A 53,348-nucleotide genomic window follows, 5' to 3' on the forward strand; every position below is an offset into this window, starting at 1 on the left:
TGAATTTCTGATGTGAGCTTCGTTCCTGCAGCGGCCGCGCAGTGATCTGATGGGTATTTGAAACAAACGAGGAAGGCCACATCCCGCAAGGGTTGCGGCCTTTTCAGCTTTTCGGAGTCTTTTGCGGAATCGCGTTGACCACCAGGTTGCCGTTGTCATTGCGTGTCAGGTACACCGGCAGCACGCGGGGCAGGGACTTCACCAGGCCGTTGATCTCTTTGATGTTGTAGATGCCGCCGATGTGGATCGAGCCAGTGCTGTTGTCAGCGATCATCAACGGTTTATCCAGGTAGCGGTTGATCAACGGCAATGCATCGGCCAGCGCCAGATCGTCGAGCACCAGTTTGCCCTGGCGCCAGGCCAGCGAACTGTCGTTGTCATAGGTATCGCTGATGCGCGGAGTGAAATCACCCTGGCGATAGCTCGCCTGCATCGCCGGACCCAGACGCAAACCGTCGCCGGGTAGCTCATCGTTGCTGCTGACCAGCACCGAGCCTTCGATCAGGTTCACCTTCACCTGGTCTTCATACATCCAGACGTTGAATTTCGTACCGGTCACGCGTATGCGGCCTTCGGCAGCCTTGACCACAAACGGGTGACGAGTGTCGTGGCTGACGCTGAAGAACGCCTCGCCTTTTTTCAGCGTGACCTGGCGTTGATCCTTGTAGTTGCTGTAGGTCAGTTCACTGCCGAGGTTCAGTTCGACCTGACTGCCATCGCTCAGGGTGACCGTGCGAACATTGTCGGTCGATTCGAAATGCTGGTACGCGTTGGGCAGCCAGCCCAGGTGCCAGCCGCTGAACGCCGCCAGCGGCAACGCCAGGGCACACACGGCGGCCGCGATGCCCAGGGTGCGCCATGGTGCCTGTGGTTTGGGCTGAGCCATTGGCAAGACGGAATCAGGGCGAGGCAGATCTGCGGCGACATCCCAGATTTCCAGCATCGCCTCATACTCCAGGGCATGAAACGGGTGGGTATCGCGCCATTGCGCGAACGCCTGGCGTTCCTGCTCGGTGCAATCATTGGCGTGCAGACGCATGCACCAATGCGCAGCGGCATCGGTGATGGCGTCGTATTCGGCTTGCGAGAGCGTGTGGTCGGTCATTGGCTCATCCTGATTTCGCGCATTCTAACCTTGGGTAGAAGTTTGCGAGAACATCAGTCATGGCAATTGCCCATCAACGTGCATTTATTTTTTGCCCGAGCGCTGCGCAGAACGGCGGTTCTGCGCATTTTTTTCCGGCAATCAGGGCGCCGGCAGAGGGACCGGGTCCAGTTGGCGACCCATCTGGCAGATCAGATGCGCGATCGAGTCGGCATTGCGCAGTATGGTGTTTATACGTACACCTGCATTGGTCCTGAAAGCATCTCGCGCTTGCTCCATGCTTTTGCAATTGGTTATTTTCAGGATTTCCCTTCCGATGTGTTCAGTATCCGGGATCGAATCAAGACTGATCCAGGATCTCAGCTTACTGTTCCATTGGGCGAACAATTCCTCTTGCGGAGTATCCAGGGACAGTGCCTCCCTCTGGAACGTCTCTTGGGAATACCGGGTAGCCGCGCCTAATCCGGTTATTGTGTTTATTAAATCTGAGAATGGGCGCCTTGCTTCTAAATAGGTAATATCGATCGCTTTTGAAAACAGATGGGCGAACTCGTGAATCAGGATGGCAGCGCGGGCATGACCTTCGATATCGAAAGGTTGAGTCAACATGTGCCTGTACGAATCGAGTTGTTGGTCAAAGAATTTTTCAGTGAAATGCACACGCCTGCGTGCATCCTTGCGCACCACGAACGCACTGGTGTCGTCTATTCCCTTGCGGATTGAGCCTACGATAAAGCGCTCCGAATCCAATAACTCTTCGTCGGGATCCACCAAGGCAATGCAGATGGGGACAATGGCCTGTCGGATTTTATCGAGCAGGTGGGCATCGACTTCGTCGACATCGAAGAAAACCTTGAGGAAGCCATCAAGGCGAGTGCCCTTTTCGAGGCGTCGGGCCTGTACCAGGTTATGCAGGCTGTTGAAGGCGTAGTAGCGCGCCATATCGATGGCTTCCACAATCTGGCGGGCCTTCTCCGGGTGATTGGCGCGAATGTTTGCCATGCCCTGAGCCTCGATGTTGAAAGCGTATCGAACCTCACGATCTGCCGCGTATTCATTAAGCATCTTCGACAGGTTCTTGCCGAAGTGAACGGTATGGCGATCCGGGGCGAGCACCATTTGCCCTGTCGGGGTTTTCAGAAGCGAGAGCCCGTTTTTCCCGTCCTTGCTGAGTTGCCATGCGACACCCGGTTTGGCCACGCCATAGACTTTCCCGGCAACGGCGGCATACCGAAGCTTGCTGATCGGGTCCTCGTAGGTGCCATCAGCCTGGTTTCTGGTCAAGTCTCTCAAGGCCACCGTTGAATCTTCATAGGGTTGCAACAAGGTACGCGTCGTTGCTGTCGGCTTGATCTGTGACCATTGCGGGTCTACCACCGGTGTCTTCACGGGGGCTGTTTCGACCGTTACCTGTCCGATCGACGATTCTAGCGACAACCGCCCCAGCGTGATCATTTGCGCAGCGCCGGCGATGAACTCCTCTAATGCGAGTTTCCAGTGATGGTCTTGCAGCCCCTGGGCTGAGGCCTCGAAATCCTTGAAGCTTTGCCACAGGAACAGCACATAGGCGAGCTTGCCCGGCAACAGTCCGGAAAACAGTCTGATGCCGGAGCTGAACAGGTTTTTCGCCGCCTCCCAGTCCGACTGGCCGGATGTTTTATCCCGGCTGGAAAGTATCTGCGCAAGCAGGTTGATGTTGTCGCTGTACAGGCGCTCAAGAAAGTTGCCGGCAACAGGTGAGGAGGCCAGCGTCATATCGCTGGATTGCCCGACGGTGTCCCTGAACAGATTGCTGAACACGGACTGCTGGTTTTCGGGCAAGCGGCGAATGACCAGGTCCTGCAGGAGCCCCGGAACATTGATTGCCGCGATAACGTCGGCCTCATTGCGGAACTCGCTGAAGACGGAGCCGGCATGGTAGGGCGCATACAGAACCTGTGGCCCGTCATGCCCGGCTCCGGGGCCAATCAGGTATAGCCCCAGCGTTTCAACCGCGACAGCGCCTGGCGTTTTGATCAGTTCCAACGGCCTGACGATGGCGTGGGCACCGATAACCGCAGCCCGGGCGATTGCATCGGGCATGTCCAGTACCTGGCTGATCAGATCGAATGCACCACCGGTAAGATGCTGCTGCAATTTGAGCGCGTGGGCATGTTGCAGGAGCTGCCACGGTAACTGCTGGACAAAACGCAACTTCCGGCTGGCGGCGTCGTTGCCTGTGCCGGTCAGTAGATCAGTCACCGTTTTGCTGTAGTCGTTCTGAATGTTCAGCGACTGTAAAAGCTGTTTCACCGCGTCTTGATCAAGCCGTTCGGGAATCGCACGCGTGGTGGTGGACGCCACCTTGAACCTGGTGCCTTGAGCAATATTGATGTGGTTCAGGGCGAACTCGGTCAGGGTTCGGGGCGGCCCGGCCAACGCCAGGTCAGGGGTGATCTCGATCTCGTTGGGGTCAAGCTCCAAACCGGGGAAACGGCTGGTGAGCAATGCTTTCAGGCAGTCATGGGCAAAGGACGAGAGTGTTTTGACTCCGTGCAAATAGTCTTTGTCTTCGGTGACGCTGTTGCGGTATTGCTCGAGCAATTCGATGTGCAATTGCTGTTCTTCGACCGGGGCCATGCCCAGCCAGGCCGGCAGGGACTGCTGTTGGTAAATCGCGCTGGCGATCCGCGCGGCCCTGCGCAAATTGGTATCGATAGGTGTCCTTGCCAAGTCTTCCAACCTTTTGACCTGTTTAGTGTTTGTGAGTCCGAATGAGCGCACGTGCCCACAAGTTCCCAGGAAATGCTCGATGGATGTCTGTGCGATGTAGTGCAGAACATTGCCTTCGATCAGGCGCAATGAGTCGAGCGAGTAGCGTTGGTGAAATTGGCGTTGCTCAGGGCGCAGGTTTTCCAGCAGTTCCAGGCGATGGTGAGGGTCGAGCAGTCGCTGGTTCAGTGCCAGCCGTGCACTGTCGACCGTGGCGAACACCTGCAGCCCCGTCGCAGGTGTCCACACAATGGCGCGTCCGGAATGCCGAGCGTCGAGTCCGCCACGCTCTGTCAGCAATACACAGTTGGCCAAGGGCAACACATTTTGCTGGCTGGAACATTTCAGGATCAACGCGTAGGCATCCGGTCGGAAACCATTGAGTGCGAGGCGGCTTTTACGGTCCGCCCGGTCCGGGTCGAACACCGTATCGACGATGGCCTGTGCGGCACCTGTCAGCGTTTCGTCAAGCACCCTCAGACTGGCCTCTCCCCGTACGCCTACGGAAAGTGAATGGCCAAGTTGCGGCTTCATTTTTTCCAGATAATCGCGTTGCAGCGCCAATGTGGCAACCGGCTGGGCGGCCAATTTCGTGCTGGTCTGCGCATCGATGTCATTGAACGTTTTCAGGCTGGCCGCTGCAGCGTCCGCTCGTACGATGGAGGGCTGCTGATTGCCGGCCAGTACCGGCCGAGTACTCCAGCGTCCTTTGGCGTTCAGTGTCAGCAAGCGCTCGCTGATCATTGCGCGTATATCCAGTGCCTTGTCGAACAAGGCGTGGATGTCCACGGTGCCGTCGCTGTGACGGAACACCTGCAGGGCGTATTCGATGTTCTGCCGTTGTTTGGTGATGATCGCCTCGAACAGGACGTTGAAAGTCTGTCCGTGAATCACCTCTCCCGAGACATTCGGTTGATCGAAACCGATGAAGCGGTTGCGCTCCTCCAGGCCAAGCAGGCCGTAGAGTTCATCCTCGTGGCCGGCGGCGCTGAACTTGCTGATCAGGGTGGCTTTGAGGTCCTGATAGTCCTGCAAAACCTGAAGCCCATGGGGGGGCGTGTACAGATAGGCGCTGGAATGACTGATCATCAGTGAACCCGCCAGTTCCACATAATTGGCCTCGTGTTCCCACAGGCGCACAGTTTCCAGGGTAGGTCTGCGGATTGCTTCGGTAACAGGCCGGATCATTGCGTGCAAGGCTTGCCACTGATCAGCGGTAATGATTCGGGTCTCACGCTTTTGCAGGATATCCGCTCGCGCCTGTTCGCCAATGGCCCGGCTGAAATACGCCCGGCGCGATGCCCCGTCATCGGTTGTCGATGCGTCCCAATACAACTCCAGTCGGCGAAAAAGCAGAGGGATCAATTGACCCGATGCAGCTGTTACCGCCGTTTCCCAATGTTGTTGATCAGCGCTGGCGGGCGTTCTGTGTGGATGGGAGAATTCGTGGACCTGCCCGGATGGCCATCGTTGGTGACGGTAGTACTGCAGTACCGCGTCATTCAGTGACAATGAGCTATGCCAGCGTCGTGCCGGGTCGTCGCCGGGCTCCACAGAGTAGAAATTGACCTGTGTCCTGCTTTGATCCAGGCCGGGAAACGACGATTGCAGCAACTCGGCCAGAATGCTGCCAAGCAGGGAGGCGAGGGACGGCAGTGCAATCAGCTCGCCGAGCATGGCCTGCTGGTTCACGCGCTGGTTTTGCGCGATGTCCTTGGACTGCTCCGCAAACACGTCGCCCTCGATAGCCTGATAGGACACATGGATACTGTCGCTGGCGGCCAGGGTTTTGCGCTCACCCAACGACATCTGCGCCAGCAGATCGTCGTCTTCGCCGGCATCGTTCAGACGCTGCCGAAGCTGTTCCGTCAGAGCCGTTCGGCTGTAGTACTTCTGTATGCCGCCGTAGGGGGTGTAGATAATGACCCCATTGGTTTCCGGGGTCGGGCTCAGCACGAAACTGCCGGCCAGGGTGACCGGTTCCTGATCGGCCATGCGCAGCAGAATTCTTTCGGCCAGCATTGGCGGATTCTGTTGGCTGCGCAACGTCTGGGTGGCCAATTCCAGGTTTGCGAACCATTCAAAATCCCTTCGTGTCAGGCCGTGCGTTTTGCCCAGCTCGGTCCAGAGGCTTGGGGACTGGAGGGCTTCGGGGAAAAACAGTGGGGCAGGGGGTGTAGGCATCTTCGAGTCTCGTGCAAGGCGCGGTGCAATACGCCAATGAAAGGAACGTCGAGACTAAAATCCGGCGCCGGGGTGCGGGTGGTAGATAGTTAAAGCACGGGCGGCAGGCGTTCGTGCCAGCCTGCGCAATCGAAGGGTTGACAGGTCGCTCCCGGCGCGTTGTTAATCGGCGGTCTACGTACGCTGTTGCCCCCTCCAATAATTAGTCTGGAGCTTCAGATGTCTGCGCCACACGATCACGCCTCCCCTGCGGTCTCGCAACACCTGTCCCTTGAAGCGTTGACCGCTTTGCTTGAGAAAATTTTCCAGCGTCATGGCACTTCGGCCGACGTCGCCAGGGTCCTGGCGCAAAACTGCGCCGGCGCCGAGCGCGACGGTGCGCACAGTCACGGCGTATTCCGGATTCCGGGTTATGTGTCCACGCTGCAAAGTGGTTGGGTCAACGGCCAGGCTGTTCCGATTGTCGAAGACGTGGCTTCGGGTTTTGTGCGGGTCGATGCCGCCAACGGCTTTGCGCAACCGGCCCTGGCGGCGGCACGCGAGCTGCTGGTGCAGAAGGCCCGAAGTGCCGGGATTGCGGTGCTGGCGATTCGTAACTCACACCATTTCGCTGCGCTGTGGCCGGATGTCGAGCCATTCGCCTACGAAGGGCTGGTGGCATTGAGCGTGGTCAACAGCATGACCTGTGTCGTGCCCCACGGTGCCGACCGGCCGCTGTTCGGCACCAACCCGATTGCCTTCGCCGCCCCGCGGGCCGACGGCGAACCGATCGTCTTTGACCTTGCCACCAGTGCCATTGCCCATGGCGATGTGCAGATTGCCGCACGTGAGGGTGAACGCTTGCCGGCGGGGATGGGGGTGGACAGCCTCGGCCAGCCGACCACAGACCCCAAAGCGATTCTCGAGGGCGGCGCGTTGCTGCCGTTCGGCGGGCACAAGGGCTCGGCGTTGTCGATGATGGTCGAGTTGCTCGCGGCGGCATTGACTGGCGGCAATTTTTCCTTTGAATTCGACTGGAAGAACCACCCCGGCGCCAAGACGCCCTGGACTGGCCAATTGCTGATCGTGATCGATCCGGGCAAAGCAGCAGGGCAAAGTTTCGCCGAACGCAGCCAGGAACTGGTGCGGCAAATGCACGGTGTCGGCTTGAAGCGCTTGCCGGGTGACCGGCGTCATCAACAGCGCGCCAGGTCGCAGGTCAACGGTATTGAGCTGGATGCCAGGACGCTGGCGAACCTGCGGGAGCTGGCAGGACTCTAGACGAAATTTTTTGCACAGCCCCTGTGGGAGCGAGCCTGCTCGCGAAAGCGGTGGATCAGTCAACATGAATCCAGACTGACACGACCTCTTCGCGAGCAGGCTCGCTCCCACAAGGTTTGCGGTGTTTGATCGGAATGCTTACCTACGTCCCAGCAACAACCCCACCACCAGCCCGAACCCGGCAGAAATCGCCACGGTTTGCCATGGATGCCCGCCGATATAGGTTTCAGTGGCCTCGACCGCAGGCAGCGTCCGGTCGCGTACGCTGGTCAGCGAATCCCGAGCTTGCCGCAGTTTCAGGGCGATCTGTCCGCGAAGGGTCTCCGCTTCTTCCCCGACCAGTGAGGCGCTGCTTTTCAGCAGTTTTTCCGACTCTTCGATCAGCCGTTGAAGTTCGCTGAACGCTAGGTCCTTGATTTGATCTTCGGCGGCTTGCGCGGCGGTTTTGCGGGCCATTGAAGTACTCCTTGCAGGTGAGTGGACAGTGAACAATGGAGTCTGCGGTTGTCGGAAAAGTTGCAGCCATTTTGCCTGTTGAGGCTATCTTGCTGAAAAACCGGCGCAGGACATTTCGTCCTACAGTGTAAGATGTCGCCTATTTTACGCAGCAGGATATTTCCATGAGCTTCAATCTGGCCGACAAACCCCTCGCCGAGCGCGCTGCGCTTGAAGACGAGAAATCCCGTCTGTTCGAACTCTGGCAAAACAACCTGGGCAAAGCCAAGGGTGAGGCTGCGCGGTTGTTCGGCGAACGGGCCAAGCGCAAGGGCAAGTGGGCCGAATGGGTGCGCGCCGAACTGGACGGCATGTCGCCCCCGGAATTCGCCAATATGGTGCGCAGTGAAGTCAACCGCCTGATGGCCGCCAACAAGTAACAGCGGCTTTCACGGGAAACTCGCGACAATCGCTTCACGCACTTTCAACACCACCGGATCGAGCTGGGTGCTGGTGCGCCAGCCCAGTTCGATCGGGTAGCGCGGCAACGCCAGGGGGCAGGGCAGCAACGCCAGTCCGCTGAGCGCTGCGATGCTTTGCGCCGCATGGGCCGGAATGGTCGCAACGGCCTGGCTGCCCTTGAGCAAATGTGGCAACGCGGCAAAGTGCGTGGTCGAGGCGCACACCCGCCGACTCAACCCCAGCGCAGCCAAGCCCTCGTCGGTAATCCCGATAAAACCGCTGGACGACACCAGAATGTGTTCGCGGGCGACAAACTCTTCAAGACTGATGCTCTGCTGGCCCGCGCCCAGGCTCGACGGGTCTGCCAGGCACAGGTATCCGCCTTCCCCCAGCACCTGCCGGCTGAGCAGCCGCTCGGCAAACCCGCCTGCTGTAATCGCCAGGTCGATGCTGCGCTCCATCAACGCCTGGGCGACGATCTGGCTGTGGGTCTGGCGGAAAATCAGCCGCAGTTTCGGCGCGCTACGGGCGATTTCTTCGATCAGTCGCCGGCCGTAGGCAATTTCGAAATCATCCGACATTCCCACAGTGACCGAGCGACCGTCGTACTGCTGCGCGGCCGGATCGACCATCGCCAGGCTCTGCCGGCATTTGTTCAGGGCATCGCTGACCACCGGTTTGAGCTGATTGGCCTTGAGCGAGGGGGCCAGGCCTCGTCCGGTGCGCACGAACAACTGATCGCCATACACCTCGCGCAACCGCCGCAAGGCTGCGCTGACCGCCGATTGCGTCACGCCCAGGCGCAGGGCGGCACGGCTGGCGCTGGACTCTTCGTGCAGTGCTTCGAAGACTTTGAGCAGGTTGAGGTCAATGTCGGTGATATTCATTTGGCTCATATCATTTTGCAGTGAATCGGTCTTTATTGATGATTGCGTGACGCCGGAGAATGAGCAACACCTGATGCGAATGGAGTGTGTGCGATGCCCAAATCAATTGTTGCTGCCCTGCAGATCGGCGCCTTGCCCGGTGGCAAGGCTGAAACCCTGGAACAGATCCTGTCCTATGAAAACGCGATCATCGAATCCGGTGCCGCATTGGTGGTGATGCCGGAAGCGCTGTTGGGCGGCTATCCCAAAGGCGAGGGCTTTGGTACGCAGCTTGGTTTTCGGCTGGCGGAAGGTCGCGAAGCCTTTGCCCGCTATTTTGCCAATGCCATCGACGTGCCCGGCGCGGAAACCGAGGCGCTGGCGGCCCTGTCCGCACGCACCGGGGCCAATCTGGTGATCGGCGTGATCGAGCGCGCGGGCAGCACGTTGTACTGCACTGCGCTGTACTTCGATCCGCAGGCCGGGCTGCTGGCCAAACACCGCAAGCTGATGCCCACCGGCACCGAACGGCTGATCTGGGGCAAGGGCGATGGTTCGACGCTGCCGGTGATCGACAGCCAGGTCGGGCGCATCGGTGCGGCAGTGTGCTGGGAAAACATGATGCCGCTGCTGCGCACGGCGATGTACGCCAAGGGCGTGCAGGTGTGGTGCGCGCCGACCGTGGACGAACGGGAGATGTGGCAGGTCAGCATGCGCCACATTGCCCATGAAGGGCGTTGTTTCGTGGTCAGTGCCTGCCAGGTCCAGGCTTCGCCCAGCGCCCTGGGCCTGGACATCGCCAACTGGCCGGCGGATCGGCCATTGATCGCCGGTGGCAGCGTGATCGTCGGTCCCATGGGCGACATCCTCGCCGGACCGTTGCGTGACAGCGCCGGTCTGCTCACCGCGCCAATCGACACTGACGACCTGGTACGCGCCCGCTATGACTACGACGTGGTCGGCCACTATGCGCGCCCGGATGTGTTCGAGCTGACGGTGGACGAGCGCGCCAGGCCCGGGGTGCGCTTCATCGACTGAAACCCTGCGGGCTTTGGCCAAAGCAGTCAGGCAACTTGATAACTTTGACCATTGCCCGACACCCCGCGCAGAGCGAGTATTTCCCTGTTGATTACGGTTCCCCCCAACCTAATAAAAACACAACGGGACTCTGGCAATGCGCGATTACCTGTCTGCTACTTCTCAGTTCAATTATCAGCACACCGTCGACGCTGCACTCGCAGGCAATCTGACCGCCCTCAACGCCTGTATCGAATGTTGTGACCGGCATGCCTTGCCGGGCCGCATCGCGCTGTTCTGGGAAGGCCGCGACGGCACCGGTGCTACCTATACCTTCACCGAATTGCAGGACAAGGCCGCGCGTTTCGCCAATTACCTGCAGGCCCAGGGCGTGCAGAAAGGCGACAAGGTGGCCGGCCTGTTGCCACGCAATATCGAACTGTTGATCACCGTGTTCGCCACCTGGCGCATCGGCGCGGTGTATCAACCGCTGTTTACCGCATTCGGGCCCAAAGCCATCGAGCACCGCTTGAGTTGCTCGGGCGCCAAAGTGGTGGTGACCGATGCGGTGAACCGGCCGAAACTGGCCGAAGTCGCCGATTGCCCGACCACGGTGACCGTCACCGGTCCCAAAGGGCAGGGCCTGGTGCGTGGCGATTGCAGTTTCTGGGCCGAACTGGCCAACTATTCCGCCGACTGTGAACCGGTGCTGCTGACCGGGGAAGATCCCTTCCTGCTGATGTTCACCTCGGGCACCACCGGCCCGTCGAAAGCGCTGTCGGTACCGCTCAAGGCCATCGTTGCGTTTCAGGGCTACACCCGCGATGCAGTGGATCTGCGCCCGGAAGATGCCTTCTGGAACCTCGCTGACCCGGGTTGGGCCTACGGCATCTATTTCGGTGTCACCGGGCCGATGGCCATGGGGCATCCGATCACCTTTTACGATGGCCCGTTCACCCTCGAAAGCACCTGCCGGGTGATCAACAAGTACGGGATTACCAACCTCACCGGTTCGCCGACGGCCTACCGTTTGCTGATTGCCGGCGGCGAAGAATTCGCCAGGTCGATCAAGGGCAAGCTACGTATCGTCAGCAGTGCCGGCGAGCCGCTGAACCCGGAAGTGATCCGCTGGTTCGCCGACAACCTTGACGTGGTGATCCACGACCATTACGGCCAGACCGAACTGGGCATGGTGTTGTGCAACCACCATGGCCTTGAGCATCCGATTCACATGGGCGCCGCCGGTTTTGCCTCGCCGGGCCACCGCATCGTGGTCCTCGATGACCAATACAAGGAACTGGGCGTTGGCCAGCCGGGCATCCTGGCGATCGACCGCAGCCAATCGCCGATGTGCTGGTTCGCCGGCTACGAAGGCGGGCCGACCAAGGCCTTTGTCGGCAACTATTACCTGAGCGGCGACACCGTCGAGTGGAACCCGGACGGCAGCATCAGCTTTGTCGGTCGCAGCGATGACGTGATCACCACCTCCGGTTACCGGGTCGGTCCGTTCGACGTGGAAAGCGCGCTGATCGAACACCCGGCCGTGGTCGAGGCCGCCGTGGTCGGCAAACCCGATCCGGAGCGCACCGAGCTGGTCAAGGCCTTCGTCGTGCTCAGCCCGCAATACCGCGCGGAACCTGCGTTGGCCGAAGCGTTGCGCCAGCACGTGCGCAAGCGTCTGGCGGCGCATTCCTACCCCCGCGAAATCGAATTTGTCAGCGAATTGCCGAAAACCCCAAGCGGCAAATTGCAGCGCTTTATCTTGCGCAACCAGGAAATCGCCAAGGCTCAAGAGGCCGCGGCGAAGAACGTTCCAGCTTGAATCCAGGGAAACAATGATGCAGATCGAGAACAAGATATTTATCGTCACCGGTGGCGCTTCCGGCCTTGGTGCAGCCACTGCCGAGGTGCTGGTTGCCGCCGGCGCGAAAGTGATGCTGGTGGACATGAACGCCGACGCCGTAGCAGCCCAGGCCCAGCGTCTTGGCGCGCACAGCGTGGTGGCGGACATCAGCGACGAAGCGGCGGCGCAAGCCGCGGTGCAGGCGACGGTCAAGGCCTTTGGCGGCCTCAATGGCCTGGTCAATTGCGCCGGCATCGTGCGTGGCGAGAAGATTCTCGGCAAGAACGGCCCACATGCGCTGGCCAGCTTCAGCCAGGTGATCAACGTCAACCTGATCGGCAGCTTCAATATGCTGCGCCTTGCGGCAGCGGCGATCGCGGAAACCGAAGCGGATGCCGATGGCGAGCGCGGCGTGATCATCAATACCGCGTCTGCCGCGGCTTACGACGGTCAGATCGGTCAGGCGGCCTACTCGGCATCCAAAGGTGCGATTGTCAGCCTGACCTTGCCCGCTGCCCGCGAACTGGCGCGCTTCGGCATTCGTGTCATGACGATCGCCCCCGGCATCTTCGAGACGCCGATGATGGCCGGCATGACCCAGGAAGTCCGCGACTCCCTGGCGGCAGGCGTGCCATTTCCGCCGCGCCTGGGCAAACCGGGCGAGTACGCGGCGCTGGTCAGGCATATCATTGAAAACAGCATGCTCAATGGCGAGGTGATCCGTCTCGACGGTGCCCTGCGCATGGCAGCCAAATAAGGAGGATTTGTCATGACAATGTCCAACGATCCGATTGTAATCGTCAGCGCCGTCCGCACCCCGATGGGCGGTTTCCAGGGCGAACTGAAAAGCCTGACCGCGCCGCAACTCGGCGCTGCCGCCATCAAGGCCGCCGTTGAACGTGCCGGCGTTGCCAGTGAAGGTGTCGACGAAGTGCTGTTCGGCTGTGTACTGCCGGCAGGCCTCGGCCAGGCCCCGGCGCGCCAGGCGGCGCTAGGCGCCGGGCTGGATAAATCGACCCGCTGCACCACCCTGAACAAGATGTGCGGTTCGGGCATGGAAGCGGCGATCCTGGCCCACGACATGCTGGTGGCCGGCAGTGCCGACGTGGTGGTCGCGGGCGGCATGGAAAGCATGTCCAACGCGCCTTACCTGCTGGACCGCGCCCGTGCCGGCTACCGCATGGGCCATGGCCGGGTGCAGGACTCGATGTTCCTCGACGGCCTCGAAGACGCCTACGACAAGGGCCGCCTGATGGGCACCTTCGCCGAAGACTGCGCCGAAACCAACAGCTTCAGCCGTGAAGCCCAGGACGCGTTCGCCATCGCCTCGACCACTCGCGCGCAACAGGCGATCAGGGACGGCAGCTTCAGGGACGAAATCGTGCCGCTCACCGTGACGGTCGGCAAAGAGCAGGTTGTGATCAGCAATGACGAGCAGCCGCCCAAAGCCAAACTGGACAAGATCGCCTCGTTGAAACCGGCGTTCCGCGAAGGCGGCACAGTGACGGCGGCCAACTCCAGTTCGATCTCCGACGGTGCCGCCGCGCTGGTGCTGATGCGCCAGTCGCAGGCACGGCAACAAGGCCTGAAACCCTTGGCGGTGATTCATGGTCACGCCGCGTTCGCCGACACCCCGGGCCTGTTCCCGGTGGCACCGATTGGCGCCATCAAGAAGTTGATGAAGAAAACCGGCTGGTCGCTCAACGACGTCGATCTGGTTGAAGTCAACGAAGCCTTCGCCGTGGTCGGCATGGCCGCGATGACTCATCTGGAAATTCCCCACGAGAAACTCAATGTGCACGGCGGTGCTTGCGCCCTCGGCCACCCGATCGGGGCGTCCGGTGCGCGGATTCTCGTGACCTTGCTTTCGGCCCTGCGCCAGAAAGGCCTGAAGCGTGGCGTTGCGGCGATTTGTATTGGCGGCGGTGAAGCGACGGCAATGGCCGTGGAATGCCTCTACTGAAATTGACGCTATCCCGTGTGGGAGCGGGCTTGCTCGCGAAAGCGGTGTGTCATCCGACGATGATGTCGACTGACACACCCTCTTCGCGAGCAAGCCCGCTCCCACAGGGTTCTGCGTCGTAACCGGATTCAAGGATTCACCATGATCCCCAATGACGACCAACAACAGATCCGCGACATGGCCCGGGACTTTGCCCAGGAACGGCTGAAGCCGTTTGCGGCCGAGTGGGACCGTGAGCACCGCTTTCCCAAGGAAGCCATCGGCGAGATGGCCGGGCTGGGCTTTTTCGGCATGCTGGTGCCGGAGCAATGGGGCGGATGCGACACCGGTTACCTGGCCTACGCCATGGCGCTGGAAGAGATTGCCGCCGGCGATGGCGCCTGTTCGACCATCATGAGCGTGCACAACTCCGTGGGTTGTGTGCCGATCCTCAACTACGGCACCGATGAGCAGAAAGAGCGCTTCCTCAAACCGCTGGCCAGCGGCGCGATGCTCGGCGCTTTCGCCCTGACTGAACCCCAGGCCGGTTCCGACGCCAGCGGCCTGAAAACCCGTGCGCAACTGCAGGGCGATCATTACGTGCTCAATGGCTGCAAGCAGTTCATCACCTCCGGGCGCAATGCCGGGGTGGTGATCGTGTTTGCAGTGACCGATCCGAGTGCCGGCAAACGCGGCATCAGCGCGTTTATCGTGCCGACCGATTCGCCGGGCTACAGCGTGGCTCGGGTCGAAGACAAACTCGGCCAGCATGCGTCCGACACCTGCCAGATCCTCTTCGAAGACGTGAAGGTGCCGGTGGCCAATCGTTTGGGCGAGGAGGGCGAAGGCTACAGGATTGCCCTGGCCAACCTTGAAGGCGGCCGCGTCGGGATCGCTTCGCAATCGGTGGGCATGGCCCGCGCCGCGTTCGAAGCGGCTCGCGACTACGCCCGTGAGCGCGAGAGTTTCGGCAAACCCATCATCGAACACCAGGCCGTGGCGTTCCGCCTGGCGGACATGGCGACCCAGATCGCCGTGGCGCGGCAAATGGTGCACTACGCCGCTGCCCTGCGTGATAGCGGCAAGCCGGCGCTGGTCGAAGCGTCGATGGCCAAGTTGTTCGCTTCGGAAATGGCCGAGAAGGTATGCTCCTCGGCGCTGCAAACCCTGGGCGGTTACGGTTACCTCAACGACTTCCCGGTGGAGCGGATCTACCGCGACGTGCGGGTCTGTCAGATCTACGAAGGCACCAGCGATATTCAACGCATGGTCATTTCGCGCAATCTATAAGAAGGAGTGTATTTGTGAGCTACGAAACGATTTTGCTGGAAACCCATGGCCGTGTTGGCCTGATCACCCTCAACCGCCCACAAGCGCTGAACGCGTTGAACGCGCAGATCGTCAGCGAATTGAACCAGGCTCTCGACGGCTTCGAGGCTGACTCGAACATCGGCTGCATCGTGCTGACCGGTTCGAAAAAAGCTTTTGCCGCTGGTGCCGACATCAAGGAAATGGCTGAGCTGACCTATCCGCAGATCTACATCGACGACCTGTTCAGCGACAGCGACCGCGTGGCCAACCGCCGCAAGCCGATCATCGCGGCGGTCAACGGTTTCGCCCTGGGCGGCGGCTGTGAGCTGGCGTTGATGTGCGACTTCATCCTGGCAGGCGACAACGCCAGATTCGGTCAGCCGGAAATCAACCTCGGCGTGTTGCCGGGCATGGGCGGCACCCAGCGCCTGACCCGCGCCGTGGGCAAGGCCAAGGCCATGGAAATGTGCCTGAGCGGGCGTTTGATCGATGCCGTGGAAGCCGAGCGTTGCGGCATCGTCGCGCGTATCGTGCCGAGCGACGAGTTGCTGGATGAAGCGCTGAAAGTTGCTGCGTTGATCGCCAAGAAGTCGCTGCCAATTGCGATGATGGTCAAGGAAAGCGTCAACCGCGCCTTTGAAGTGAGCCTGGCCGAAGGCGTGCGCTTCGAGCGCCGGGTGTTCCATGCGGCGTTTGCGACGCAGGATCAGAAGGAAGGAATGGCAGCGTTCATTGCCAAGCGTGAGGCGGAGTTCGTCGGGAAGTGATGCGGCGGTTTCACTGACGTCATCGCGGGCAAGCCCGCTCCCACAGTGTTCTCGGTCGTTCACACATGTTGTGTACACCTCCGAAACCTGTGGGAGCGGGCTTGCCCGCGATGCATTTAGGGCTTCACACCAGATAGTTTTTCAGCTCGCGGGCAATCACCATCCGCTGTATCTCGCTCGACCCTTCGTAGATCTGCGTGATCCGCGCATCCCGGTAGTATTTTTCCACCGGATAGTCTTCCAGGTAGCCATAGCCGCCATGAATCTGAATGGCCGACGAGCAGACCTTTTCCGCCATTTCCGACGCAAACAGCTTGGCTTGTGACGCTTCCGACAGGCAGGGTTTGCCGGCCGTGCGCAGGCGTGCGGCGTGCAGGATCATCAGTCGTGCGGCGTTCAGTTGCATGTGCATGTCGGCCAGCAGGTTGGCGATGCTCTGGTGTTCATTGATCGTCTTGCCAAACTGCACGCGGTCGCGAGAGTAGGCCAGCGCCGCTTCGAATGCCGCGCGGGCAATGCCCAGCGCTTGTGCGGCGATGCCGATGCGTCCGCCTTCGAGGTTGGACAGGGCGATGGCCAGGCCCTTGCCGCGTTCGCCCAGCAGATTGGCCTCCGGGATGGTGCAATTGTCGAGGGTCACGGCGCAGGTGTCGGAGGCGCGAATGCCCATCTTGTGTTCGCTGCGGTCGACTTTGAAGCCAGGGGTGCTGGTGGGTACCAGGAATGCCGAGATGCCACGTTTGCCCAGGTCTGGATCGGTCACGGCAAATACAATCGCGAGCTTGGCGCGCTTGCCGTTGCTGACGAATTGCTTGGCGCCGTTGATCACCCACTGGCCGTCACGCAGTTCGGCGCGGGTGCGCAGGTTGTGCGCCTCGGATCCGGCCTGGGGTTCGGTCAGGCAGAAGCAACCGATGGCCTTGCCACTGGCCAGGTCCGCCAGCCAGGTCTGTTTCTGTTCTTCGCTGCCGTAGTTGAGTACCGGCCCGCAGCCCACGGAGTTGTGGATGCTCATGAAGGCGCCGGTCGCACCGTCGCCGGCGGAAATCTCTTCGACCGCCAGCGCGTAGGCCACGTAGTCGACATAGGTGCCGCCCCACTCCTCGGGGACCACCATGCCCAGCAAGCCCAGCTCGCCCATCTTCGCCACCAGACCGTCATCGATCCAGCCGGCCTTTTCCCAGGCCTGGGCATGGGGCGCGATTTCGCCACGGGCAAAATCCCGGGCCATGTCGCGGATCATGACTTGCTCTTCGCTCAATTCGATATCGTGCATGGCTCAGCTCTCGCTTTGGTCAAACCCGCTGAAGAAGCTCGCCACGTGCTCGGCGTCCAGCGCCTGGAGGGTGGGCGGGTTCCAGCGTGGTGTCTTGTCTTTATCGATCAGCAAGGCGCGCACGCCTTCGATCAGGTCGCCGCGCTCGAACCACTGGCGGTCCAGATGCAGCTCAAGGGCGAAACATTGCTCAAGCGGCAGTTCGCGTCCGCGACGGAGCATTTCCAGGGTCACGGCCATCGCCAGCGGCGAGCGGGTTTCCAGCAGGTCGGCGGTGGTGACGGCCCACGCATGGCTGTCGGCGACCGTGACCTGACGCAGTTGTTCCACAATACTCGGCAGGTCGGGCTGGGCGAAGAAGTGGTCGATGGCCGGGCGCAAGGTTGCCAGTGGCGCATCAGGCAGTTGCTGCACGGCGAGCCCGGCCAGCAGGCCTTGCAGGTCCTTGAGCGGCGTGTCGTGCCATTCGAGCTGGTCGAGATGTTCGTCCAGCGTGCCCAACCTGGCGCTTTCGAGGTACCAGTCCGCCAACCCGCAATACAGCGCATCGGCTGCGCGGATCTGTACGCCACTGACGCCGAGGTAAATCCCCAGTTCACCGGGAATGCGCGGCAGGAAGTAACTGCCGCCGACGTCGGGGAAATAGCCGATGCCGACTTCCGGCATCGCCAGGCGGCTTTTTTCGGTGACCACGCGCAAGTCTGCGCCTTGCACCAGGCCCATGCCGCCGCCGAGGACAAAGCCGTCCATCAGGGCCAGCACCGGTTTGCGGTAGTGGTGGATCGCGAGGTCGAGGGCGTATTCCTCGACGAAGAAATCTTCGTGCAGGGTGTCGCCACTTTTGAAACTGTCGTGCAGCGAGCGTATGTCGCCGCCGGCGCAGAAGGCTTTTTCACCGGCGCCGCGCAAGACCACGGCATGGACTTGCGAATCCTGGGCCCAGGCGTCGAGCTGGCGGTGCAGGTTGCGCACCATGTCCAGGGTCAGGGCATTGAGGCCGGCGGGTCGGTTGAGGGTCAGATGGCCAATGTGGTTGCGAACCTCGGCCAGCACTTCGTTCTGCATGGCATCCATGGACTGCGCCCCCTTCGATGAAACCTGAGCAGTCATCACTAACTCCCTGCTTTTATTGTTCTTTATCGAGATGCTCGCGCGCGAGCGATGGCGGATCGTAGCAGTGCAAATTTGCCTTGTACAACCCGGATAAGTGCAGGTTATCTGTGCATTTTTGCATGGTGATGACCGGCACTGCTTCAGCGTAGACCACCGCGTATTCAGGCAAACGCCGCGAGCAGGTCCTCTTCGAATGCCTTCTGCGCATCGCCGGCCACCTGCGCTCGGTGCCGGGCCAGATGAAACGCGACATCGAAACTCAGGTCGTGGCGCCGCACAGCCCTGAGCAAACCCTTGTCTTCCCAGCTGCGGGCAAAGTGGCTGGGCAGGTAACCGACATGCTTGCCGGAAAGAATGAAGGCGAGGGTGCCTTCGACCTGTTCCGAGCGTGCCGAACAGCGCTTGCCCTGGAAGGGCTCGTCACTGCGCAGGAAACGGTAGGGGTGATCGACCCGGTCGCAGGCCTGCAGATCCTCATCGTCCGGGGACGCATTAGTGAACAGCGGATGACCGGGGGCGCAATACAGGTGCTGGGTTTCAATGAACAATTGGCGGTAGTCGAACGCGCTTTGCACTTGCGAGAAATAGCCGATGGCCAGGTCCAGCCGCTGTTGCAGCAGCAAGCGCTCCATTTCGCCGGGCATGGCGCTGATCAGTTCGATGCGCACGGACTCGTCCCGCTCGCGAAAGCGCCGGATCGCCTCGGCCACCCGTTGCAGCACCGATTGATCCAGGGCTTCGGACAGACCCAGGCGCACTTCGCCGATCAAGCGGCCGGCCACGCCGTTGGATTGATGACGGAAGGCTTCGATGGACTCGAACAATCCACGGGTGGCGCTGAGGAGCTGTTCGCCCTTGGGCGTGATCCTGAACCCGCCCTTGCCGCGACTGCATAGCCGGTAACCAAGGCGGGTTTCCAGTTTGGCCATTTGCTGGCTGATGCTCGACTGGCTCAACCCCAGCTCGCCCTGGGCTGCGCTGAAGCCGCCGCATTCCACCACGCTGACAAACAGACGCAGCAATTGCAGATCCAGATCGTGGAGTTGGCCGAGCATCAAACATTACTCCGTTATAAAGTCAGGATAATTAACTTGGTATTTTACCAATGTATCCGACGACGCATCCTGCAACCACTTCCTCTGGTCAGGTGTTCGTCATGGCTCCCATGTTCAAGCTGTGTTTACCCGCGCTGTTGCTCGCTGTTGCTGTGTCGGCCCAGGCCGAGGACAAGGAGGTCAATTTGTACAGTTGGGCCGATTATGTCGCCCCCGAAACCCTGCAACGGTTCGAGCAGGAAACCGGCATCCATGTCCGTTACGACACCTTTGATTCATCGGAGGTGCTGGAGACCAAGCTGCTCACGGGCGGCAGCGGTTATGACGTGGTGGTGCCATCCTCCAGCGTGCTGGCCCGGGGGCTTGCGGCCGGGGCGTTGAAACCGATCCCCCACGAGGGACTCAAGGGCTACGCCAACCTCGATGCGGATTTGCTGGAAAAGCTCGCCGCTGTCGATCCGGGCAATCGCTACGGCGTGCCCTACACCTGGGGCACCCTGGGTTTGGGCATGAACGTCGAAGCGGTCCAGCAACGCTTGCCGCAGGTGCCGCTCAACAGCCTGGACCTGCTGTTCAAGCCCGAGTACGCGAGCAAGTTGAAGGATTGCGGCATCGCCATTCTCGACTCGCCCCAGGAGGTCATCGGACTGGCGCTGCATTACCTGGGTAAAGATCCCTACAGCACCGACAAGAACGATCTGACAGCCGCCGAGGCGTTGCTGCATCAGCTACAGCCGAACGTGCTGTACGTCGCCACCGGACGGCAGATCAGCGATCTGGCCAATGGCAGCGTGTGCCTGGCGCTGACCTACAACGGCGACGCGAGCATGGCCGCCGACCAGGCACGCAAGGCCAGCAAACCCTATGAAATCGCCTACCGGATTCCCCGGGAAGGCACCCTCGTGTGGCAGGACAACCTGGCGATTCCCAAGGACGCGCCGCACCCCGAAGCCGCCCGTGCTTTTATCGAATTCATGTTGCGCCCCGAGTCCGTTGCGGCACTGACCAACACCTTGTTCTTCGCCACGGCGAACCAGGCTGCCACGCCGCTGGTGGATGAAGCGGTACGCACCGATCCGGACATCTACCCGCTGGCCGACGTGCGCGAACGGCTGTACGCCGACCGCAGCATGAGCCTCAAGGACATGCGCCAGCGCACCCGCCTGTGGACCACTTTCCGTAGCCGCCAATAAGAAAAACACAAGGAGCCTTCAATGGACGTCCCGATGCAGAACGATCAAGCCCTTACCCGCGACAGCCTTTACGGCACGGCCGCCGAAAGTACCTACGCCGGTATTACCAGTTTCATGCGTCGCCGCTACAGCCGCGACTTGCGTGGAGTGGACGTGGCCGTCAGCGGTGTGCCGTTCGACACCGCCACCAGCAATCGCCCCGGCGCACGCTTCGGGCCACGGGGCATTCGCGCCGCCTCTGCCGGGATCGCCTGGGAGCGGCACTGGCCATGGACGTTTGACCCGTTCGACCACCTGGCGGTGATCGACTACGGCGATTGCGATTTCGATTACGGCTCGCCGCAGTCGACGCCCGAAACGATTGAGGCCCACGCCGAGCACATCCTCAATGCCGGCACGGCGATGCTGACGTTTGGCGGCGACCATTTCATTACCTATCCACTGCTCAAGGCCCATGCGCGCAAGCACGGGGCGCTGTCGCTGATCCACTTCGACGCCCACAGCGACACCTGGCCGGACGAGGAGGGCAAACGCATCGACCACGGCACCATGTTCTGGCACGCGGCCAGGGAAGGGCTGGTTGACCCGTCGCGCTCGGTACAAATCGGCTTGCGCACCACCAACGATGATCATCAGGGCTTTCAAGTGCTCGACGCGCGGCAGGTGCATCGCCGTGGCTGCGAGGCGATCGTCGAGGCGATTCGCGCGCGGGTCGGCGACAACCCGGTGTACCTGACCTTCGACATCGACTGCCTCGATCCGGCATTCGCGCCTGGTACGGGAACGCCGGTATGCGGCGGCTTGAGCACGGTGCAGGCGCTGGAGATTCTCGGCGGTCTGCGCGGCATCAACCTGGTGGGCATGGACGTGGTGGAAGTGGCGCCGGCCTATGACAGCGCGGAGATCACCTCACTGGCGGCGGCAACGCTGGCGATGGAGATGCTGTGCCTGTATGCGGCAAGACACAAGGTCGATCGGTAAAACGCAATCCCCCTGTGGGAGCGGGCTTGCTCGCGAAGACGTCGTGTCAGTCGACATTGTTGTTGAATGACACACCGCTTTCGCGAGCAAGCCCGCTCCCACATTTAATTGGTGTCAGGCCACTGGAACGACCGGCAGGTCGAGGATCCGGCCACCACTGAAGCGTGCGAAAGACCCGCTAATGGATTCGTGCGGCACGCCTTTGGCCACGTCACTGACGCCATCCAGCCTTGCCACTTGCTCGGTGCTCAACTGCACATTCAGCGCGCCCAACGTGGCATCCAGTTGCTCACGCGTGCGCGAGCCAAGGATCGGAATCAGTGCCGTGCTCGAGCGCCGGGCCTTTTCCCGCAGCCAGGCGATGGCCACGTGGGTCGGGCTGGCATCGAGTGCGGCGGCGATGTCGATCAAGGTATCGAGCAGGGCGGTTTCGCGGGCGCTTTTTTCAGCATGAATCAGCACGCCGAGCTTGTTCGCGCGGTTGTCGCCTTCACTGTTGCGATACTTGCCGGTAAGGAAACCGCCACCCAGCGGCGACCACAAGGTCGCGGCCAGGCCCAGGGCTTCGGCCATCGGCAGTTGTTCACGCTCAGCCGTGCGTTCGGCCAGGCTGTACTCGACCTGGATCGCGGCAATCGGCGCAAAACCACGCACCTCGGCCAGCAGGTCGGCGCGGGCGATGCGCCACGCGGGAAAGTTCGACAGCCCTGCATAATGAATCTTGCCGGCACTGACCAGGTCGTCGAAGCCGCGCAGGATCTCTTCCATGGGTGTGACGCCGTCGCTCATGTGGGCCCAGAACAGGTCGATATGCTCGGTCTTCATCCGTTTAAGGCTTTCCTCGACGGCGCGCACCATGTTCTTGCGGCTGTTGCCCGTGTGGGAAATGCCGGCCGCCGGTGTAGTCCCGAGGGTGTATTTGGTGGCGATGACCAGGCTATCGCGTTCCGCGGCGATGAATTCGCTGAGCATGGCCTCGGATTGCCCGCCCTGATAGCCATTGGCGGTATCGATGAAGTTGCCACCGGCTTGCAGGTAGCCATCAAAAATGCGTTTGGCTTCGTCACGCTCGGCGCCATGGCCCCAACCGGTACCGAAATTGCCGGCGCCCAGCGCCAGTTCGGACACACGCAAGCCGGTTTTACGACCGAAAACTTTGTAATGCATGGGGTGACTCCAGAGGGATGACGTCAGGGTTTATATATGTTGTACGACATTTATAAATATGATGCCTGTAATTTCAACCGTCAAGGTGCTTTTCCCTTTCGCACAAAAGCGCCGATAACCGGTCGCGTTATCAATGCGCAATGGCATACTGCCGCCCATGACTATCGATTCCCCCTTGAGCGCCTGGCAGCACGCCATCGAACAAAAGGGCTTCGTCCAGGACGAGGCCCAGGAGCATGCCGTGTGGGCGCTGCAAAAATGCCACGAAGCGCTGCACGAAGGCCGCTCGGCCATTTCCGGGGTGTACCTGTGGGGGCCGGTGGGGCGGGGGAAAACCTGGTTGATGGACCAGTTCTACCAAAGCCTGCGGGTACCGGCGCGGCGCCAGCACTTTCACCACTTCATGGGCTGGGTGCATCAGCGCTCGTTTCAACTGACCGGCACTGCCGATCCGCTCAAGGCATTGGCCCGTGAATTGGCCGAAGAGGTTCGCGTGCTGTGTTTCGACGAACTGTTCGTCAATGACATCGGCGACGCGATCATTCTCGGGCGCCTGTTCCAGGTGATGTTCGAACAGGGCGTGGTGGTGGTCTGCACTTCCAATCTGCCGCCGGACCAACTGTACGCCGACGGGTTCAATCGCGACCGTTTCATGCCCGCCATCGCGGCGATCAAGCAACACATGCAGGTGATTGCGGTGGATGGCGGGGAAGACCATCGCCTGCATCCGGGCGCCGGTTCACAACGTTATTGGGTGGCCGAGCCCGGGCAGCCAGATGCGCTCACCGAGGTTTTCTCGGGGTTGGCCGTGAATCAGCCGATATCGAACGAACCGGTCAAGGTCGGCTACCGCTCCCTCGAGGTGGTCAAAGTCAGCCCGACTGTACTCTGGACCCGTTACGCCGCGCTGTGCGAGCAACCCTTCGCCGCCATGGATTTCATCGCCCTGTGCGATACCTACAGCGCTATTCTGTTGAGTGACGTGCCCAGCCTCAGCGCGCAAAAACGCGCCGGGCGCATTGCCCGCGGCACCGAGGACGGTGTCGAGCGAGTGGCGGCGGGGGACCGCGAGTTGCCGCAGTTGTCGGTGCATGACGATGGTGTGCGACGGTTCATTGCCCTGGTGGACGAATGCTACGACCGCAAGGTACCGCTGTACCTCGAAGCGCAAGTGCCAATGGCGTCGCTTTACACCGAGGGTTATCTGGAATTCCCGTTCCGCCGCACCCTCAGTCGATTGCAGGAAATGCAACTGCAGCGGTTTGCCGAAGTTTGATCGGGATTTGATCGGGAGCAGCGAACATGAATCAGCCCCTGTCGCACCATCTGCTGACCATGGCCTATCAGAACGCCTGGGCCAATCACCGACTGGCCAAGGCCTGGCGTCAGTTGAGCCCGCAGGAACTGACGGCACCGCGGGTCAGCTTTTTCCCGACGATCCGCGCCACCCTCAACCATATCCTTACCTGTGACTGGTTTTATGTGGACGCCCTGGAGCGCGAACTGCGCGGCGACGATCCGCATCCCGATTGCCGGGTGTTTTTCAAGGAAGACGAGCCCTGTCTCGTGGCGACGGACCTCATTGGCGAGCAGGCCCACGTCGACCGCCGGCTGATCGCCTACTGCGAGCAAATGCGCGACGCCGATCTTGGCAAGATCGTGACCATCGCCCGCGACACCCCGCAACACGACAGTCGTTTGCGCCTGCTGTCGCATTTGTTCGAGCACCAGATCCATCATCGCGGCCAGGTTCACGCCATGCTCAGTGGCACCCCGGTCGAGCCACCGCAACTCGACGAGTTTTTCTGTGCCGGTGAGTCGCACTTGCGGGCCGAGGATTTTGCCGAGCTGGGATGGACGGAAGCCTTGATCTGGGGCGCTTGAGCGCCAAAAGATTTCCTCGGTTGCGATTGTCGTTGGCACGGTGCTCGCGCTATGGTCAGCGGGCACTTCAGCGTGAAATACATGCTGGGGGCTACTTCATGTGTGATCGAGGATGGAAATGGACTCCGCAGAAATTCTTGTGCTTCAGGCCAGTTACACCAATCCGGTGCATGCCGAGGCTATTTGTCTGGTGTTGAACCACTACGCCGAGGACCCGATGGGGGGTGGCCAGTCGTTGCCACCCCATGTACTGGAGCAACTTCCGGCAGAGCTTGCCAGGCGTCCCCACGCTTTCAGTGTGCTGGCCTTTGTCGGCGGCGAACCAGCCGGGCTGGTCAATTGCTTCGAGGGGTTCTCGACCTTTGCCTGCCGGCCGTTGGTCAATGTGCACGATGTGGCGGTGGTGAAAAAATTTCGCGGGCTGGGCTTGAGCCAGAAGATGCTGCAAAAGGTCGAGGATATCGCCCGCCAGCGCGGTTGCTGCAAGCTCACCCTGGAGGTGCTGGAAGGCAATGCCGTGGCGCAGGGCGCTTATGAAAAAGCCGGCTTCGCCGCCGGCATGTTCGATCCGGCCCATGGGCGCATGTTGTTCTGGACCAAGAGCCTCTGATTCAACCGTCAGGAAAAGGGCGTCCATCAGGACGCCCGAACGCTTTTCTCCAACTGTAGGCAGTCAGAAGTCCATGGATCATTTCGGTCTGTAGGTTTCAGTCATTTGTGCGGTTTGATCGTCGGGCACCCGCAACTCAGTGCTTTGGATCGGATGGCCCAGGGCTTGTTGCTGGGCCAGTCGCAGGCTTTCGTAGTAATAGCGCATGCGTTCGGCTCCACCTTCGGCAAATGCGCTGGCCGAGCCCAGTGCCATCAGGCCGGCGAGGATCACGGCGGTGCGTTTCATGGTATGCCTCCCACTAAAGTTGTCGGATGCCTTTCGTCCATGAATCAATGAATCAGTGTCGAAATGGCATTATCCGCCGATTCGGTTAAATGGGAATTAACTTCATCAACGGCTTGCATTTCTGCAGTGCGAGCATGAAAAAGGGGCCGGAACCGGCCCCTGAAAGGATTACTGCTGAACGACCGCGGGGGGCGTTTTCGGCTTCATCAGGCTGAAGTCGATCAACGCGCGTTGTTCACGCTCATACGGGTTGCCGATCATCAACGGCCGGGCCTTGAAGTTGTCGCTGACCACGCTTTTGCTACGATCGAGTTCGTCGAAGCTCAAGCCTGCCAGATCCGCCCAGGTGTGAATCAGGTGCGAGCTGCTGTAAGGCCGCGAAAGATCACCGGCAAGGTTCCAGTCATGGGTTGCACGCCATTTCGGCGAAGCCCAGGCCATGAACGGAATGGTGTACATCGGTGCCGTCGGCTTGTTCTCGTTGCGCCCCAGGGTACTGTGACCCACGGAGTCGAACACGTCTTCGCCATGGTCGGACAGATACAGCAGGAAACCGTTCGGATCACTCTTGGCGTAGTCCTTGATCAGGCTCGACACCACGAAGTCGTTGTACAGCACGGCATTGTCGTAGCTGTTGTACGTCGGCAACTGGTCATCGCGAATGCCGGCCGGCACGCCAGTGCGGTCCTGGAACTTGTCGAAGGTCGACGGGTAACGGTACTGGTAGCTCATGTGCGTGCCGAGCAAATGCACGACGATGAGTTTGCGCGGTGCCGCATCGGCCAGGGCCTTGTTGAACGGCTCGATCACGTCGCCATCGTACTGGGCGGCGTTCTGGTTGCGGTTGTTGTTCAGGTACACCTGCTCGTCGGCCTGTTCGGAAAAGGTCGTGAGCATGGTGTTGCGCTTGGTCATGGTCTGCTGGTTGGTGATCCAGAAGGTCTTGTAACCGGCCTGTTTCATCATGCTGACCAGCGACGGCGTCGACAGGTACAGGTCCGGGTTTTCTTCGTCGGCGAAGGTCAGGACCTGCTGCAGCGCCTCGATGGTGTAGGGGCGCGGGGTAATGACGTTGTCGAAAACGTCCAGCTGACCCTTGAGCTTGTCCAGTTCCGGCGTGGTTGGCCGTGGGTAACCGTACAGGCTCATGCGCTGGCGGTTGGTGGACTCGCCGATCACCAGCACCAGGGTCGCAGGCGTATTGGCCATGGCGTCCTTGAGGTTGTGCAGCGGTGGAATCTTGCTGGCGCTTTCCAGCATGTCCTGCATGCCGGCCAGGGTGTCCAGATAGCGGTGGTAGGCCACGGCCATCTGCCATGGCACCGCAGGTTCGATGCGGGTTTCGAACTTCTCGAAGCCGGCGGCGAAGCTGCCGGTACGCTGGGTCTGCTTGATCAGCGGATAAGCGACCACCGCGACCAGGATCGCCGTTGCTGCCACGATTGCCTTGCCACGGGGCAGGTAGACCGGGCGCAGGCGTGTCCACAGGAACCAGGAAAACGCGGTGTGGGCCAGGAACGCCGGCACCATCCACCAGGCAAAGTACTGGGTCATGTACTCGCCGGCTTCAGCCACGTTCGACTCGAACATGATGAAGATGACGCTCTGGGAAAACTCCTGCTGATAAATGAAGAAGTAACCCAGGCTCGCCATCGAGCACGCCCACAACACCACGCCGATCACCGCCGCCATGACGCGGGTTTGCCTCGGGAACAGCAACATCGGCGCCAGCCAGACGGCGCTCATGACGAAGGCCTGGCGGAATCCGGTGAAGCCGGAGGTGCCAGTCAGCTGGATCAGCAGTTGGGTAATGCCGGAAAAGTACCAGAAGAATACAAACAGCCAGACGAATCCGGCCCAATCAAAACCTGCCGCAGTCGTTTTGCTGCGTTCGAACAAAGACATTCAGCGCTCCAGCCGAGAATTCACTACCACCGCCGGGACTTGAATATCGCGGACGACGAACGAAGGCCGCTCCGAATCGGACGACCTTAAACGATTAAGTATCGTGAACCAATTGTGAAAATTTCGTGAGTTGTCGGGAGTGGCAGGGCGCGGGGCGGTGCGGAAGCAGTGCAGGCTGCTCCCGCTTGAAGCGAGGGAATCAGGCGAGTGGGGCGCGTTGCGTCACAGCCAGGGGCTGCACCTGATTGGCTTGCAGCAGCAGTCGCAACTGCGCCAGCTCCTGTTTCAACTGATCGCGTTCGTCCTTCAACTGACGCAATTCATCGCGACGGATAGTGACGTATAGGGTTTGTGCTGGCAGTGCGGTGTGTACTGTGCCCATTGCTCACCTCGCAAATGGCGTGTCTCAACTGTAGATCCGCCTCGAAATCAGCGGCTGACCTACTATCGGCGCCAATTTTGATTTCTTTTGCTCCCGAAGGGAACTTTTTTATTTTTCATGGTCGTTGTGTCTTCGGCTTGATTCCCGACGTTATCCATCAGGATCGGGCACAATGCCCGGAAACTTCGTGCCAACGCTCTGGACTAACCTCATGAGTCGCGTTGGGCTATAACCTTTGACACACATTTTATTTGTAGTAGGGAGCATCAGCACATGCAACTCGGGATTATTGGACTGGGCCGCATGGGCGGCAATATTGCACGGCGCCTGATGCTCAACGGGCACACCACCGTTGTTTATGACCGCAATACCGCCTTTGTCGAAGCCCTGGCCGCAGAGGGTTCCACCGGCGTCGCCGATCTGCCAGCCCTGGTCGCTGGCCTGGACAAGCCGCGCGCGGTATGGGTCATGCTGCCGGCCGGCGCACCGACCGAAGAGACCATCGACACCCTGAGCACCTTGCTCGAAGCCGGCGACACCATCATCGACGGCGGCAACACCTTCTATAAGGACGATATCCGCCGGGCGAAAACCCTCTCGGAAAAAGGCCTGCACTACATCGATGTCGGTACGTCCGGCGGCGTCTGGGGCCTGGAGCGTGGTTACTGCATGATGATCGGTGGCGATGCCGGGACCGTCACGCGCCTGGACCCGCTGTTCGCAACACTGGCCCCGGGCATGGGTGATATCCCGCGTACCAAGGACCGCAAGTCCGACGACGATCGTGCCGAGCGCGGTTACATTCACGCCGGTCCCGCCGGTGCCGGGCATTTCGTGAAGATGATCCACAACGGCATCGAATACGGAATGATGCAGGCCTTCGCCGAGGGCTTCGACATCCTCAAGACCAAAAACAGCGAGAGCCTGCCGGCGGACCAGCGCTTCGACCTGAACGTCGCCGACATCGCCGAAGTCTGGCGCCGTGGCAGCGTGGTGTCCTCGTGGTTGCTCGACCTGACCGCCGACGCCCTGGCCAGCGATCCGAAGCTCGACGGCTTTTCCGGGTCCGTGGCCGACAGCGGCGAAGGTCAATGGACCATCGAAGCGGCCATGGAGCAAGCGGTGCCGGTGCCGGTGCTGTCGAACTCGCTATTCTCCCGCTACCGTTCCCGTGGGCAAGGCACCTTTGGCGACAAGATTCTCTCGGCCCAGCGCTTCGGCTTCGGCGGCCATGTGGAGACCTCGAAAAAATGACCCATGCGATCCGCAGGAAATCCAAGGCCGAGCCCGCACCACCGACGACGCTGTTCCTGTTTGGCGCCCACGGTGACCTGGTCAAGCGTCTGTTGGTACCGGCGCTGTATAACCTCAAGCGCAACGGCTTGCTCGGGGATGGACTGCGGATCATCGGCGTTGACCACAACGCCATCAGCGATGAGGGCTTTGCGCAAAAGCTCGAAGACTTCATTCGCAACGAGATGGCTGGCAAGGGTGACCACACCCTTGATCCAGCGGTCTGGTCCAGACTCGCCAAAGGCATCAGCTACGTCCAGGGCGACTTCCTGGACGACAGCACTTATCAAGCGCTGGCGGCGAAAATCGCCGACAGCGGAACCGGCAATGCGGTGTTCTACCTGGCTACCGCGCCACGTTTCTTCAGTGAAGTGGCACGCCGTCTCGGTGCCGCCGGCTTGCTGGAGGAAACCCCCGAGGCTTTCAGAAGGGTGGTGATCGAAAAGCCCTTCGGCTCCGACCTGCAAACGGCCGAGGCCTTGAACGCCTGCCTGCTCAAGGTGATGTCCGAAAAGCAGATCTACAGGATTGACCATTACCTGGGCAAGGAGACCGTACAGAACATTCTGGTCAGCCGGTTCTCCAACAGCCTGTTCGAAGCGTTCTGGAACAATCACTACATCGATCACGTGCAGATTACCGCCGCCGAAACCGTCGGCGTGGAAACCCGTGGCAGTTTTTACGAGCACACCGGCGCGCTACGGGACATGGTGCCCAATCACCTGTTCCAGTTGCTCGCGATGGTGGCGATGGAACCTCCCGCCGCGTTTGGCGCCGATGCGGTCCGTGGCGAGAAAGCCAAGGTCGTTGGCGCGATCAGGCCATGGACGGTCGAGGAGGCTCGCGCCAACTCGGTGCGTGGCCAATACGCTGCCGGTGAGATCGGCGGCAAGGCACTGCCGGGCTATCGCCAGGAAGACAAGGTCGCGCCCGACAGCAACACCGAAACCTATGTCGCGCTCAAGGTCATGATCGACAACTGGCGTTGGGTCGGAGTGCCGTTCTACCTGCGAACCGGCAAGCGCATGAGCGTGCGCGACACCGAGATCGTGATCTGTTTCAAGCCGGCGCCCTATGCGCAGTTTCGCGATACCGAGGTCGATGAGCTGCAGCCGACCTATTTGCGCATTCAGATCCAGCCCAACGAAGGCATGTGGTTCGACCTGTTGGCCAAGCGGCCCGGTCAGGCCCTGAAGATGGACAACATCGAGCTGGGGTTTGCCTACAAGGACTTCTTCGAAATGCAGCCGTCCACTGGCTACGAAACCCTGATCTACGATTGCCTGACAGGCGATCAGACCTTGTTCCAGCGCGCCGACAACATCGAAAACGGCTGGCGCGCTGTGCAGCCGTTCCTCGATGCCTGGCAGCAGGATGCCAGCGTGCAGAGCTATGCCGCCGGGGAAAACGGTCCCAAGGCCGGCGAAGAATTGCTCACCCGTGACGGTCGCGTCTGGCACCGTCTCGGATAACACGTAACGCCTGCGGGAGCGAGCAGGCTCGCTCCCGCATGTTCTCCCGGCGTCAGAGCCAGTAACTCACCGCATACCACCCGAGCAAGCCCATCACCACGGTGTATGGCAGCGCCATCCAGACCATTCGCCCATAGGACAGGCGCACCAGCGGTGCGATCGCCGAGGTCAGCAAGAACAGAAACGCCGCCTGACCGTTGGGCGTCGCCACGCTCGGCAGGTTGGTGCCGGTATTGATCGCAATGGCCAGTGTCTCGAAATGCTCACGGGTCATTTCACCCGCCATGAATGCGCGCTTCACTTCGGTGATGTAAATGGTTGCCACGAACACGTTGTCGCTGATGGCGGACAACAGGCCGTTGGCAATGAACAGCATGCCCGGTTGCTGGTCCGCCGGCAGCGCCAGCACCCAGTGGATCAGTGGGGCGAACAGTTGCTGATCGTGGATCACCGCGACCACGGCGAAAAATACTACCAACAAGGCGGTGAACGGCATGGCGTCCTTGAACGCGGTGCCGAGGCGGTGTTCGTCGGTGATGCCGGTAAAGGCGGTAATCAACACAATCACCATCAGGCCGATCAAGCCCACTTCGGCAATGTGGAACGCCAGCCCGACAATCAGGATCAATGCGGCGATGCCTTGCACCAGGAGTGCCGCACGTTGGCGCGTGGTGCGCTCGGCATCGTCTTCGGCGGCGTAGTTGGCCAGCACCGCACGAACGTTATCCGGCAGCAGCGTGCCGTAACCGAACCAGCGCAGCTTTTCCAGCAGGACGCAGGTCACCAGCCCGGCAACCAGTACCGGCAGGGATACCGGCGCAACCCGGGTAAAGAACTCGGAGAAGTGCCAACCCATTTCATGGCCGATCAACAGGTTCTGCGGTTCACCGACCAGCGTGCAGACACCGCCCAATGCGGTGCCCACGGCACCGTGCATCAGCAGGCTGCGCAGGAAGGCGCGGAACTGTTCGAGATCACCCTGGTGCAGGGTGGGCAGGTGTTGGTCATCGCTGAACTCGCTGTCCTGACGCGGATCGTTACCCGAGGCGACGCGGTGATACACCGAATAAAAGCCGACGGCGGCACTGATGATCACGGCGGTCACGGTCAAGGCATCGAGAAACGCCGACAGAAAGGCTGACAGAAAGCAGAACATCAGGGCCAGCAGGGCCTTGGAGCGAACCCCCAACAGCAGGCGCGAGAACAGGTACAGCAACAGGTCCTTCATGAAGTAGATACCGGCCACCATGAACATCAGCAGCAGGATCACCGGGAAGTTGTGCAGCAACTCGTCGTACAGTGCCTGGGGCGTAGTCATCTTCAGCAGCAGGGCTTCAATCAACAACAGGCCGCCGGGCATCAGCGGATAACACTTGAGCGCCATGGCCAGGGTAAAGATGAACTCCAGCACCAGCAGCCAGCCGGCGGCCACCGGGCCTGCTGTCCATAGCACCAGGGCATTGAGAATCAGAAAGCCGACGATGCAGGCCTTGTACCAACGGGGCGAATTGCCGAGAAAATTGTGCGCGAACGCCTGGGCCATTGAGGCGGACATCGGTTGCTCCTTGTTTTAAGAAGCGCGCAAGTTGCCGCAAGCAGACGAGAAGATCAAGCGCAGGGAAAGTGCGTCGGTTCAGCCCAGAAATCGCGCGACGACGGCCTTGTAATTGCCATGCAACGAATAACCGCCAGCCACGATGTTGCCATCGGCCTGAACCGCGACACAGGTGGCGGTATCCAGGCTGGGGCCGAGGCGGGTCCGCGTATGGCCGTAACCTGCGCCAAAACGGCGGTCTGGCCGGCCATCAGGCAGGTATCGTCCGAGAATGAAGTCCGCTTCTATGCCGCCAATGGTCGCGCCCGCCGTGAGCAGGCTGCCATCGGGCTGCAGTTGCGCGGCGTTCCACTGGCAGCCGCTGCGGCCAATTTCCAGGCATTGCGGGTGGCCGCCGTTGCAGTGGTTGTCGGGGCGGCCGTTGCTGTGCATTTTAAAGGTCAGGCAATGCATCGGTTCATGACTGCAGCCCACGCACAGGATATCGCCAGTGTCTTGCTGGACCACCTGACTGACCTGGGCGCCATGCCCGTGTGCCTTGAACGTCATGAATCCATCCACGGCAAAGCAGTCGTCGAGGCGACCATCGGGGTGATAACGGGCCAGTAAGCCTTCTTCAGGGAAGTTGATCGATCCACCCACCAGAATCCGGCCGTCGCGTTGCATCGTCAGGCTGCTGAGCCAGGTATTGAGCAGCAGGTGCCGGACCACGACAAAGCCGCGGCCATTGAACGAGCAGTCCAGCGAGCCTTCGACATCCAGCCGTATCAGCAGGCCCACGTGATCGGCCAGTTCGAATTGATGGTTGGCCAGGATCAGGATCCGGCCGTCTGGCTGTACGTCCACAGCACAGGCTTCTGCGCCGGGCACGCCGGGTGGCAGCCAGACATCACGCATGCCCAGGGACAGACCGCCAGGCAATCGCACCACGCGGCGGCCATTATCGCCAAAACCTTGAACCAGGCGGCCGTGCTCATCCAGCAAAGCGAGGGCCGGGAGCGTGCGGTGGGCGTTTTCGTAGTGCAACCCGGCCAACAGGATATTGCCGTCGGGCATGACCAGAACCTTGGCGCCCATGGCTTCGAACCCCGCTTCGAATTGCCCGATGACGCTGCCGTGCTTGCCGAACGTGAGGTCGGCCGAACCGTCCTCCAGCAAACGGGCCAGGCCAAAGCGGTTGCCATCGGCCATGGCGACTTTTGCAGCCACCAGCAATCGACCCTGGGCATCGATTGCAACGTCATTGGCCATGCTGGAAAGGCTGTCGGCGAAATACACCTGGGTTTTGCCATGGGCGGCAAACGTCGTGTCGAGGGTGCCGGCGCTCTTTCGGGTGGTGGAGTAGGCAATGGCGGACTGGATTGACATGAACCGCATCTCCTTGCGAGTCGTCCTGATCCAGAAGTTTGGGTGGCGACTATATAAGGAGAATATTCAATCCCTGAATGGGCAGATGCACAACACTAAGAACTAACAGACGGAGAGTCGCTGTGTGCCACAACAGTGTCTTTTCGAACCAATGGCGAGCCTGCAAAGTACCGGATGCGCAAAAGTTCGAACTTACGGGGGCAATTAGTGCGCATGAACGCCAACAATCAGCCCAACTAATGACAGCCAGAGGGCGCGGATTACCCCGGAGTAATCCGCAAAACGATCAGTGCGGCATCGACCACGACTGCAGTGTGTAACCTTCCTGGCTCAGCTCGGCACGGGCCTGTTCCAGCAACAGTTCCAGCTGTGCGGGGTCGGAATAAGCGCTGCTTGGGATCTGTTTGCGGCCAATGCTGGTGCTGGTGCGGTCGACAACGGTCAGGCTGAGTTCGCCATTACCGTCTTGTGGGGCCCAGGCCACGCATTTGAATGGTTTGAATGCGCGGTCGGCAATCAGCAGTGCTTCGTTGATACGGAGCGGGGCGTTCATAGGGTCTTCTCTCTGTATGCCCAATCAAGTGATGTACCGACGGTTGGGCTTACCGTTCGGCTGGTTACTTGTACTGATGCCCTCAACCGGGGGTTGGGTCACACCCGATCGAAAGAATTTTCCACTTTATTTCATATACTCAAGTATGAGGCTGGCATTGAAAGCTGAATGAAAGGAAAGAGTCGTTAGGCAACTAACAAAGGTGCTTCTTATAACTGTTTTTATGACAACGCTATAGTCAAACAGTTCAAGGACCTGTCAAATTCTTGCTAATGTTACAGCCAGGTCCGCCAAATGACTGTTTTTAATAATTTTTCTTAAATTTGGCGCCAAGGAACAGTCATGAGCGATGCGCCTGCTTTACGACGTTTACTAGTGGTGGACCCCTGCGACGATTGCCATCGTCTGATCCCGGGATTGCGCGCTATCGGTTGGGACGTTGACAGCTGCACGCTGGAGAGCGCCGCTGATCGAACCTGCGACGTGGGCTTGTTACGCTTGCAGCCCTTTCACCTTGAGCACCCGGAAGCTGTCAAAGAGTTGATCAGCCGCAGCGGCACCGAGTGGATCGCCGTACTCAATCAGGAAGTACTGCGCCTGCAAAATGTCGGCGACTTTGTCTGTGAATGGTTTTTTGACTTTCATACCTTGCCATTCGATGTGTCCCGGGTCCAGGTAACACTGGGGCGGGCGTTTGGCATGGCGCGCTTGCGCGGGCAGGGCACGGTCTATGTCGACCAGCCCGAGCACGAATTTTTGGGCGACAGCAAACCTGTTCGCGAGCTGCGCAAGCTGCTGAGCAAACTGGCTCCGACCGAATCTCCCGTATTGATTCGGGGTGAAAGCGGAACGGGCAAGGAACTGGTCGCACGAACCCTGCATCGTCAGTCCCAGCGTCACAACAAGCCCTTCATCGCGATCAATTGTGGTGCGATTCCCGAACATTTGATCCAGTCAGAGCTGTTTGGCCATGAGAAAGGCGCATTTACCGGGGCGCACCAGCGCAAGGTCGGACGGATAGAAGCCGCCAACGGTGGCACCCTGTTTCTCGACGAAATCGGTGACCTGCCACTGGAGTTGCAGGCCAACCTGTTGCGGTTCCTCCAGGAAAAACACATCGAACGGGTGGGTGGCAGTCAGCCGATTCCGGTGGATGTGCGGGTTCTGGCGGCAACGCATACCGATCTTGAAGCCGCCATCGAGAAGAAGCGCTTTCGCGAAGACTTGTATTACCGCTTGAACGTACTGCAAGTGGCGACCGTACCGCTGCGCGAGCGCCATGGCGACCTGGCGATGCTGGCCAACCACTTCTCCCATTTCTACAGCCATGAAACCGGACGCCGCCCACGCAGTTTCAGCGAAGACGCGTTGATTGCCATGGGCAAACACGACTGGCCAGGCAATGTTCGCGAGCTGGCCAACCGCGTTCGTCGCGGGCTGGTGTTGGCCGAAGGCCGGCAGATCGAGGCCCGTGATCTGGGGTTGATCAGCCAGCATGCAATCACAGCCCCGATGGGCACCCTTGAAGAATACAAGTCCCGGGCCGAGCGCCAGGCGTTGTGCGATGTATTGAATCGTCACAGCGATAACCTGAGTGTTGCCGCCAAAGTATTGGGTGTATCGCGACCGACCTTCTACCGTTTGTTGCACAAGCACCAGATTCGCTGAACCGCAGCCGGAAACAAAAAAACGTTGCGCCTGCAATTGCAGCGTTTTCTGTTCGGGTCAGAAGTAGTAAGGAAGTTTCAGACTGAACTGGAAATCCGGGGCATCGTCCGTCATGCCGATGGACAGGTTGGGGACGATAGTCAGGTTGTCGGTGGCCGCAATGGTCATGCCGATGTTGAAGTAGCCGGCGTTGGCGTCGCTGGCGACCACCGATTGCCAATCCCCGCCATCTTCCTTGAGCTTGCTTTTGCGTTGCACCAGGTCAGAGACCGAGAACGACATGCTCATCTTTTCGTTCAAGGCGAACGCAATGCCGGCGCCAATCTGGAAACTGTCGCCAATGCGGACTTTGCCGGGTGTCTTGAGCGCCGGATTGGAGCTGATGTCGTCGAAAGACTCTTCCAGGTTGTGGGTGTAGGACAAACTGCCGAACAGCACTGCCGGATCGAACGTCTTGACCAGGGAGATCCCCGGCGTAACCGACCACACGCCATTACCGGTAGGCAAGGATTCAGGCACGGCCAGGTTGGAGTTATCGTCCACCCGAACCAGCTTGATGCCGAACGGGTCTTTGCCGGTCGGTGCCTTGACACGCAAGGTCACCACGGCATCCGGCGTATTGGCCGACTCGTCGAGGAATTTGTAGGCGATACCGAAGTTGACGTCACCAATGGTCGGGTCTTCTTTGACGGTAGCCTCGGTCGTGACGTTGGCGGCGCCGTTATTGCCGCCCCCGGACTGGTACGTGGATTGGCGATAGACCACCGGCACGTTCAGGTCGAACTGCCAGCGATTGTTGAAGTTGTAGCGACCGGTGAGGTCAAGCGTCCAGGTGTCGGCCTTGATCCGGTCCAGGTTGATGGCCCCCAGAAAAATCGAGTCCAGAGCCAGAAAACCGTTGAGGATCAGTTGGCGGGTATCGTATCGGGAGTAGGTTATCCCGGTTTCGAAGCTGAACTTGCCACCACCGAAGAATCCGCTGGCCTCGTCATACAGGTTTGAAACGCTTTGCGCTGGTTGCGAGTCGTCCGCCAGCGATTGTCCATAAGAACTGCCGCTACCCCCCGCGGCGCCGCCTGAAGCCGCCGCGGCACCGGTGCCGCTGGCGACTTTGGGATTGCCTTTGAGGTCTGCTGGCGATTTGGCCAGGCGTTTAGGGGGCGGCGGAGCGGGTTGGTCTTCGACCTGGCGGACCCGCTGTTCGAGAACCGCCAGGGCTTTTTGCTGTACTTCGTATCGCTGCTTCAACTCTTGAAGTTGTTGTTTGAGAGCCTCTACGTCCGCGTCAGTTGCTGCCTGTAACATCGTCGCCGGGAGTAGAGTGCTCAAGCATATGACTGCACGCAGTGAAACTGATCGGTACATGGGTAAAGCCGTCCATTTGTGCTCAATGCTCGAGACTCAGCGTAGTTCAATACCCCAAGGTCCGTAATGCAGCGAGTTGGTTCAGGTTGCAGTCCAATACACTGGCACTCGGGCTATTGTTTTTGAGTACTACGTTGAGTTGAGTCATGTTGTTGACCACATTGCTGCTGCCCAGCAACCGGGTGTTTTGCAACAACCCGCCCTGGGCGACTTGTTGCAGGCTTGAGCCCTGATTGTTGTTGGCGGTAATGGCCATCTGAACACCGCCGCTCGTCGCGGCAACCGCGACACTGCCTGCAGCATTGCTGCCGGTAATGGTTTGACCGGCTACCAGTGCCTGGCCCTGGCTCGGCACGATGGCAGGGGCCGTTCCGGACTCCTTGACGTTGATGGCGATGTTGTTGTTTGAGCTGTTGCCATCGCCGGCGGCCCGTGTCACCTGGGTTATGCCGCGAGAGGTGCTCATGGCGGCACCCCCCATCACGTTACCGGTACCCTCGTTGTGCGAACTGCCTTTACCGTCTTGTTTGATGGTCGAAACATAAAACTCGGGCTTGACCGTTGCGGCTTGAAGTTGCATCGAACTGGATGCCCCTATCAGATCACCACTGGCATTGCGCCAGGTACTGCTCATGACCACACCGAAGCTGATGATCCGTCCCGGCATCACGTAACGGCCACGCAACTCGGCCAGTTCCTGGTCCTTGAGTTCAATGGGTCTGAATTCATCAGCAAAACCTGATGTGGTCGCTGCCAGACAGGCAGCGGCCACCCAATGCGAGGTTTTCATTTGCTGCTCCCGGAGCATCCTGCTCCCTCTCATCTTGTTGGCGATTAAAAGAAGTCGCTCTGTATGAAACCAAAATCCATCAATTCAGCGTCTTTGACCGGGTTGAAAGTATCCATCTTGTTCTTCGCTGTCAGCGGTTCCGGCGGGCTGCGTAACGCATTGGACTTGTCGTAACCGGGGCCGACAATGGCGAAGACAATGCCATTCCAGCCTTTGACAAAGTCATCATGGGAGTAGCGTTTGTGACCGAGCACCGGGTCGCCGATGTAGACCCAGTTCTTGTCCGCCCGCTGCAACACCACGAAGTGCTTGTAGCCACGAATTTCCATCAGTACCACCACCGGAATCGTCACGGCGTCGAGTCGTTCAGGCGGGATCTTGTAGCCCCGGGCGCGCATGCCGATACTTTCTACGTAGCGCTTCATGTCCAGCATGGAAAAACCCTGGGTACGCACAAGGTCCTGGTCTGCGGTGACCAGCATGCCCTTGATGATGTGTTCTTCATCGACGTCGAGCCAATAGGCCTGGCGCAGTATCGTTGCCAGCGCGGCGGCGCCGCAGCTGAAATCGGTTTTCTGTTCGACGATGTCGCTGAACTTGCGCTCGCGCAAACTCTGTACGTGCTTGTACACCAGCACGCCACCTGGCAGGGCGGCAACCGGCATCTGCGCGGCCTGGGTCAGGCCAGGCAGGCAGAGCAGGGCGAAAAGGGCCGTCTTACGCATGGACGATACGCCTCCAGACCGAGGAAAAGCGTCGTCGCCGAGGCTTTCATGACGGTCGCGATTATGGGCATGTTTTGCAGCCTGCGGCGATGGACAGCGAGTTGCTTTGCTGGTTGCCGACGCCGGACGATACGTTGGCTCCGCCGTTGCCGGAGAAGCTGTTCATCGAGCCCGTGATCGTTGCATTGTTGGTTACAGGAGGTCTCCAGCCTTCTGGCGTCATCACTTGTTGTGTGGTTATGCCGGACAGACCGAGTACACCTACGGGTACGAAATCAGTCCTGGCGTTGTTGGTGACTTTCAGCCCGGACGTACTTTGGTTCGCCGCCGCCGCGGCTACTGCTACACGGCCGCCGGAAACGGCAATCGCCAGGTTGTTTTTCTGTTGGTTGAAGTCGCCGGTGGTCACGTTGATGCCGATGTTGCCGGAACCGCTGTTGCCAGCGTTATTGAGTGTTGTGTTGTTGGTGTTGGAGTGGTTCCTGGCGGTGTTGCCGGTGCTCTTCTGAGTCGCGCTGGAGACGGTGACGGCGGAGCCGAAGATGAAGGCTTCGTCAGCCGTGGCAAGGGCGGCGGCGTTGTCTTGCTGGTTACCGTTACCGGCTGCAACGTTGGCGCCCATGTTGCCGTTGGAGTTGTTCAGGGAGTTATCGATTTTGGCGTCGTTTTTGGTGCCCCGGTTCACTACCCCGCTGTCACTGCTTTCCTGCGAGTCCAGCACGGCGGCCCCGGCGCCTGCGGTAATCTGCAAAATCTGATCCAGCGATGGGCCATTAGGCGATTGGTTGCTGCCCTGTCCATTGCCCTGCACGGGATCAGCCTGGGCTGCGAATGCCATCACTGCTGCCAGGGCGAAAGCCAGTGGTTTGAGAGCAGTTATCGGGTTCATGGTGATTCTCCGTGCTCATTAGTTGGTCAAGTGTTGGTACTTCCCCATTCGCACTGTATCGCGGTCAGTCAGAGACCCGGATACTCAGGGTGTTAGCCATTCGGTTCCCCACCCCGGCACTCTGGTTCACCTGGATCACTCCCCGGCTGCCGGTGAAGGCCTGGTCGCTTGTCGCGACCTGGCGACTGCCGTTTGGGGTGCCAGTTGCTCCCGAGTTCGGTAACAACGCCACGTTCTGTTGAGAAAGGGCGCTATCGTCAACGGCTTGCGGTGCAGCGCTGATGCTGATGCGCATGACGTTGGCCATCTGGTTGTTCGCCCCGGCGCTCTGGTTGACACCCAGTACGCCGTTGCCATTACTGAAAGAGGTGCCGCCGATATTGGCCGTCGCATCCAGCGACGGATTGGCAGGCGTGGTGATTTTCTGCTGGACGCTGGTGGTTGCGCCGGCTTCGGTACCAATGGCGATCGCGCGCACGTTGGCCTGCTGCTGTTGATCGCCGGCGGCCTGGTTGACGTTGAAGTTGCCTCGATATTGAGTACCGGAACCCAGGAGGGTGGCGCTGTTCACCGAGCTGACGCCCGGGTCGGCCATCACGCTGGTGCAGCCGAGCAGCGCAAGTAACAGGAAGGAGCGACTCATCTCATTGGCCTCCCGCCATTCTGCCCAGTGAGCCGAGGCCGGTGCTCATGGCGCGATTGATGGTTCCGGAAATTGCGCCGCCACTGCCACCGCCGTGGCCGACGGACATGCCAGGCAAACCGTTGGGGTTGGTGATGACATTCAGGCCTTGTATGGCATCCGGGCCTTGCCCGTTGCCGTTGCGAAGAGCCGTTCCTGTGGTTACCCCGGCAATGTCGGCGTCGCTGAGTTCGCCGGTGACGCGGGTCGAAGGATTGGCATTGATGGTGGCCGGGTTCGGATCCCTGCCGCCGCTGCGACCGATAAGCGTTGGGTGAACGGTACGATCAAGCACGATGACACCGTTGCCTTCGGCTTGAATGTTGAAACTGAGAACAGTGCCGGTTGTGCTCGCGATCAGCAGCAGGCACATCAAGCCTTTTTTTTTGAATATCCCCACGACGCTCATTCCTTCATTCCTGGCTGGCCCTGGTCAGCCATGAAAGGGAAAGAGCGAAAGCTGTGCCGGGTTTTGAATATGGATTCGATTCAATGGCTTATGGAGTTTTTTGGTAAACACATTGCGGGGGATGTTTCATCCGTGAGACAGCGCTCGTCGCGAACGGCCCGCAAATACCGATGCCCCCCTCTAATGTCCTCCCTGTAGGAGCGAGCTTGCTCGCGATGGTCGTTAACGATGCCGCGTGTTAACTGACTAAACGCAGCGCGCTTGGGTCCATCGCGAGCCGGCTCGCTCCTACAGAGGCCTGACTGAACAGCATTACCCTCTGGAATGGGGGTTCCAGTGATCCTGTATCAATCCCTTTACAAATCCGCCGGCCAAAAGAAGAAGGGCGTTGAAATGGGCTGTTTGAGACAGGGAGAGTGTTTCAGGATCGGACATTTCCCCCCCCAAGGTAGAGGAGGGACTGGGAAAGTCCCCCCGAACGCCGGTCAGGCTTCGAGCAACAGGGCCACCGCGTCCAGTGCCTGGAGCCGGCGTTCTGCCCAGTCTCCGCGCAGTACCTGAACCGGTTGTGCGTGGCGCTCAAGCCAGGCGAGGGTCTGGTCGAAAAAGGCCTGGCGCTCACTCAACCGGGGCTGGCAACGCTGGCCGTCGTCAGTCCATTGTACCTGCTCCGGCGACAGTAGCAGGTGCAGGTCGTAATGCCGGGCCAGCAGCGCTTGTTCAATCCAGGCGGGGCAATCGCCAAACAGGGTCTGGCTCCAGAGGATATTGCTCAGCAGGTGCGTGTCGAGGATGAGCAAAGGCGGTTGTTGCGCTCGCGCTGCGTCCTCCCATGCCAACTGACCGCGGGCGATGTGAGGGATGTCCGCCAATGTGGTGTCCCGCGGATTCTGCTCGATGAACCAGCGCACATACTCGTCAACCAGAATGCCACCGAAATGCGCTTGCAGTTCGCCCGCCAGCCAGCTTTTACCACTGGATTCAGGGCCTGTGAGGACCAGGACTTTCATGCGCGCAATGCCGGATCGGCGCGCCATTCGCGCCAGCCGAGTACGGCAATGACGGTGAACAACCCGTACAGGATGGCGGTCAGGTAAAGGCCTTTATAAATGAACAAGCCGACGAAAATGACATCCAGGGCGATCCACAACGGCCAGCACTGGACGCGTTTTTGCGCCATCCAGACCTGCGCCACCAGGCTGAATCCGGTCAGCGCCGCATCGAGCCAGGGTTGCGCGGCGTCGGTCCAGCGGACCATGGCGGCACCCAGCAACAGGCTGCCGAGTGCGCCAATGGCAAGGCTCAACGCCAGGGACCTGCCATCGAGCCGACTGACTTCACGGCCATGCATGGTTTCGCCCGTTCGTGTCCACTGCCACCAGCCGTAAAGCTGCAAGGCGGCATAGACGACTTGCAGCAACATGTCCGAATACAGCTTCACTTCAAAAAAGATCCAGCTGTATAGCAGCACCATGACCAGGCCGATGGGCCAGCACCAGGGGTTCTGTTTGACCGTCAGCCAGACGGCAATGACACCGAGGGCGGCGGCAAACAGTTCAAGCCCGGACATGGAAGATCCTTGAGAAATCGAGAGGGGGCGGATTGTAACCGTATTGGCGCGCGGAGTCCTTTGGGGAAGGGCGTGCCCCCACTGAAGTACGAAACGGTCCTGAAAAATGCCGTGGCCTGCCGGGTCCAATCACGGCGGATTCTTGTTCCTGTCATGAAGCATTGCCAGCATCCAGCCTCGCCCTGCCGAACGAGCCTGTGCGAGCGGTGCCAGGTAACGCGGCAGCGCCAATCGGACTTGTCTGATAGGATTTGCGCCCCACACGGGTAATCCTGATTCAGGGTGGTTTTTTCACAGGATTTTTACGGTGCTGTGGTGATCCTTGATGCGTGGGGCTTCAGCTACGCTGATCGCAATGAAAGCTTTTGAAAAATACTAACGGGGCATGCCGGTGCGCATAGCCTTTTGGGGGATTGATGGATCTTTGGACCGCCTTTCAGGCATTGATTCTTGGGGTTGTAGAAGGGCTGACCGAGTTCCTGCCCATTTCCAGTACCGGCCACCAGATCATCGTGGCCGACTTGCTCGGCTTCGGGGGCGAGCGGGCAATGGCGTTCAACATCATCATTCAGCTGGGTGCCATCCTGGCGGTGGTGTGGGAGTTTCGGCGCAAGATCTTCGACGTGGTAATCGGCCTGCCGACCCAGCCGGGTGCCCGGCGCTTTACCGCGAACCTGTTGATCGCGTTCTTGCCGGCCGTGGTGTTGGGCGTCATCTTTGCCGACCTGATCCACAAGTATCTGTTCAATCCGGTCACCGTGGCAACGGCGCTGGTCGTGGGCGGGTTCATCATGTTGTGGGCCGAGCGTCGCCAGCATGAGGTACACGCCGAGACGGTGGATGACATCACCTGGAAAGACGCCCTGAAAGTCGGCTTCGCCCAATGCCTGGCGATGATCCCGGGCACATCGCGTTCGGGCTCGACCATCATCGGCGGGCTGCTGTTCGGCCTGTCGCGCAAGACCGCTACCGAGTTCTCGTTTTTCCTGGCGATGCCAACCATGGTCGGCGCAGCGGTGTATTCGGGCTACAAGTACCGTCACCTGTTTGTCCCGGCGGATTTCCCGGTGTTCGCGGTCGGTTTCGTCACGGCGTTCGTCTTCGCGATGATTGCGGTTCGCGGACTGCTCAAGTTCATCGCCAGCCACAGCTATGCGGCGTTTGCCTGGTATCGCATCGTTTTTGGCCTGTTGATTCTGGCGACCTGGCAATTCGGCTGGGTTGACTGGAGCGCGGCCAAGCCGTGAGTGACTCACGCTCGCGTTCGCACAATAACCCCGGACGTCAGTCCGGGGGACAGATCCGTCATTCACGGCTCAAATGGCTGGTGTTTGCACTCCTGTGCGCGTTGCCGTTGTCGGGTTCGCTGTCGTCGTGGCTGCATGGGGCGTCGCTGATTCCCCTGGCGGCCTACGGCATCGTCAGCGTCGTGACGTTTTTCCTGTACTGGAGCGACAAGCGCAAGGCTCGCGCCGAGCAATGGCGCACGCCGGAGAATGTCCTGCATGCGCTGGAGTTTGCCGGAGGCTGGCCCGGTGCCTTGCTGGCCCAGCAGATGTTTCGGCACAAAACGCGCAAAGTCTCGTTCCAGTTGGTGTTCTGGATCATCGTGCTAATGCACCAGGTGTTCTGGATCGATCATCTGTTTCTTGGCGCACACCTGTTCGCCTTGTTTTGATAAACAAGGCGCTACAGCAAGAGTCCGACTTGAGTGCGCTTTGGCAGCCTGCTCACCACCAATTGGTGGGAACGCTGCAGCAATCCCTGTAGTTCTTCGCCACTGAGCGGGTAGGGCGTTTCCATGATGATCCACTGGGCGCGCGCCAGATAAGGTGCCGGGTGAATCCCCGGGCGGTCGCAGTGACCGAGAAACACATCCTTGTCGACCTTGAAGGCCAGGGAATCACCCCGCAGGCCCTGCAAGGCGAACATCTTGTTCCCGGCAATCGAAAACACCCGTACGCCTCCCCATTTGTAGTCTTCCCGCGCTCCGGGCAGGGCGAGGCAAAATTGCGCGACATCCTCTTCGCTCATCCGTCCAGCCTTCATAACAATCGTTCCCCACAGGCATTGAAGGATTCGACCAGATGGTCAATCCAGGCGCGTACCGCCGGCATCACCCCGCGTCGATGAGGATAGACCGCCTGCAGCCAGCCACCGGGCAAGGACCAGTCGGGCAACAACTGCACCAGTGAACCGTTTTCCAGTTCCTGTTCGCAATACATCATGGGCAGCATGGTAAAGCCCAGGCCGGAGAGGGTGCTGGCCTTGCGCACGATAAAGTCATCGATGCCCAGCCGGGCCTCGAGCGCGAGCTCACAGCTTTTGCCTTTTTGATCGAGCATGCGGATGTGCACCATGCGGTCGGCTTCCAGTGCACCGAGCACCGGCAGGTTTTTCAGGTCCTCGGGATGATTGATCTTGCGGCCAACGAGAAAGCCGGGACTGGCGACCATCAGCATCTGCGCCTGGCGCAGCCTGCGGGTGACCAGCAGCGGGTCTTCGTCGCCCAGTTCCCGCACACGCAGGGCAACGTCGATGCCTTCGTTCACCAGGTCGACCCGTCGGTTGAGCAGCATGACCTCCAGCTGGACTTGTGGAAAACGCTCCAGAAAGTCGCTGATCACCCCCGGCAATATCTCGTGGGCCAGCCCGACCGGGCACGACACCCGCAAACGCCCACGGGGCTCGCTGGACATGCTGGCCACGGCCTCGTCGGCCATTTCCGCCTCCAGCAGCATTGCCTGGCAGTGCCTGAGGTAGCGTTCACCCACGGCGGTCAGTTTCAGTTGTCGGGTGGTGCGTTGCAGCAGGCGCGCGCCCAGGCGTTCTTCCAGTTCGGCAATGCGGCGTGACAGTCGCGACTTGGGGATGCCCAGCAATCGGCCGGCTGCCGCGAATCCACCGGCTTCGACGACTTTGGCGAAGTAATACAGGTCGTTGAGGTCTTGCATGATCTGAGCCTGATTGTTCTATCTGTGAGACGAACTATCGCATTATTGCCGGCTAATCAGCTATTGGTTTCGTCTGTAGGATTAGTCCCATCAGATCGCCCTTGTGGGCGATCCTCACTTGGAGATCCCACATGAAGTTGCTGCATATCGATTCGAGCATTCTTGGCGACAACTCGGCCTCCCGTCAGCTGAGCGGTGAAGTCGTCAAAGCCTGGCAAGCTGCCGAGCCAACCGCCGTGGTGACTTACCGCGACCTGGCCGCCGACGCGATCAGCCACTTTTCCGCCACCACCCTGGTTGCCGCCGGCACCACCGCTGAACTGCGCAACGCCGCACAGCAGCACGAAGCCGAACTGAGCGCCTCGACCCTGGCCGAATTCCTCGCCGCCGATGCCGTGGTGATTGCCGCACCGATGTACAACTTCACCATCCCGACTCAACTGAAGGCCTGGATTGACCGCATCGCCGTTGCCGGTCAGACCTTCCGCTACACCGAAGCCGGCCCTGAAGGCCTGTGCGGTGGCAAGAAAGTCGTGATCGTCTCGACTTCCGGCGGCATTCACGCCGGTCAGGCGACCGGTGTTGCCCACGAAGAATATTTGAAGGTGCTGTTCGGTTTCATCGGCATCACCGACATCGAAATCGTCCGCGCCGAAGGCCTGGCTTACGGTGACGACGTTCGCAACAAAGCCATGAGCGCTGCTCACACGCAAATCAGCGAGCAACTGTTCGCCGCTGCGTAAGGCCTGCGTAAAGAACGCAAGCGTTCAGGTAATACCCCAAAAAACTCTGTATTCTGGTTACGCAAGTACCAGCTACGGAGTTTTTTGTTTCTGGTCGTTTCAGATTGTGGCCTGACTTATGCAGTCAAGGGTTCACGTCTCAAGTCCGGTAACAAGGTGGGGCATCCCATGATGCGTCTTTGTGCAACTTTACTGATTTGCCTGCTCAGCAGCCTGAATACAGTGCACGCCGCGCCTGCACCGCATCCTCACTGGAGCGTCGGCTTCCATGAGATGACTTTTCTCGACCCGCTGGACCTGCAGCCGATGCGTGCCATCGCCTTCTATCCTTCCAGTGACTGGGAGCACACCAGCAAGCTGGAGGGTTACACCGTCGAAGCCGGGGAGGACACCAAAGTCGCCATTGGCCGGTTCCCGATGCTGATGCTGTCCCACGGTAACACCGGCACCCCGCTGGCCCTGCACGATCTCGCCACGTCACTGGCGCGTAAAGGCTTTGTCGTGGTGGCGGTGATTCACCCCGGTGACAACTCCAGGGACCACAGCCGCCTCGGTACTTTGAGTAACCTGTATGGCCGGCCGATCCAGATTTCCGAAGCCATTACCGCGACCTTGGGCGACCGTATGCTGTCGCCGTTCGTCAACGCCGATCAGGTGGGCGTCATTGGCTATTCGGCCGGTGGCGAGACCGCATTGATCCTGTCCGGCGCGACCCCGGACCTCGATCGCCTGCGCCGTTACTGCCAGGAGCGTCCGGATGACCGCGACGCCTGCAACACCCGTGGCGAACTGATTGTCGATCGTGACGACCTGCAACCGGTGGCTGACCCTCGCGTCCACGCCTTGATGCTGATGGCGCCGCTGAGCCTGAAGTTCGGCCGCCACACCCTGGCCGACGTGCATGTGCCGGTGCTGCTTTACAGTGGCGACGGCGACAAACTGGTGGCTGTCGACAAGAACGCCGCGGCACTGGCGCGCAAACTGCCGACGGCACCTGACTTCAAGTTGCTGGCGGGCGCAGGGCACTTCGTCTTCATGGCGCCCTGCAACGACGAGCAGATCGTGATCATGCCGGCGCTGTGTACCGATGCCGATGGCGTCGATCGGCAAGACATTCACCGTAACCTGATCTCTGAAGCCGGAAGCTTCTTCTCGCGGACCCTGGGCAGGGCGACCCGGGCCGGGATGCAAACGGCTGATCAGTAATTTTTGCGCGACCCTGCGCGGTGCTTGAGCAGCAGGGTCAGCCCCAAACCCGCCACCGACAACAACGCCGCACTGAAGAAAATCCACGCATAACCCAGGTTCAGTGCCACTGCGCCCATCAACGGGCCGGCGATGGCCAGCGCCAGGTCGAAAAACACCGCGTAGGCACTCAAACCTGCGCCCCGACTGGAGTCAGGCACCTGTTTAATGGCCTCGACACCCAGGGCCGGGTACACCAGGGACAGGCCAAACCCGGTCAGGCCGGCGCCAATCAGCGCATAGCCGGTCGAAGGCGCCAGCCACAGCAGTACCAGGCCAACCGTCTCGATGCACATGCAGGCAATGGCCGATGTAAACCCGCCGAAGCGGCTGATGGCGGATATGAACAGTAGCCGCGACAGAATGAAACAGACCCCGAACACGGTCAGGCAGTAGGCCGCGCCGGTCCAGCCGCGATTGACGTAATACAAGGTGATAAAGGTCGTCAGGGTGCCGTAGCCAATGGACGCCAGGCTCAGGCTCGCACCAAACGGCGCAATGCGCCCGAACACAGACCAAAACGGCAGGCGCTCACCGCGCACCACGGGCACCGAGGGCTTGTTGCGAATCAGCAGCAGCGCGGCCAGTGCCAGCAGCGACAGGACGATGCCAAGGCTGGCGAAACCGAGCTGTTGCACCATGACCACGCCCAGCGGCGCCCCGATGGCAATCGCACCATAGGAGGCGATGCCGTTCCAGGAGATCGACCGCGCGGTGTGCTCGGCGCCCACCTGGCCCATGCACCAACTGATGGTGCCGACGCCAATCAGCCCTTGGGCAATTCCCAGCAACAGGCGCCCGGCGATCAGGATCAGCAGGCTGAGCAAGGGAAAGCCTTGCAGCAGGGTCGACAGCAGTGTCAACACGCCACTGAGCACGATGCCCGTCAAGCCATAGATGATTGCGCGCTTGGTGCCAACGCTGTCGGACATCCGCCCGGCCATGGGCCGGCTGAGGAGGGTGGCGAGGTATTGCGAGCCGATGGTCAACCCGGCCACGATGGCGCTGAACCCGAGCTGCTCGTGGACATACCCCGGCAATACCGCAATCGGCAAACCGATGCAGAGGAAGGCAACGAAGGTATAGAAAACGATGGAGACGATCTGCAGGGTGATCGCCATGGAGCTTTGCGGAGCAACTTGCTGCACAGACATGAGGGCTCGTTCGCGGGCGGCGGTGGGAGAACTGCATGATGGCGCGGCGTTGCGATAAAAGAAAGCAGGCTAACTAATTTTTGCAGTCATTGATGGCCTCTTCGCGAGCAAGTCGAATCGTCGCACCGCCGCTCCCACATTTGGAATGCGTTCCCCTGTGGGAGCGGGCTTGCTCGCGAAGGATTCGGCACCCAACAAAATCCCACCCATGAAATGCAAAAAGCCCTGTCACATGGACAGGGCTCTTAACTTGTAGCTTGCAGCTTGAAACTAATCGCTGCCTTTAGAACACCACANATTCGGCACCCAACAAAATCCCACCCATGAAATGCAAAAAGCCCTGTCACATGGACAGGGCTCTTAACTTGTAGCTTGCAGCTTGAAACTAATCGCTGCCTTTAGAACACCACACCCTGGCTGCGCAGGTAGTCGTCGTAGGTGCCGCTGAAATCGGTCACGCCGTTAGGGCTCAACTCGATGATGCGGGTGGCCAGGGACGATACGAACTCACGGTCGTGGCTGACGAAGATCAGCGTGCCCGGGTAGTTTTCCAGCGCCAGGTTCAGCGCCTCGATCGATTCCATGTCCAGGTGGTTGGTCGGTTCGTCCATCACCAGTACGTTCGGCTTTTGCAGGATCAGCTTGCCGAACAGCATACGGCCTTGCTCACCACCGGAGATGACCTTGACCGACTTGAGGATCTCGTCGTTGGAGAACAGCATGCGGCCCAGAGTGCCGCGAATGATCTGTTCGCCCTGAGTCCACTGGCCCATCCAGTCGAACAGGCTGACGTCGTCTTCGAAGTCATGGGCGTGGTCCTGGGCGTAGTAGCCCAGCTCCGCGCTTTCGGTCCATTTCACCGAGCCGGCGTCCGGGGTCAGCTCGCCCATCAGGGTGCGCAGCAGGGTGGTCTTGCCGATACCGTTCGGGCCGATGATCGCCACGCGCTCGCCGGCTTCGACGGTGAAGCTGAAGTTCTTGAACAGGGTCTTGCCGTCGAAGCCCTTGGACATCTGCTCGATGGTCACGGCCTGGCGGTGCAGTTTCTTGGTCTGTTCGAAGCGGATGAACGGGCTCACGCGGCTCGAAGGCTTGACTTCGGCCAGCTGGATCTTGTCGATCTGCTTGGCGCGGGAAGTGGCCTGCTTGGCTTTCGAGGCGTTGGCCGAGAAGCGGCTGACGAACGTTTGCAGTTCGGCAATCTGCGCTTTCTTCTTGGCGTTGTCCGACAGCAGTTGCTCGCGGGACTGGGTCGCCGCGGTCATGTACTCGTCGTAGTTGCCCGGGAACAGGCGCAGCTCGCCGTAGTCCAGGTCGGCCATGTGGGTGCAGACGCTGTTGAGGAAGTGACGGTCGTGGGAAATGATGATCATGGTGCTGTTACGCACGGTGAGAATCGATTCCAGCCAGCGAATGGTGTTGATGTCCAGGTGGTTGGTCGGTTCGTCGAGCAACAGCACTTCCGGATCGGAGAACAGTGCCTGAGCCAGCAACACCCGCAGTTTCCAGCCCGGAGCCACTTCGGACATCGGGCCGAAATGCTGTTCCAGTGGAATACCCAGGCCCAGCAGCAGCTCACCGGCGCGGGATTCTGCGGTGTAGCCGTCCATTTCGGCGAACTCGGTTTCCAGCTCGGCCACGGCCATGCCGTCTGCTTCGCTCATTTCCGGCAGCGAATAGATGCGGTCGCGCTCGGCCTTGACCTTCCACAGCTCTTCGTGACCCATGATCACGGTGTCGATCACGGTGAATTCTTCGTAGGCGAACTGGTCCTGGCGCAATTTACCCAGGCGCACGTTCGGCTCCAGCATGACCTGGCCGCCGGACGGCTCGAGGTCGCCGCCGAGAATCTTCATGAAGGTCGACTTGCCGCAACCGTTGGCGCCGATCAGACCGTAACGGTTGCCACCGTTGAACTTGACCGAAACGTTTTCGAAGAGCGGCTTGGCGCCGAACTGCATCGTGATGTTAGCTGTAGAAATCAAAGGTTTTTCCTGCGAAGCATTCAGAGTAGCTAGGGTTGCGGCAGTACCGGTTCAGTACCCGTTCCACTGTTCGGACCCCGGGACATTCATCCCGATCAACAGTGGAAGATCCATCTGGCATTAAGTGGACAGCAGCATGTGGCGCGCCTGGCCCGAGTCAACGTGCGCTGAAAGGGGTGGTTTCCCGCTCTCAACCTGGGGCGCGTAAAGTTTGGCGGCGATTGTACTGGTCTGGCTCTTTAAACGATAGGGCGTTGAGGTCCGTGCAACGCTTTGGCGGATTTTGCGGTGACATTTTCGCCGTTGTAGGTTAATTATTGGTTACAAACTGTGGCCAAAATGCCATCCATCAGCCGGATACCGACCATCGGTGTGGCTCGATGACACCACAGCGCCGCTGTTTCGTATTCAACCGCTGCACAAGCCCCGGGGACCGGCATGCCGGTAAAGGGCGCAGTTTGTTTACTTCTGACGTGTGACGATTTTCGTGAAACTGATCATTGCCGTTATCTACGTTGTCTCTGTTGCGTATGTCCATCTGCGTGGCCAAGTGCGCCATAGGCTGGGTCGCCAGTTGAGTGATCACTCGACGTTTCTGGCGCCGATCAATTGCTTTCTCTACCTGTTTTCGAAAATTCCCAACAAGCCGTATCTCGACCCGGCCGACTTCCCGGATCTGCGTCTGCTGCAGGCGCACTGGGAAGAAATTCGTGCCGAAGGCCGGAACTTGCTTCACGCCGGCGAGATCAAGCGTTCGAACCAATACGACGACGTCGGCTTCAACTCGTTTTTCAAGACCGGCTGGAAGCGCTTCTATCTCAAGTGGTACGGCGATAGTCACCCGTCAGCCATGAAACTCTGCCCGCGCACCACCGAGCTGGTGCAGGGCATTGGCTCGATCAAGGCGGCGATGTTCGCCGAGTTGCCACCGGGTTCCAGACTGGTGCGCCATCGCGACCCTTATGCCGGTTCGTACCGTTACCACTTGGGCCTGGAAACACCCAACGCCGACGGTTGCTATATCAATGTCGATGGCCAGGACTATCACTGGCGCGATGGCGAAGCGGTGATGTTCGATGAGACCTACATTCATTACGCAGAAAACACCACGCCGCACAATCGCATCATTTTGTTCTGCGACGTCGAGCGGCCGATGAAGTATCGGTGGGCAGCGGCATTCAATCGCTGGTTCAGTCGCCATGTCATGTCGGCGGCCGGTGCACCGAACGAGGCGGGTGACAGGACCGGCGGGCTCAATCGACTGTTCAGCAGGATCTACAGGATTCGCCTGCGCGGCAAGCAACTGAAAAAGCGTAACCGCACGCGTTACTACCTCGAAAAATGGTCGATTTTTGCCGGGTTGCTGGTGGTCTTCATTCTGATCTGAGAGGTGTTCTGTTACATCTTCCCGGGGAGGTTTTTGTTAACAAATCCGAACCCCGGGCGTAGCGTGGTATCGAAGTCCTTATCCACGCGATGTAGAGAGGCACCCCATGAACCGAAACGTGTTTGGCGCCGTTGCGCTAGCCCTGAGTGCCATTCTGGGCCCCCAGGCACAGGCCGATGCCTCTGCTTCGTTGCAACTGGCCCAGAACCTGCCAGGCCGCACCAGCAACCCTTACAACAGTCCGATTCAACGGGCCAACCCCAACAGCATGCAAGGCACTCAACCCAGTGCCCCGGTCATACGCGGGCCCAATACCGTTCCGGTCCCGCGCCCGCCGACGCTGGACAACGGCGGCATCGGTAATCGCTATCCCGACCGGAGCGTTCCCGCCAGCCCGCCGAAATTCATTGCCAATCCACCCCCACGAGACGTCGGTAACAACATCCCTTGAGGGGCAGGCAGGTCGTCTGCCCGCTGTTTTTCAGCAGAACTCATGTTGATCGGAAAAGGAATCGTGCATGTTGCGCAAAACCCTGTTGGCAACCCTCTGTGCCGGCGCGTTGATCACCGCCACTGCCGCTGTGTTTGCTGCGCCCGTCCAGGCGATGAAAAGCGAAGAAGGCACCCTTGAGGTCACCCCGGTCGTGACGGGGCTGGAGCACCCCTGGGCGCTGGCGTTCTTGCCGGATGGTAAAAGCATGCTGGTAACCGAACGTCCGGGCAACCTGCGGCTGGTCACTGCCGACGGCAAGCTGTCGGCACCGCTCAACGGCGTGCCAACGGTCTGGGCCAAAGGGCAGGGCGGCTTGCTGGACGTGGCGTTGTCACCGGATTTCAAGCAGGACCGGATGGTCTATCTGTCCTATGCCGAAGGGGGCGGTGAGGATAACAAGGCCGGTACTGCGGTGGGCCGCGGCCGGCTCAGCGAAGACATGACGGCGCTCAAGGATTTCCAGGTGATCCTGCGTCAGCAACCGAAACTCTCGGTCGGCAACCATTTTGGTTCGCGGCTGGTGTTTGATCGCGACGGTTACCTGTTCGTCACCCTGGGGGAAAACAACGACCGCCCGACCGCCCAGGACCTCGACAAGCTGCAGGGCAAGGTGGTGCGAATCTACCCGGACGGCACGGTGCCCAAGGACAACCCCTTTGTCGGCCAGGCCAACGTGCGCCCGGAAATCTGGTCCTACGGGCAGCGTAACCCGCAAGGCGCAGCGTTCAACCCGTGGAACGGCACGCTGTGGGAGAACGAACACGGCCCTCGGGGCGGTGATGAAATCAACATCATCGAGCGCGGCAAGAATTACGGCTGGCCGCTGGCGACCCATGGCATCAATTACTCGGGCCTGCCGATTCCCGAAGCCAGGGGCGAGCTAGTCGAAGGCACTGTTGCGCCGAACCATGTCTGGGAAAAGTCCCCGGGGCTGAGTGGCATGGCGTTCTACGATGCCGATCGTTTCAAGGCCTGGCAGGGCAACGTGTTTATCGGCGCGTTAGTCAGCCAGGAACTGATTCGCCTGGAGTTCCAGGGCGACAAGGTGGTGCACGAGGAGCGGTTGCTCGGGGAGTTGAAACAGCGCATTCGCGATGTGCGACAGGGGCCGGATGGGTATCTGTATGTGTTGACCGATGAAGAGGATGGTGCCTTGTATAAAGTCGGATTGAAGTGAAATTCATCCGCTGCCTTCGCGAGCAAGCCCGCTCCCACAAAGGTTCCTACAGGTCCTGTAGATCCGATAGTCCA

The 53,348-nt window shown here is 60.1% G+C and carries 49 protein-coding genes; 23 read left to right on the forward strand and 26 right to left on the reverse strand.

The genetic code is table 11. The annotated features are described in order from the left end of the window. Nucleotides 1-103 precede the first annotated feature (103 nt). Nucleotides 104-1,105: a FecR family protein gene (locus tag ACLD1X_RS18795; RefSeq protein ID WP_429370174.1), complete on the reverse strand. Its 1,002-nt coding sequence runs from the start codon at nucleotides 1,103-1,105 to the stop codon at nucleotides 104-106. 141 nt (nucleotides 1,106-1,246) lie between these two features. Beyond that, the gene (locus ACLD1X_RS18800; protein ID WP_429370176.1) at nucleotides 1,247-6,040 is read right to left on the reverse strand and encodes a dermonecrotic toxin domain-containing protein; all 4,794 of its coding nucleotides are present in this window, start codon (nucleotides 6,038-6,040) and stop codon (nucleotides 1,247-1,249) included. Between the two features lie 219 nt (nucleotides 6,041-6,259). Here ACLD1X_RS18800 and ACLD1X_RS18805 point away from each other — a divergent pair, with 219 nt between their 5' ends. Next, entirely contained in the window at nucleotides 6,260-7,300 is a 1,041-nt protein-coding gene (locus ACLD1X_RS18805) for an Ldh family oxidoreductase (protein ID WP_429370178.1), read from the forward strand. A gap of 138 nt (nucleotides 7,301-7,438) precedes the next feature. Here the strand turns inward: ACLD1X_RS18805 and ACLD1X_RS18810 are convergent, their stop codons facing one another. Continuing rightward, complete coding sequence (locus ACLD1X_RS18810) at nucleotides 7,439-7,756, reverse strand: DUF883 family protein (RefSeq protein WP_429370180.1); 318 nt, start codon at nucleotides 7,754-7,756, stop codon at nucleotides 7,439-7,441. A 164-nt stretch (nucleotides 7,757-7,920) separates the two neighbouring features. On the opposite strand from ACLD1X_RS18810, the gene ACLD1X_RS18815 reads away from it, so the two are divergent. Further along, nucleotides 7,921-8,175, forward strand: a complete 255-nt coding sequence (locus ACLD1X_RS18815; RefSeq protein WP_057400121.1) for a hypothetical protein — start codon at nucleotides 7,921-7,923, stop codon at nucleotides 8,173-8,175. 9 nt (nucleotides 8,176-8,184) lie between these two features. On the opposite strand, the gene ACLD1X_RS18820 is transcribed toward ACLD1X_RS18815, so the two are convergent. Beyond that, nucleotides 8,185-9,093: a LysR substrate-binding domain-containing protein gene (locus tag ACLD1X_RS18820; RefSeq protein ID WP_429370182.1), complete on the reverse strand. Its 909-nt coding sequence runs from the start codon at nucleotides 9,091-9,093 to the stop codon at nucleotides 8,185-8,187. An 84-nt stretch (nucleotides 9,094-9,177) separates the two neighbouring features. On the opposite strand from ACLD1X_RS18820, the gene ACLD1X_RS18825 reads away from it, so the two are divergent. The 6 genes from ACLD1X_RS18825 to ACLD1X_RS18850 all read left to right on the forward strand — a co-directional run bounded on the left by ACLD1X_RS18825 (nucleotide 9,178) and on the right by ACLD1X_RS18850 (nucleotide 15,943). Then, the gene (locus tag ACLD1X_RS18825) at nucleotides 9,178-10,101 is read left to right on the forward strand and encodes a carbon-nitrogen hydrolase family protein (RefSeq protein ID WP_429370184.1); all 924 of its coding nucleotides are present in this window, start codon (nucleotides 9,178-9,180) and stop codon (nucleotides 10,099-10,101) included. A 136-nt stretch (nucleotides 10,102-10,237) separates the two neighbouring features. Next, nucleotides 10,238-11,902, forward strand: coding sequence for an AMP-binding protein (locus ACLD1X_RS18830; protein WP_429370186.1), 1,665 nt, complete (start codon nucleotides 10,238-10,240; stop codon nucleotides 11,900-11,902). Nucleotides 11,903-11,918: 16 nt separating this feature from the next. Continuing rightward, nucleotides 11,919-12,680 (forward strand): SDR family NAD(P)-dependent oxidoreductase, encoded by a 762-nt coding sequence (locus ACLD1X_RS18835; protein ID WP_429370188.1) that lies wholly within the window; start codon nucleotides 11,919-11,921, stop codon nucleotides 12,678-12,680. Nucleotides 12,681-12,692: 12 nt separating this feature from the next. Then, nucleotides 12,693-13,886, forward strand: coding sequence for an acetyl-CoA C-acyltransferase (locus ACLD1X_RS18840; RefSeq protein WP_429370190.1), 1,194 nt, complete (start codon nucleotides 12,693-12,695; stop codon nucleotides 13,884-13,886). 141 nt (nucleotides 13,887-14,027) lie between these two features. Further along, nucleotides 14,028-15,155: an acyl-CoA dehydrogenase gene (locus ACLD1X_RS18845; protein WP_429370192.1), complete on the forward strand. Its 1,128-nt coding sequence runs from the start codon at nucleotides 14,028-14,030 to the stop codon at nucleotides 15,153-15,155. 14 nt (nucleotides 15,156-15,169) lie between these two features. After that, nucleotides 15,170-15,943, forward strand: coding sequence for an enoyl-CoA hydratase (locus tag ACLD1X_RS18850; protein WP_033051912.1), 774 nt, complete (start codon nucleotides 15,170-15,172; stop codon nucleotides 15,941-15,943). 124 nt (nucleotides 15,944-16,067) lie between these two features. Here ACLD1X_RS18850 and ACLD1X_RS18855 read toward each other — a convergent pair whose 3' ends face one another. The 3 genes from ACLD1X_RS18855 to ACLD1X_RS18865 all read right to left on the reverse strand — a co-directional run bounded on the left by ACLD1X_RS18855 (nucleotide 16,068) and on the right by ACLD1X_RS18865 (nucleotide 19,387). Beyond that, complete coding sequence (locus ACLD1X_RS18855) at nucleotides 16,068-17,219, reverse strand: acyl-CoA dehydrogenase family protein (protein ID WP_429370194.1); 1,152 nt, start codon at nucleotides 17,217-17,219, stop codon at nucleotides 16,068-16,070. A gap of 3 nt (nucleotides 17,220-17,222) precedes the next feature. Next, the gene (locus tag ACLD1X_RS18860; RefSeq protein WP_429370196.1) at nucleotides 17,223-18,329 is read right to left on the reverse strand and encodes an enoyl-CoA hydratase/isomerase family protein; all 1,107 of its coding nucleotides are present in this window, start codon (nucleotides 18,327-18,329) and stop codon (nucleotides 17,223-17,225) included. A gap of 164 nt (nucleotides 18,330-18,493) precedes the next feature. Beyond that, a complete protein-coding gene (locus tag ACLD1X_RS18865; RefSeq protein WP_429370198.1) occupies nucleotides 18,494-19,387 on the reverse strand; it encodes a LysR family transcriptional regulator in 894 nt (297 codons plus the stop codon). A gap of 101 nt (nucleotides 19,388-19,488) precedes the next feature. Between ACLD1X_RS18865 and ACLD1X_RS18870 the strand changes: the two genes are divergently transcribed. Beyond that, complete coding sequence (locus ACLD1X_RS18870) at nucleotides 19,489-20,580, forward strand: polyamine ABC transporter substrate-binding protein (RefSeq protein ID WP_429370199.1); 1,092 nt, start codon at nucleotides 19,489-19,491, stop codon at nucleotides 20,578-20,580. Between the two features lie 21 nt (nucleotides 20,581-20,601). Further along, nucleotides 20,602-21,561, forward strand: coding sequence for an agmatinase (gene speB, locus ACLD1X_RS18875; protein ID WP_429370201.1), 960 nt, complete (start codon nucleotides 20,602-20,604; stop codon nucleotides 21,559-21,561). Nucleotides 21,562-21,675: 114 nt separating this feature from the next. Here speB and ACLD1X_RS18880 read toward each other — a convergent pair whose 3' ends face one another. Next, the gene (locus ACLD1X_RS18880; protein WP_429370203.1) at nucleotides 21,676-22,728 is read right to left on the reverse strand and encodes an aldo/keto reductase; all 1,053 of its coding nucleotides are present in this window, start codon (nucleotides 22,726-22,728) and stop codon (nucleotides 21,676-21,678) included. 157 nt (nucleotides 22,729-22,885) lie between these two features. Here ACLD1X_RS18880 and zapE point away from each other — a divergent pair, with 157 nt between their 5' ends. From zapE to ACLD1X_RS18895, 3 genes are all read left to right on the forward strand, one after another. Next, nucleotides 22,886-24,004: a cell division protein ZapE gene (zapE, locus tag ACLD1X_RS18885; RefSeq protein WP_429370205.1), complete on the forward strand. Its 1,119-nt coding sequence runs from the start codon at nucleotides 22,886-22,888 to the stop codon at nucleotides 24,002-24,004. A 26-nt stretch (nucleotides 24,005-24,030) separates the two neighbouring features. Next, complete coding sequence (locus tag ACLD1X_RS18890; RefSeq protein WP_429370207.1) at nucleotides 24,031-24,612, forward strand: DinB family protein; 582 nt, start codon at nucleotides 24,031-24,033, stop codon at nucleotides 24,610-24,612. 118 nt (nucleotides 24,613-24,730) lie between these two features. Continuing rightward, complete coding sequence (locus ACLD1X_RS18895) at nucleotides 24,731-25,222, forward strand: GNAT family N-acetyltransferase (protein ID WP_429370210.1); 492 nt, start codon at nucleotides 24,731-24,733, stop codon at nucleotides 25,220-25,222. Between the two features lie 78 nt (nucleotides 25,223-25,300). Here the strand turns inward: ACLD1X_RS18895 and ACLD1X_RS18900 are convergent, their stop codons facing one another. From ACLD1X_RS18900 to ACLD1X_RS18910, 3 genes are all read right to left on the reverse strand, one after another. Beyond that, a complete protein-coding gene (locus tag ACLD1X_RS18900; RefSeq protein WP_008023098.1) occupies nucleotides 25,301-25,510 on the reverse strand; it encodes a hypothetical protein in 210 nt (69 codons plus the stop codon). 168 nt (nucleotides 25,511-25,678) lie between these two features. Next, entirely contained in the window at nucleotides 25,679-27,415 is a 1,737-nt protein-coding gene (locus tag ACLD1X_RS18905) for a phosphoethanolamine transferase CptA (RefSeq protein ID WP_429370212.1), read from the reverse strand. Between the two features lie 199 nt (nucleotides 27,416-27,614). After that, a complete protein-coding gene (locus tag ACLD1X_RS18910; RefSeq protein ID WP_108217489.1) occupies nucleotides 27,615-27,797 on the reverse strand; it encodes a DUF6026 family protein in 183 nt (60 codons plus the stop codon). 249 nt (nucleotides 27,798-28,046) lie between these two features. Between ACLD1X_RS18910 and gnd the strand changes: the two genes are divergently transcribed. Together gnd and zwf are read left to right on the forward strand one after the other, a co-directional pair. After that, a complete protein-coding gene (gene gnd, locus ACLD1X_RS18915) occupies nucleotides 28,047-29,051 on the forward strand; it encodes a phosphogluconate dehydrogenase (NAD(+)-dependent, decarboxylating) (RefSeq protein ID WP_429370267.1) in 1,005 nt (334 codons plus the stop codon). Then, nucleotides 29,048-30,562 (forward strand): glucose-6-phosphate dehydrogenase, encoded by a 1,515-nt coding sequence (gene zwf / locus ACLD1X_RS18920; RefSeq protein WP_429370215.1) that lies wholly within the window; start codon nucleotides 29,048-29,050, stop codon nucleotides 30,560-30,562. Before gnd ends, zwf begins: the two co-directional genes overlap by 4 nt. A gap of 52 nt (nucleotides 30,563-30,614) precedes the next feature. Here zwf and nhaB read toward each other — a convergent pair whose 3' ends face one another. The 3 genes from nhaB to ACLD1X_RS18935 all read right to left on the reverse strand — a co-directional run bounded on the left by nhaB (nucleotide 30,615) and on the right by ACLD1X_RS18935 (nucleotide 34,038). Further along, on the reverse strand, nucleotides 30,615-32,117 hold the full coding sequence (gene nhaB / locus ACLD1X_RS18925; protein ID WP_429370217.1) for a sodium/proton antiporter NhaB: 1,503 nt from the start codon (nucleotides 32,115-32,117) through the stop codon (nucleotides 30,615-30,617). 78 nt (nucleotides 32,118-32,195) lie between these two features. Then, a complete protein-coding gene (locus ACLD1X_RS18930; protein ID WP_429370219.1) occupies nucleotides 32,196-33,485 on the reverse strand; it encodes a hypothetical protein in 1,290 nt (429 codons plus the stop codon). 286 nt (nucleotides 33,486-33,771) lie between these two features. Then, nucleotides 33,772-34,038: a hypothetical protein gene (locus ACLD1X_RS18935; protein ID WP_429370221.1), complete on the reverse strand. Its 267-nt coding sequence runs from the start codon at nucleotides 34,036-34,038 to the stop codon at nucleotides 33,772-33,774. Nucleotides 34,039-34,380: 342 nt separating this feature from the next. On the opposite strand from ACLD1X_RS18935, the gene ACLD1X_RS18940 reads away from it, so the two are divergent. Continuing rightward, nucleotides 34,381-35,706 carry a sigma 54-interacting transcriptional regulator gene (locus tag ACLD1X_RS18940; RefSeq protein ID WP_429370223.1) on the forward strand — a complete coding sequence of 442 codons (1,326 nt, stop codon included), beginning with the start codon at nucleotides 34,381-34,383 and terminating at the stop codon, nucleotides 35,704-35,706. Between the two features lie 57 nt (nucleotides 35,707-35,763). Here ACLD1X_RS18940 and ACLD1X_RS18945 read toward each other — a convergent pair whose 3' ends face one another. The 8 genes from ACLD1X_RS18945 to pnuC all read right to left on the reverse strand — a co-directional run bounded on the left by ACLD1X_RS18945 (nucleotide 35,764) and on the right by pnuC (nucleotide 42,136). Continuing rightward, complete coding sequence (locus tag ACLD1X_RS18945) at nucleotides 35,764-37,071, reverse strand: transporter (protein WP_429370225.1); 1,308 nt, start codon at nucleotides 37,069-37,071, stop codon at nucleotides 35,764-35,766. Nucleotides 37,072-37,117: 46 nt separating this feature from the next. Then, entirely contained in the window at nucleotides 37,118-37,879 is a 762-nt protein-coding gene (locus ACLD1X_RS18950) for a hypothetical protein (protein ID WP_429370227.1), read from the reverse strand. A 26-nt stretch (nucleotides 37,880-37,905) separates the two neighbouring features. Beyond that, on the reverse strand, nucleotides 37,906-38,586 hold the full coding sequence (locus tag ACLD1X_RS18955) for a C39 family peptidase (RefSeq protein ID WP_429370229.1): 681 nt from the start codon (nucleotides 38,584-38,586) through the stop codon (nucleotides 37,906-37,908). Between the two features lie 61 nt (nucleotides 38,587-38,647). After that, complete coding sequence (locus ACLD1X_RS18960) at nucleotides 38,648-39,475, reverse strand: heme utilization protein (RefSeq protein ID WP_429370231.1); 828 nt, start codon at nucleotides 39,473-39,475, stop codon at nucleotides 38,648-38,650. Between the two features lie 64 nt (nucleotides 39,476-39,539). After that, on the reverse strand, nucleotides 39,540-40,118 hold the full coding sequence (locus ACLD1X_RS18965) for an adhesin (protein WP_429370233.1): 579 nt from the start codon (nucleotides 40,116-40,118) through the stop codon (nucleotides 39,540-39,542). Nucleotide 40,119: 1 nt separating this feature from the next. Further along, a complete protein-coding gene (locus tag ACLD1X_RS18970; RefSeq protein WP_429370235.1) occupies nucleotides 40,120-40,566 on the reverse strand; it encodes a hypothetical protein in 447 nt (148 codons plus the stop codon). 485 nt (nucleotides 40,567-41,051) lie between these two features. Continuing rightward, complete coding sequence (locus tag ACLD1X_RS18975; RefSeq protein WP_429370237.1) at nucleotides 41,052-41,576, reverse strand: AAA family ATPase; 525 nt, start codon at nucleotides 41,574-41,576, stop codon at nucleotides 41,052-41,054. After that, a complete protein-coding gene (gene pnuC, locus ACLD1X_RS18980; protein WP_429370239.1) occupies nucleotides 41,573-42,136 on the reverse strand; it encodes a nicotinamide riboside transporter PnuC in 564 nt (187 codons plus the stop codon). The genes ACLD1X_RS18975 and pnuC overlap by 4 nt, the downstream gene beginning before the upstream one ends. Nucleotides 42,137-42,552: 416 nt before the next feature. Between pnuC and ACLD1X_RS18985 the strand changes: the two genes are divergently transcribed. Continuing rightward, complete coding sequence (locus ACLD1X_RS18985; protein WP_429370241.1) at nucleotides 42,553-43,383, forward strand: undecaprenyl-diphosphate phosphatase; 831 nt, start codon at nucleotides 42,553-42,555, stop codon at nucleotides 43,381-43,383. Then, entirely contained in the window at nucleotides 43,380-43,814 is a 435-nt protein-coding gene (locus ACLD1X_RS18990) for a DUF1294 domain-containing protein (protein ID WP_429370243.1), read from the forward strand. The genes ACLD1X_RS18985 and ACLD1X_RS18990 overlap by 4 nt, the downstream gene beginning before the upstream one ends. A gap of 11 nt (nucleotides 43,815-43,825) precedes the next feature. Here the strand turns inward: ACLD1X_RS18990 and ACLD1X_RS18995 are convergent, their stop codons facing one another. Further along, nucleotides 43,826-44,185: an MmcQ/YjbR family DNA-binding protein gene (locus tag ACLD1X_RS18995; RefSeq protein ID WP_429370245.1), complete on the reverse strand. Its 360-nt coding sequence runs from the start codon at nucleotides 44,183-44,185 to the stop codon at nucleotides 43,826-43,828. Then, nucleotides 44,182-45,090: a LysR substrate-binding domain-containing protein gene (locus tag ACLD1X_RS19000; protein ID WP_429370247.1), complete on the reverse strand. Its 909-nt coding sequence runs from the start codon at nucleotides 45,088-45,090 to the stop codon at nucleotides 44,182-44,184. The genes ACLD1X_RS18995 and ACLD1X_RS19000 overlap by 4 nt, the downstream gene beginning before the upstream one ends. Nucleotides 45,091-45,221: 131 nt before the next feature. On the opposite strand from ACLD1X_RS19000, the gene ACLD1X_RS19005 reads away from it, so the two are divergent. Together ACLD1X_RS19005 and ACLD1X_RS19010 are read left to right on the forward strand one after the other, a co-directional pair. After that, nucleotides 45,222-45,833, forward strand: coding sequence for an FMN-dependent NADH-azoreductase (locus tag ACLD1X_RS19005; RefSeq protein WP_429370249.1), 612 nt, complete (start codon nucleotides 45,222-45,224; stop codon nucleotides 45,831-45,833). 168 nt (nucleotides 45,834-46,001) lie between these two features. Beyond that, complete coding sequence (locus tag ACLD1X_RS19010; protein WP_429370251.1) at nucleotides 46,002-47,039, forward strand: alpha/beta hydrolase family protein; 1,038 nt, start codon at nucleotides 46,002-46,004, stop codon at nucleotides 47,037-47,039. Here the strand turns inward: ACLD1X_RS19010 and ACLD1X_RS19015 are convergent. Then, on the reverse strand, nucleotides 47,033-48,232 hold the full coding sequence (locus ACLD1X_RS19015) for an MFS transporter (protein ID WP_429370253.1): 1,200 nt from the start codon (nucleotides 48,230-48,232) through the stop codon (nucleotides 47,033-47,035). The genes ACLD1X_RS19010 and ACLD1X_RS19015 overlap by 7 nt on opposite strands. A 398-nt stretch (nucleotides 48,233-48,630) precedes the next feature. Continuing rightward, nucleotides 48,631-50,217 carry an ABC-F family ATPase gene (locus tag ACLD1X_RS19020; protein WP_033052720.1) on the reverse strand — a complete coding sequence of 529 codons (1,587 nt, stop codon included), beginning with the start codon at nucleotides 50,215-50,217 and terminating at the stop codon, nucleotides 48,631-48,633. A 487-nt stretch (nucleotides 50,218-50,704) separates the two neighbouring features. Here ACLD1X_RS19020 and lpxO point away from each other — a divergent pair, with 487 nt between their 5' ends. From lpxO to ACLD1X_RS19035, 3 genes are all read left to right on the forward strand, one after another. After that, entirely contained in the window at nucleotides 50,705-51,604 is a 900-nt protein-coding gene (gene lpxO / locus ACLD1X_RS19025; RefSeq protein ID WP_429370255.1) for a lipid A hydroxylase LpxO, read from the forward strand. A 106-nt stretch (nucleotides 51,605-51,710) separates the two neighbouring features. Beyond that, a complete protein-coding gene (locus ACLD1X_RS19030) occupies nucleotides 51,711-52,055 on the forward strand; it encodes a hypothetical protein (protein ID WP_429370257.1) in 345 nt (114 codons plus the stop codon). 67 nt (nucleotides 52,056-52,122) lie between these two features. Next, nucleotides 52,123-53,274 (forward strand): PQQ-dependent sugar dehydrogenase, encoded by a 1,152-nt coding sequence (locus ACLD1X_RS19035; RefSeq protein WP_429370259.1) that lies wholly within the window; start codon nucleotides 52,123-52,125, stop codon nucleotides 53,272-53,274. The last annotated feature ends 74 nt before the right edge of the window (nucleotides 53,275-53,348 follow it).

Source organism: Pseudomonas sp. 18173 (assembly GCF_050432945.1).
In the GTDB taxonomy this organism is placed as follows: Bacteria; Pseudomonadota; Gammaproteobacteria; order Pseudomonadales; family Pseudomonadaceae; genus Aquipseudomonas.

Excerpts from the sequence above, each read along its gene's own strand:
- ACLD1X_RS18795 (WP_429370174.1), bottom strand. The coding sequence starts at position 1,105 with ATGACCGACCACACGCTCTCGCAAGCCGAATACGACGCCATCACCGAT.
- ACLD1X_RS18800 (WP_429370176.1), bottom strand. The coding sequence starts at position 6,040 with ATGCCTACACCCCCTGCCCCACTGTTTTTCCCCGAAGCCCTCCAGTCC.
- ACLD1X_RS18805 (WP_429370178.1), top strand. The coding sequence starts at position 6,260 with ATGTCTGCGCCACACGATCACGCCTCCCCTGCGGTCTCGCAACACCTG.
- ACLD1X_RS18810 (WP_429370180.1), bottom strand. The coding sequence starts at position 7,756 with ATGGCCCGCAAAACCGCCGCGCAAGCCGCCGAAGATCAAATCAAGGAC.
- ACLD1X_RS18815 (WP_057400121.1), top strand. The coding sequence starts at position 7,921 with ATGAGCTTCAATCTGGCCGACAAACCCCTCGCCGAGCGCGCTGCGCTT.
- ACLD1X_RS18820 (WP_429370182.1), bottom strand. The coding sequence starts at position 9,093 with ATGAGCCAAATGAATATCACCGACATTGACCTCAACCTGCTCAAAGTC.
- ACLD1X_RS18825 (WP_429370184.1), top strand. The coding sequence starts at position 9,178 with ATGCCCAAATCAATTGTTGCTGCCCTGCAGATCGGCGCCTTGCCCGGT.
- ACLD1X_RS18830 (WP_429370186.1), top strand. The coding sequence starts at position 10,238 with ATGCGCGATTACCTGTCTGCTACTTCTCAGTTCAATTATCAGCACACC.
- ACLD1X_RS18835 (WP_429370188.1), top strand. The coding sequence starts at position 11,919 with ATGCAGATCGAGAACAAGATATTTATCGTCACCGGTGGCGCTTCCGGC.
- ACLD1X_RS18840 (WP_429370190.1), top strand. The coding sequence starts at position 12,693 with ATGACAATGTCCAACGATCCGATTGTAATCGTCAGCGCCGTCCGCACC.
- ACLD1X_RS18845 (WP_429370192.1), top strand. The coding sequence starts at position 14,028 with ATGATCCCCAATGACGACCAACAACAGATCCGCGACATGGCCCGGGAC.
- ACLD1X_RS18855 (WP_429370194.1), bottom strand. The coding sequence starts at position 17,219 with ATGCACGATATCGAATTGAGCGAAGAGCAAGTCATGATCCGCGACATG.
- ACLD1X_RS18860 (WP_429370196.1), bottom strand. The coding sequence starts at position 18,329 with ATGACTGCTCAGGTTTCATCGAAGGGGGCGCAGTCCATGGATGCCATG.
- ACLD1X_RS18865 (WP_429370198.1), bottom strand. The coding sequence starts at position 19,387 with ATGCTCGGCCAACTCCACGATCTGGATCTGCAATTGCTGCGTCTGTTT.
- ACLD1X_RS18870 (WP_429370199.1), top strand. The coding sequence starts at position 19,489 with ATGGCTCCCATGTTCAAGCTGTGTTTACCCGCGCTGTTGCTCGCTGTT.
- speB (WP_429370201.1), top strand. The coding sequence starts at position 20,602 with ATGGACGTCCCGATGCAGAACGATCAAGCCCTTACCCGCGACAGCCTT.
- ACLD1X_RS18880 (WP_429370203.1), bottom strand. The coding sequence starts at position 22,728 with ATGCATTACAAAGTTTTCGGTCGTAAAACCGGCTTGCGTGTGTCCGAA.
- zapE (WP_429370205.1), top strand. The coding sequence starts at position 22,886 with ATGACTATCGATTCCCCCTTGAGCGCCTGGCAGCACGCCATCGAACAA.
- ACLD1X_RS18890 (WP_429370207.1), top strand. The coding sequence starts at position 24,031 with ATGAATCAGCCCCTGTCGCACCATCTGCTGACCATGGCCTATCAGAAC.
- ACLD1X_RS18895 (WP_429370210.1), top strand. The coding sequence starts at position 24,731 with ATGGACTCCGCAGAAATTCTTGTGCTTCAGGCCAGTTACACCAATCCG.
- ACLD1X_RS18900 (WP_008023098.1), bottom strand. The coding sequence starts at position 25,510 with ATGAAACGCACCGCCGTGATCCTCGCCGGCCTGATGGCACTGGGCTCG.
- ACLD1X_RS18905 (WP_429370212.1), bottom strand. The coding sequence starts at position 27,415 with ATGTCTTTGTTCGAACGCAGCAAAACGACTGCGGCAGGTTTTGATTGG.
- ACLD1X_RS18910 (WP_108217489.1), bottom strand. The coding sequence starts at position 27,797 with ATGGGCACAGTACACACCGCACTGCCAGCACAAACCCTATACGTCACT.
- zwf (WP_429370215.1), top strand. The coding sequence starts at position 29,048 with ATGACCCATGCGATCCGCAGGAAATCCAAGGCCGAGCCCGCACCACCG.
- nhaB (WP_429370217.1), bottom strand. The coding sequence starts at position 32,117 with ATGTCCGCCTCAATGGCCCAGGCGTTCGCGCACAATTTTCTCGGCAAT.
- ACLD1X_RS18930 (WP_429370219.1), bottom strand. The coding sequence starts at position 33,485 with ATGTCAATCCAGTCCGCCATTGCCTACTCCACCACCCGAAAGAGCGCC.
- ACLD1X_RS18935 (WP_429370221.1), bottom strand. The coding sequence starts at position 34,038 with ATGAACGCCCCGCTCCGTATCAACGAAGCACTGCTGATTGCCGACCGC.
- ACLD1X_RS18940 (WP_429370223.1), top strand. The coding sequence starts at position 34,381 with ATGAGCGATGCGCCTGCTTTACGACGTTTACTAGTGGTGGACCCCTGC.
- ACLD1X_RS18945 (WP_429370225.1), bottom strand. The coding sequence starts at position 37,071 with ATGTACCGATCAGTTTCACTGCGTGCAGTCATATGCTTGAGCACTCTA.
- ACLD1X_RS18950 (WP_429370227.1), bottom strand. The coding sequence starts at position 37,879 with ATGCTCCGGGAGCAGCAAATGAAAACCTCGCATTGGGTGGCCGCTGCC.
- ACLD1X_RS18955 (WP_429370229.1), bottom strand. The coding sequence starts at position 38,586 with ATGCGTAAGACGGCCCTTTTCGCCCTGCTCTGCCTGCCTGGCCTGACC.
- ACLD1X_RS18960 (WP_429370231.1), bottom strand. The coding sequence starts at position 39,475 with ATGAACCCGATAACTGCTCTCAAACCACTGGCTTTCGCCCTGGCAGCA.
- ACLD1X_RS18965 (WP_429370233.1), bottom strand. The coding sequence starts at position 40,118 with ATGAGTCGCTCCTTCCTGTTACTTGCGCTGCTCGGCTGCACCAGCGTG.
- ACLD1X_RS18970 (WP_429370235.1), bottom strand. The coding sequence starts at position 40,566 with ATGAGCGTCGTGGGGATATTCAAAAAAAAAGGCTTGATGTGCCTGCTG.
- ACLD1X_RS18975 (WP_429370237.1), bottom strand. The coding sequence starts at position 41,576 with ATGAAAGTCCTGGTCCTCACAGGCCCTGAATCCAGTGGTAAAAGCTGG.
- pnuC (WP_429370239.1), bottom strand. The coding sequence starts at position 42,136 with ATGTCCGGGCTTGAACTGTTTGCCGCCGCCCTCGGTGTCATTGCCGTC.
- ACLD1X_RS18985 (WP_429370241.1), top strand. The coding sequence starts at position 42,553 with ATGGATCTTTGGACCGCCTTTCAGGCATTGATTCTTGGGGTTGTAGAA.
- ACLD1X_RS18995 (WP_429370245.1), bottom strand. The coding sequence starts at position 44,185 with ATGAAGGCTGGACGGATGAGCGAAGAGGATGTCGCGCAATTTTGCCTC.
- ACLD1X_RS19000 (WP_429370247.1), bottom strand. The coding sequence starts at position 45,090 with ATGCAAGACCTCAACGACCTGTATTACTTCGCCAAAGTCGTCGAAGCC.
- ACLD1X_RS19005 (WP_429370249.1), top strand. The coding sequence starts at position 45,222 with ATGAAGTTGCTGCATATCGATTCGAGCATTCTTGGCGACAACTCGGCC.
- ACLD1X_RS19010 (WP_429370251.1), top strand. The coding sequence starts at position 46,002 with ATGATGCGTCTTTGTGCAACTTTACTGATTTGCCTGCTCAGCAGCCTG.
- ACLD1X_RS19015 (WP_429370253.1), bottom strand. The coding sequence starts at position 48,232 with ATGTCTGTGCAGCAAGTTGCTCCGCAAAGCTCCATGGCGATCACCCTG.
- ACLD1X_RS19030 (WP_429370257.1), top strand. The coding sequence starts at position 51,711 with ATGAACCGAAACGTGTTTGGCGCCGTTGCGCTAGCCCTGAGTGCCATT.
- ACLD1X_RS19035 (WP_429370259.1), top strand. The coding sequence starts at position 52,123 with ATGTTGCGCAAAACCCTGTTGGCAACCCTCTGTGCCGGCGCGTTGATC.